This window comes from Nostoc spongiaeforme FACHB-130 (assembly GCF_014698475.1).
GTDB classification, from domain to species: Bacteria; Cyanobacteriota; Cyanobacteriia; order Cyanobacteriales; family Nostocaceae; genus Nostoc_B; species Nostoc_B spongiaeforme.
In genome coordinates, this window is record NZ_JACJTB010000020.1 from 1 (window position 1) to 57671 (window position 57671).

General features: G+C 41.2%; 52 protein-coding genes (1 of these 52 running past the window's edge). 26 read left to right on the forward strand and 26 right to left on the reverse strand.

The window, feature by feature from the left end; translation table 11 throughout:
• The first annotated feature begins 281 nt into the window (after positions 1-281).
• Positions 282-611, forward strand: coding sequence for a DUF433 domain-containing protein (locus H6G74_RS15745; RefSeq protein WP_190681178.1), 330 nt, complete (start codon positions 282-284; stop codon positions 609-611).
• Between the two features lie 3 nt (positions 612-614).
• Positions 615-956, forward strand: a complete 342-nt coding sequence (locus H6G74_RS15750; RefSeq protein ID WP_190680757.1) for a DUF5615 family PIN-like protein — start codon at positions 615-617, stop codon at positions 954-956.
• Between the two features lie 154 nt (positions 957-1110).
• Here the strand turns inward: H6G74_RS15750 and H6G74_RS15755 are convergent, their stop codons facing one another.
• A complete protein-coding gene (locus tag H6G74_RS15755; protein ID WP_190674376.1) occupies positions 1111-1362 on the reverse strand; it encodes a type II toxin-antitoxin system HicA family toxin in 252 nt (83 codons plus the stop codon).
• Positions 1355-1864: a DUF4365 domain-containing protein gene (locus H6G74_RS15760; RefSeq protein WP_190968571.1), complete on the reverse strand. Its 510-nt coding sequence runs from the start codon at positions 1862-1864 to the stop codon at positions 1355-1357. Before H6G74_RS15760 ends, H6G74_RS15755 begins: the two co-directional genes overlap by 8 nt.
• 227 nt (positions 1865-2091) lie before the next feature.
• Here H6G74_RS15760 and H6G74_RS15765 point away from each other — a divergent pair, with 227 nt between their 5' ends.
• Together H6G74_RS15765 and H6G74_RS15770 are read left to right on the forward strand one after the other, a co-directional pair.
• A complete protein-coding gene (locus H6G74_RS15765) occupies positions 2092-2304 on the forward strand; it encodes a DUF2281 domain-containing protein (protein ID WP_242049142.1) in 213 nt (70 codons plus the stop codon).
• A complete protein-coding gene (locus H6G74_RS15770; RefSeq protein WP_190870907.1) occupies positions 2294-2683 on the forward strand; it encodes a type II toxin-antitoxin system VapC family toxin in 390 nt (129 codons plus the stop codon). Before H6G74_RS15765 ends, H6G74_RS15770 begins: the two co-directional genes overlap by 11 nt.
• 194 nt (positions 2684-2877) lie before the next feature.
• On the opposite strand, the gene H6G74_RS15775 is transcribed toward H6G74_RS15770, so the two are convergent.
• The 3 genes from H6G74_RS15775 to H6G74_RS15785 are packed head-to-tail and all read right to left on the reverse strand — an operon-like array spanning position 2878 to position 7407.
• Entirely contained in the window at positions 2878-3141 is a 264-nt protein-coding gene (locus H6G74_RS15775) for a type II toxin-antitoxin system RelE family toxin (protein WP_190968572.1), read from the reverse strand.
• The gene (locus tag H6G74_RS15780) at positions 3142-3351 is read right to left on the reverse strand and encodes a hypothetical protein (protein WP_190968573.1); all 210 of its coding nucleotides are present in this window, start codon (positions 3349-3351) and stop codon (positions 3142-3144) included.
• Between the two features lie 57 nt (positions 3352-3408).
• Positions 3409-7407 (reverse strand): WD40 domain-containing protein, encoded by a 3999-nt coding sequence (locus H6G74_RS15785; RefSeq protein ID WP_242051242.1) that lies wholly within the window; start codon positions 7405-7407, stop codon positions 3409-3411.
• Between the two features lie 231 nt (positions 7408-7638).
• Here H6G74_RS15785 and H6G74_RS15790 point away from each other — a divergent pair, with 231 nt between their 5' ends.
• The 6 genes from H6G74_RS15790 to H6G74_RS15815 all read left to right on the forward strand — a co-directional run bounded on the left by H6G74_RS15790 (position 7639) and on the right by H6G74_RS15815 (position 15159).
• Entirely contained in the window at positions 7639-9039 is a 1401-nt protein-coding gene (locus H6G74_RS15790) for an AAA-like domain-containing protein (RefSeq protein ID WP_190968574.1), read from the forward strand.
• 86 nt (positions 9040-9125) lie between these two features.
• The gene (locus tag H6G74_RS15795) at positions 9126-9599 is read left to right on the forward strand and encodes a hypothetical protein (protein ID WP_190968575.1); all 474 of its coding nucleotides are present in this window, start codon (positions 9126-9128) and stop codon (positions 9597-9599) included.
• Between the two features lie 455 nt (positions 9600-10054).
• On the forward strand, positions 10055-12142 hold the full coding sequence (locus H6G74_RS15800) for an SPFH domain-containing protein (RefSeq protein WP_190968576.1): 2088 nt from the start codon (positions 10055-10057) through the stop codon (positions 12140-12142).
• Between the two features lie 148 nt (positions 12143-12290).
• The gene (locus H6G74_RS15805; RefSeq protein WP_190968577.1) at positions 12291-12479 is read left to right on the forward strand and encodes a hypothetical protein; all 189 of its coding nucleotides are present in this window, start codon (positions 12291-12293) and stop codon (positions 12477-12479) included.
• 80 nt (positions 12480-12559) lie between these two features.
• Positions 12560-14560, forward strand: a complete 2001-nt coding sequence (locus tag H6G74_RS15810) for an ankyrin repeat domain-containing protein (RefSeq protein ID WP_190968578.1) — start codon at positions 12560-12562, stop codon at positions 14558-14560.
• Between the two features lie 20 nt (positions 14561-14580).
• Positions 14581-15159, forward strand: coding sequence for a Uma2 family endonuclease (locus H6G74_RS15815; protein WP_190968579.1), 579 nt, complete (start codon positions 14581-14583; stop codon positions 15157-15159).
• Between the two features lie 6 nt (positions 15160-15165).
• Here H6G74_RS15815 and H6G74_RS15820 read toward each other — a convergent pair whose 3' ends face one another.
• Complete coding sequence (locus tag H6G74_RS15820; protein ID WP_190968651.1) at positions 15166-16392, reverse strand: acetate kinase; 1227 nt, start codon at positions 16390-16392, stop codon at positions 15166-15168.
• A gap of 385 nt (positions 16393-16777) precedes the next feature.
• On the opposite strand from H6G74_RS15820, the gene H6G74_RS15825 reads away from it, so the two are divergent.
• Positions 16778-18355: an adenosine deaminase gene (locus H6G74_RS15825; RefSeq protein WP_190968580.1), complete on the forward strand. Its 1578-nt coding sequence runs from the start codon at positions 16778-16780 to the stop codon at positions 18353-18355.
• 60 nt (positions 18356-18415) lie between these two features.
• On the opposite strand, the gene H6G74_RS15830 is transcribed toward H6G74_RS15825, so the two are convergent.
• From H6G74_RS15830 to H6G74_RS15875, 10 genes are all read right to left on the reverse strand, one after another.
• Positions 18416-19093 carry a DUF4276 family protein gene (locus H6G74_RS15830; protein WP_313888483.1) on the reverse strand — a complete coding sequence of 226 codons (678 nt, stop codon included), beginning with the start codon at positions 19091-19093 and terminating at the stop codon, positions 18416-18418.
• Positions 19054-20142 carry an AAA family ATPase gene (locus tag H6G74_RS15835; RefSeq protein WP_190968581.1) on the reverse strand — a complete coding sequence of 363 codons (1089 nt, stop codon included), beginning with the start codon at positions 20140-20142 and terminating at the stop codon, positions 19054-19056. The genes H6G74_RS15830 and H6G74_RS15835 overlap by 40 nt, the downstream gene beginning before the upstream one ends.
• Before the next feature lie 280 nt (positions 20143-20422).
• A complete protein-coding gene (locus tag H6G74_RS15840) occupies positions 20423-21421 on the reverse strand; it encodes a transaldolase (protein WP_190968582.1) in 999 nt (332 codons plus the stop codon).
• Between the two features lie 149 nt (positions 21422-21570).
• A complete protein-coding gene (gene pyk / locus H6G74_RS15845) occupies positions 21571-23001 on the reverse strand; it encodes a pyruvate kinase (protein ID WP_190968583.1) in 1431 nt (476 codons plus the stop codon).
• A 287-nt stretch (positions 23002-23288) separates the two neighbouring features.
• Positions 23289-24326, reverse strand: coding sequence for a type I glyceraldehyde-3-phosphate dehydrogenase (gene gap, locus H6G74_RS15850; protein WP_190594710.1), 1038 nt, complete (start codon positions 24324-24326; stop codon positions 23289-23291).
• Between the two features lie 221 nt (positions 24327-24547).
• Entirely contained in the window at positions 24548-26929 is a 2382-nt protein-coding gene (locus tag H6G74_RS15855; RefSeq protein ID WP_190968584.1) for a phosphoketolase family protein, read from the reverse strand.
• A 543-nt stretch (positions 26930-27472) separates the two neighbouring features.
• On the reverse strand, positions 27473-27649 hold the full coding sequence (locus H6G74_RS15860; RefSeq protein ID WP_190968585.1) for a hypothetical protein: 177 nt from the start codon (positions 27647-27649) through the stop codon (positions 27473-27475).
• The gene (locus H6G74_RS15865) at positions 27624-28385 is read right to left on the reverse strand and encodes a hypothetical protein (RefSeq protein ID WP_190968586.1); all 762 of its coding nucleotides are present in this window, start codon (positions 28383-28385) and stop codon (positions 27624-27626) included. The genes H6G74_RS15860 and H6G74_RS15865 overlap by 26 nt, the downstream gene beginning before the upstream one ends.
• A gap of 205 nt (positions 28386-28590) precedes the next feature.
• A complete protein-coding gene (gene sbcC, locus H6G74_RS15870) occupies positions 28591-31617 on the reverse strand; it encodes an exonuclease subunit SbcC (RefSeq protein ID WP_190968587.1) in 3027 nt (1008 codons plus the stop codon).
• Positions 31618-32121: 504 nt separating this feature from the next.
• Complete coding sequence (locus H6G74_RS15875) at positions 32122-32769, reverse strand: class I SAM-dependent methyltransferase (RefSeq protein WP_190968588.1); 648 nt, start codon at positions 32767-32769, stop codon at positions 32122-32124.
• 368 nt (positions 32770-33137) lie between these two features.
• On the opposite strand from H6G74_RS15875, the gene H6G74_RS15880 reads away from it, so the two are divergent.
• The 3 genes from H6G74_RS15880 to H6G74_RS15890 all read left to right on the forward strand — a co-directional run bounded on the left by H6G74_RS15880 (position 33138) and on the right by H6G74_RS15890 (position 36522).
• A complete protein-coding gene (locus H6G74_RS15880) occupies positions 33138-33845 on the forward strand; it encodes a conjugal transfer protein TrbI (RefSeq protein WP_190968589.1) in 708 nt (235 codons plus the stop codon).
• 436 nt (positions 33846-34281) lie between these two features.
• A complete protein-coding gene (locus H6G74_RS15885; protein ID WP_190968590.1) occupies positions 34282-34968 on the forward strand; it encodes an Npun_F0296 family exosortase-dependent surface protein in 687 nt (228 codons plus the stop codon).
• 312 nt (positions 34969-35280) lie between these two features.
• The gene (locus H6G74_RS15890) at positions 35281-36522 is read left to right on the forward strand and encodes an S-layer homology domain-containing protein (protein ID WP_190968591.1); all 1242 of its coding nucleotides are present in this window, start codon (positions 35281-35283) and stop codon (positions 36520-36522) included.
• 176 nt (positions 36523-36698) lie between these two features.
• Here the strand turns inward: H6G74_RS15890 and H6G74_RS15895 are convergent, their stop codons facing one another.
• Entirely contained in the window at positions 36699-38042 is a 1344-nt protein-coding gene (locus H6G74_RS15895; RefSeq protein ID WP_190968592.1) for a GAF domain-containing sensor histidine kinase, read from the reverse strand.
• Between the two features lie 486 nt (positions 38043-38528).
• On the opposite strand from H6G74_RS15895, the gene H6G74_RS15900 reads away from it, so the two are divergent.
• Positions 38529-38846 (forward strand): DUF3155 domain-containing protein, encoded by a 318-nt coding sequence (locus tag H6G74_RS15900; RefSeq protein ID WP_062294629.1) that lies wholly within the window; start codon positions 38529-38531, stop codon positions 38844-38846.
• 401 nt (positions 38847-39247) lie between these two features.
• Here H6G74_RS15900 and H6G74_RS15905 read toward each other — a convergent pair whose 3' ends face one another.
• Both H6G74_RS15905 and H6G74_RS15910 read right to left on the reverse strand, forming a co-directional pair.
• Positions 39248-39781: a cofactor assembly of complex C subunit B gene (locus H6G74_RS15905; RefSeq protein WP_190968593.1), complete on the reverse strand. Its 534-nt coding sequence runs from the start codon at positions 39779-39781 to the stop codon at positions 39248-39250.
• 52 nt (positions 39782-39833) lie between these two features.
• Complete coding sequence (locus tag H6G74_RS15910; protein ID WP_190968594.1) at positions 39834-40181, reverse strand: PadR family transcriptional regulator; 348 nt, start codon at positions 40179-40181, stop codon at positions 39834-39836.
• Between the two features lie 591 nt (positions 40182-40772).
• Here H6G74_RS15910 and H6G74_RS15915 point away from each other — a divergent pair.
• Both H6G74_RS15915 and H6G74_RS15920 read left to right on the forward strand, forming a co-directional pair.
• Positions 40773-41333, forward strand: a complete 561-nt coding sequence (locus H6G74_RS15915; RefSeq protein WP_190968595.1) for a DUF3611 family protein — start codon at positions 40773-40775, stop codon at positions 41331-41333.
• Between the two features lie 174 nt (positions 41334-41507).
• The gene (locus H6G74_RS15920) at positions 41508-41855 is read left to right on the forward strand and encodes a hypothetical protein (protein WP_190968596.1); all 348 of its coding nucleotides are present in this window, start codon (positions 41508-41510) and stop codon (positions 41853-41855) included.
• A 176-nt stretch (positions 41856-42031) separates the two neighbouring features.
• Here the strand turns inward: H6G74_RS15920 and H6G74_RS15925 are convergent, their stop codons facing one another.
• The 3 genes from H6G74_RS15925 to H6G74_RS15935 all read right to left on the reverse strand — a co-directional run bounded on the left by H6G74_RS15925 (position 42032) and on the right by H6G74_RS15935 (position 43391).
• Positions 42032-42568 carry a hypothetical protein gene (locus H6G74_RS15925; RefSeq protein ID WP_190968597.1) on the reverse strand — a complete coding sequence of 179 codons (537 nt, stop codon included), beginning with the start codon at positions 42566-42568 and terminating at the stop codon, positions 42032-42034.
• An 11-nt stretch (positions 42569-42579) separates the two neighbouring features.
• A complete protein-coding gene (locus H6G74_RS15930) occupies positions 42580-42930 on the reverse strand; it encodes a YtxH domain-containing protein (protein ID WP_190594683.1) in 351 nt (116 codons plus the stop codon).
• Positions 42931-43025: 95 nt separating this feature from the next.
• Positions 43026-43391: a hypothetical protein gene (locus tag H6G74_RS15935; protein ID WP_190968598.1), complete on the reverse strand. Its 366-nt coding sequence runs from the start codon at positions 43389-43391 to the stop codon at positions 43026-43028.
• 86 nt (positions 43392-43477) lie between these two features.
• Between H6G74_RS15935 and H6G74_RS15940 the strand changes: the two genes are divergently transcribed.
• Entirely contained in the window at positions 43478-44071 is a 594-nt protein-coding gene (locus H6G74_RS15940) for a Uma2 family endonuclease (RefSeq protein ID WP_190968653.1), read from the forward strand.
• Between the two features lie 50 nt (positions 44072-44121).
• Positions 44122-44715, forward strand: a complete 594-nt coding sequence (locus tag H6G74_RS15945) for a Uma2 family endonuclease (protein WP_190968599.1) — start codon at positions 44122-44124, stop codon at positions 44713-44715.
• Between the two features lie 128 nt (positions 44716-44843).
• On the opposite strand, the gene H6G74_RS15950 is transcribed toward H6G74_RS15945, so the two are convergent.
• Positions 44844-46607: an iron uptake porin gene (locus tag H6G74_RS15950; protein ID WP_190968600.1), complete on the reverse strand. Its 1764-nt coding sequence runs from the start codon at positions 46605-46607 to the stop codon at positions 44844-44846.
• Positions 46608-46957: 350 nt separating this feature from the next.
• Here H6G74_RS15950 and H6G74_RS15955 point away from each other — a divergent pair, with 350 nt between their 5' ends.
• Entirely contained in the window at positions 46958-48250 is a 1293-nt protein-coding gene (locus tag H6G74_RS15955) for an APC family permease (RefSeq protein WP_190968601.1), read from the forward strand.
• A gap of 117 nt (positions 48251-48367) precedes the next feature.
• Here H6G74_RS15955 and H6G74_RS15960 read toward each other — a convergent pair whose 3' ends face one another.
• Entirely contained in the window at positions 48368-48988 is a 621-nt protein-coding gene (locus H6G74_RS15960; protein ID WP_190968602.1) for a Uma2 family endonuclease, read from the reverse strand.
• A 357-nt stretch (positions 48989-49345) separates the two neighbouring features.
• Here H6G74_RS15960 and H6G74_RS15965 point away from each other — a divergent pair, with 357 nt between their 5' ends.
• Positions 49346-50017, forward strand: coding sequence for an N-acetylmuramidase family protein (locus H6G74_RS15965; RefSeq protein WP_190968603.1), 672 nt, complete (start codon positions 49346-49348; stop codon positions 50015-50017).
• 189 nt (positions 50018-50206) lie between these two features.
• On the opposite strand, the gene H6G74_RS15970 is transcribed toward H6G74_RS15965, so the two are convergent.
• Positions 50207-50956: an SDR family oxidoreductase gene (locus H6G74_RS15970; RefSeq protein ID WP_190968604.1), complete on the reverse strand. Its 750-nt coding sequence runs from the start codon at positions 50954-50956 to the stop codon at positions 50207-50209.
• Positions 50957-51205: 249 nt separating this feature from the next.
• On the opposite strand from H6G74_RS15970, the gene H6G74_RS15975 reads away from it, so the two are divergent.
• A complete protein-coding gene (locus H6G74_RS15975) occupies positions 51206-52177 on the forward strand; it encodes a CobW family GTP-binding protein (protein ID WP_190968605.1) in 972 nt (323 codons plus the stop codon).
• 287 nt (positions 52178-52464) lie between these two features.
• Here H6G74_RS15975 and H6G74_RS15980 read toward each other — a convergent pair whose 3' ends face one another.
• Positions 52465-53322 (reverse strand): N-acetylmuramoyl-L-alanine amidase, encoded by an 858-nt coding sequence (locus H6G74_RS15980; protein ID WP_190968654.1) that lies wholly within the window; start codon positions 53320-53322, stop codon positions 52465-52467.
• Positions 53323-53541: 219 nt separating this feature from the next.
• Between H6G74_RS15980 and H6G74_RS15985 the strand changes: the two genes are divergently transcribed.
• The 4 genes in view from H6G74_RS15985 to H6G74_RS16000 are tightly spaced (at most 15 nt apart) and all read left to right on the forward strand, a layout consistent with a single transcriptional unit that may run on beyond the window.
• On the forward strand, positions 53542-57102 hold the full coding sequence (locus H6G74_RS15985; RefSeq protein ID WP_313888484.1) for an NACHT domain-containing protein: 3561 nt from the start codon (positions 53542-53544) through the stop codon (positions 57100-57102).
• Between the two features lie 15 nt (positions 57103-57117).
• Entirely contained in the window at positions 57118-57348 is a 231-nt protein-coding gene (locus tag H6G74_RS15990; RefSeq protein ID WP_190968606.1) for a hypothetical protein, read from the forward strand.
• Positions 57341-57601, forward strand: a complete 261-nt coding sequence (locus H6G74_RS15995) for a type II toxin-antitoxin system RelE family toxin (RefSeq protein ID WP_190968607.1) — start codon at positions 57341-57343, stop codon at positions 57599-57601. The genes H6G74_RS15990 and H6G74_RS15995 overlap by 8 nt, the downstream gene beginning before the upstream one ends.
• Positions 57594-57671, forward strand: partial view of a type II toxin-antitoxin system HicB family antitoxin gene (locus H6G74_RS16000; protein ID WP_190968608.1) — the start only. The gene runs 147 nt beyond the window's last position; the window shows 78 of its 225 coding nt (coding positions 1-78); its start codon is at positions 57594-57596; its stop codon lies beyond the right edge, outside the window. The genes H6G74_RS15995 and H6G74_RS16000 overlap by 8 nt, the downstream gene beginning before the upstream one ends.

Genomic DNA, 57671 nt, shown 5'->3' on the forward strand with positions numbered 1-57671 from the left:
TACTCAACCATCTTCCTCTTCGTCTTCCGCGTTGGAGTACTTTTCCTCCTACTCCTGTTGACGATTTCTTTTGCTTCAATTCCTCCTAATTGTAAAAAACCTACACCTGTCAGGGGGTTGGGGGTGGGGTTCCGACTGTATTACAAGCAAGTAAGAACCGCTATAGTAATCGCACTTCTCAAAACTAGCAAAAGGCGATCGCGCTGGTGGGTTGTGTGATTCCTTTATTGCTCATACCCAAATTGCTAGAATGCAGATACTTTTTATCATCCGCGATCGCTATGACTCGTCAAGAAATCGAAGAGCAACTTCTGGGCTTATCGCTTGCTGACAAAGCAGATATTATCCAAAGTCTGACCAAAAACCTTAGCACCAGTGGAAGGGGAATTACTAAAACTCCTGGTGTGTGTGGTGGTGAAGCTTGTATTGCGGGAACTCGAATTGCTATTTGGCTTTTAGTGGAAGCACAGCAACTTGGTATTAATGAAGCTCAATTATTGCAGGACTATCCTCACATTACCGCAGCAGATTTAGTCAATGCTTGGGCTTATGCTGATGCTTATCCCGAAGAAATTACTGCCGCAATTCGTGCTAATAATGAGGCAGCCTAATCGATGGCACGTTTGTACACAGATGAACAATTTCCTCGGATAGTCAGCGAATTGCTGCGGACAATGGGACATGATGTTTTAACTGTACAGGAAGCTGGTAACGATAATTTAGGTATTCCTGATGAGGAAGTATTAGCTTTTGCAATTAGAGATAATCGCGCAGTCATAACCCTCAATCGTCAAGATTTTGTCCGCTTGCATCGTGCTAATTCTGAGCATTTTGGTATTATTGTTTGTACGAATGATACTGACAGAAATCGAATGGCAATTCGTATTAATGAAGCTTTGGTATCTGAGGAATCTTTGGCAGGTAAGTTGATTCGGGTTGTACGTCCGGTAATTTAGACTATAACTATAAGTCGCCATCTCCAAAAACCAAAAAGCGTAGCCGTAAGGCTTGTCGTCAGACATCGCATTCTTCAAAACCAAAGTGGGATAACTTCGTTAAGCTACGCGATCGCACTTCTCAAAACTACCAAAATGCGATCGCATATGGCATTTAGCTTGCTACCTTGTTCAAAAAACTGTTGAAGCGATCGCTATCCATCAAGCCGTTTTCCGATAGTATGCGGCGCACTGCAACTAAATGCAATGTTCTGACATCCGCTTGTTGCTCGTAATCAGGCAGGACTATTAGTGTACCAGATGATGGATGCTGGTAAATCTTTTGAGAGCCAAAGGTCTGCATAGTTACAAACCCTGTCTCTAAGAGCAATTTCTCTAATTCTGTGAATTTAATTTCTCTAACCATGATGACGAATCACTCCTTGTAACTGGCTGAGAACATCATTTTTAAATTTAGCAAATATTTTGATCGCCTGTATATTTAATACGTTGTCTTTAGATAAACGCACAGTTACACTATCACCAACATTCGCTAAATCGAATCCCTCAATGCTTTCAAAATATGCTTGTATATATAACCAATAAGCTTGGCTATTTTTTGCATCATATACAATTAAAATACATGGCATTGGTTCAACCAACCATAATTCTAAATCCGAGCGGGTGATAGTAAAAGTAATGGTTTTTTGGTCTGCAAGTATAGAGAGGGAATCTGTAGCTTTTAACTGTACATATATCTGACCATTTTCAATCTCACCTCCAGTATTATAAGTAAAAATCACTAGATCGTAGCCATAATCATACTCAATACGCTCTACAGAATACCCGCATAGCAAGATATATCTTTCGACATAGTTGACACTTAAATCTGCTATTATATGTTCTCTTGGTCGCTTTTTTCTGGGCATTGAACGGGCTTTTTAGTTTAAAATTATCAAAATTATATTATGGCGTTTCTTACTCTAGTGAAATACAGAGAAGAATAATTAACCGCAGATAAACGCAGATGGACGCAGATAAATTTGTACTTCAGTAGACTAGGAAAGGTAACGCACTCCCATCAACCCTAATAAAAGCGATCGCGGTGGGACTTTAGATATACTCAAACTAGAATCAATTAGCTGATAATATTTGAATGATGACAAATCGTGAAGAATTAATTCAAGAACTAGAACAAGCCCCTGATGATATAGTTCAATCGGTACTAGATTTTTTGAATCGGGTAAAAGCCACACGCAAAACTCATCCTCTAGCAAAATTTGCAGGGATTTTAAGTGATGTCGAAGCCGAAGAATTAAAACGGGTGATAATCGCAGAATGTCGGCAGGTGGATGTAAATGAGTGGTGAGATTGCCCTTGATACTTCTGTGGCTGTGCGTTTTTTGAATGGGGATGAAGTGGTTGTTTCGCGGGTACTAGCTTTACCAGAAATAGTTTTACCTACTGTTGTGGTTGGTGAGTTACTTTTTGGTGCGGAAAATTCAACTCGTCCATTACAAAATTTACCGCGTTATCTGGAATTTATTGAGGCTTGTGTAGTTGTACCATTAAGTCGAGAAACAGCCGCAGTTTATGCTCAAACTCGATTGATGTTGAAACGGAAGGGACGACCAATTCCGATGAATGATGTTTGGATTGCGGCACAGTGTTTGGAACAGGGTTGGGTTTTAGTGACAGATGATACAGATTTCGATTATGTTGATGGTTTGATGTTAGAGCGTTGGTAATTTGTAGTATGCAAAGGCTAAAACGCGATCGCACCTCCCCATAATTTCCACAAATGCGTAGCCGTAAGGCTTGTCGTCAGACATCGCACTTCCCCACAATCACACAGGTGATAACCTCGTTCAGCCACGCTAACGCACACAAAAAACCCCTATAAACACATAGCCATAAGACTTGTCGTCAGACATTGCCATAGTTAAGGAAAATATCTGTAAATATCCTTTCTTTGTAATGCTCTAACAAAAACAATTATGCCATCAGAGATTGTTAACCCAATTCTGTAATCCCCTATTCTAATCCGATAATAATCGCCGTCAGCTTTCAGTTTTTTAACATTATTCACATCTAAAAGACTTTCGGCATTTTCGACTTCTTCAATTACTGTTTGTATTTTTTGTAGCAAGGTTTCATCTCGGATTTTGCTTAAATCTTTTTCAGAGCTACTTTCTAAACTCAACATTCATCCTTTATTTCCTAAAATCTTGAAAATTGCCTCTCGGCTCACTAACTCGGTATTTTCGCCTTCTTTAATGGCTTTTTCTAGTGCTATATCTTCAATGATTTCTGCTAATAAATCGGAAAATACTTCTTTTTGTTCTTGTATAACTTCGGTTAGTGCAATTTTAAATATTTGCTTAATTTTATCTTCGTCAAAATTTAGTTCTGTCATCTTATTTCCTTCATCTGTGGATTGATATTAGCAGAGCGAATAATTTATGCTGTTTCGCTATTTATTCGGGCAAATCTGCCGACGCAATTCATCGCGGGTAGCCAGATAACCTTGGAGATACTTGCAACCCTGAGTGAGTAAATCATCTAAATCCAAACTCCACAATTTGATGGTCTTGTCCGAACTTGCGGAAGCTAAAGTTTTGCCATCTGCACTAAAGGCGACGCTGTTGACATTATCTTGATGCCCGGTAAGGGAGGTAATTTCTTTGCCTGTACTAACATTCCACAACTTTATAGTGTTGTCAGCACTAGCAGAAGCTAAAGTTTTACCATCTGGGCTAAAAGTGACGTTGAAGACCGAACCTTGATGCCCAGTCAGGAAGGCATTCTCTTTACCAGTAGCAATATCCCATAATTTAATGGTGTTTTCCAAACTGGCAGAAGCCAAGATTTTTCCATTTGGACTAAAAGCGATGCTTTGGATTTTTGATTGATCCTCTTGAAAAGTGAAAATTTCTTTGCCTGTAGTTAGATTCCATAACTTAATAGTTTTGTCATCACTTGCGGAAGCTAAGGTTTTGCCATCTGGGCTAAAAGCGACACTGTTGACTGAAAATTGATGGTCTCTGAAAGTGAAAATTTCTTTGCCTGTAGTTAGATTCCATAACTTAATAGTTTTGTCATCACTTGCGGAAGCTAAGGTTTTGCCATCTGGGCTAAAAGCGACACTGTTGACTGAAGATTGATGACCTCTGAAAGTGAAAATTTCTTTGCCTGTGTTCAGATTCCACAACTTAATAGTACTAGTTTTTGTACCATTGCGAATGGTAGCACCATTAATAGTAGTAGTGATAGTACTAAAATTTGTATTGTCACTTGCAAAAGCTAAAGTTTTGCCATCTGGACTAAAAGCGACGCTGTTGACCCCAGATAAATGCCCACTCAAAGTAGAAGTTTCTTTGCCTGTGGTCAAATTCCACAATTTTATTTTGTCAAAATAAGCACCTGCGGAAGCCAAGGTTTTGCCATCTGGACTAAAAGCGACGCTTATAGGCAGAGATTGATGATCATTAAAAGTAGAAGTTTCTTTGCCTGTGGTTAGATTCCACAACTTGATGGTGTTATCAGAACTTGCAGAAGCTAAGGTTTTGCCATCGGGGCTAAAAGTTGTGCTGAAGACCAAATCTTGATGTCCAGTTAAAGTAGAAATTTCTTTGCCTTTGGATAGATTCCATAACTTGATGGTGTTATCAGAACTTGCAGAAGCTAAGGTTTTGCCGTCGGGGCTAAAAGCGATGCTGTTGACTCCTGATTTATGCCCAGTCAAGGTTGATTCTTTGCCTGTACTCAAATCCCACAAGCGAATGGTACTGTAATCACTTGCGGAAGCTAAAGTTTTGCCATCTGGACTAAAAGCGACACTGTTGAACTCTTCATCACGATGCCCAGTCAAGGTTGAAATTTGTTTGCTTGTAGTCATATCCCACAACCTGATAGTGTAGTCACGACTTGCAGAAGCTAAGGTTTTGCCATCTGGACTAAAAGCGATTTGACGAATCCTAGATTGATGCCCGGTCATGGTTGAAATTTGTTTGCCTGTGGTCAAATTCCACAACCTGATAGTGTAGTCAGCACTTGCGGAAGCTAAGGTTTTGCCATCTTGAGTAAAAGCGATACTATTGACCCAACTTTGATGCCCAGTCAGGGTTAATATTTTTTTACCTGTGGTCAAATTCCATAACTTTATGGTTCTGTCAGCACTTCCAGAAGCCAAGGTTTTGCCATCAGGACTAAAAGCAATGCTGCTGACTCCTGATTGATGCCCAGTCAAGGTTAAAATTTTTTTACCTGTGGTCAAATTCCATAATTTAATGGTGTTGTCAGAACTTGCAGAAGCCAAGATTTTGCCGTCATGACTAAAAGCAACTTCAGAGACTATATCTTGATGCCCTTGTAACTGATTGCGTTCCCGAATGTTTAACAAAATCTCTTGTAAACTAAATATTGGGCTGTAAGCCGGATAATCAGCTAAAGATGTTTTAGCTTTAACTAAATTTTTCAACTCCTTCCCAGCCCGCATTATTTCCATTAAATTCTCAATTTGCCCTCCTACACCAAACTGACGCAAAGTTCTAATTCCCGTCTGCTCCAATCGTGTCGCTGTGAGAGCATTTTGGCGCTGTTTTTCTGTTGCTTGTCGCTGCGTTTCGGCTTTTTGTGCCAAATTTAGGGCTGTTTGGGTTTCTCGTTGTGCTTGTCGTGATTGTTCAAGAGCAGTTTCTCGTTCTTGTTGAGCTATTTCCTTTTCTCGTAATGCTGCTTCCTTTGCTTTCTTGATTTCATCTAAACTTTTTTCCGCTTGTTGACGTTTTTGTTGCGCCTGTCGTTTTTCTTGTTCCGCTTTTTCTGTATCTCCCTGCGCTTTTGTAGCTGCTTTTTTTAGAGATTCTTCTCTCTGCTTTAAGGCTTGGACTTCTTGATTTTTTTGCTGGAATTGTCTATCGAGATTTTTTACCTTATCATCCGCTTCTTTTACTCTATCGTCTGCTGTTTTAGTTATAGTTTCAGCCTTTTGTTGTGCTGTCAACCTTTCATCATTAGCCCAATTAGCAAAAATCAAAGCAGCAACAGACCCAATTATGGAAATAACCAGCACAATCAAACCAATACGAGTTCTTTTTTTTGCTTTTTCTTCTTCCTGCAAAGCTTGATTTCGTTTTGCGTCCGCCTCCTCAACCTTCTGATTTAACTCAGATTCAACACTCGCAGATAAAAAACGATAATCAGCATCACTCAAACTTTTTCCATTAGCCCAGACACGAGCTTTTTCTAAGTCTTCCGACTGTAATAAATAAGAAGTATCCTGAAATTGACTTTTTAACCAAGCGTTAAAATTATCAGCATAAGGACGCAATTTATTTAACTCTGTCTCAACCCAACTTAAATTAAAAATATTCCGATAAACGAGATTATAAATCTTTAAATTTTCCTCTTGCTCCACTACCAATCCAGTCAAACGCAACCTCATTTTTTCTGGGCTACCATCAACAGCAATCTCTCCTTCTTGCAAAATTTGCTGATACAAACCCAACAAACTCCCAGCAAATTTTTCGTCCGTGACAATCCTTTTCCGTATAGTTCTTAAATGCTCTGGTTCATCCAAGGATTCCCAGTTATCAATAATTTGCTTTCTGACAACTTTTCCCACCCAATCCAAAGCATTTGGCTCTGGGGTGTAACATTCTGAATATACAGATAGTTCTTGTAATAATAAATTACAAAGTTTCTGCGTTAAAAAAGGTTGTCCACCAGTCCAACATAAAACACCTTTCATCACTTCTTGAATATTGCTAACTTTTCCCCTCAATCCTTCAGCTAAGGGCGCAATTTCATCTTCCTTAAAACCATTAAGTTGAACTGCTCGACCAATATTAAATGGCGTTCGTTTTTTATCATCAATCAAATCGCTGGGAGTAGCCACACCTAGCAAAGCAAAGGTCAAACGATTTAAATCTGGATTTAAAGCACGCTTTTCATAACAACTTCTAATCAGAGCAAAAAAATTATTAGAGTGCCGAAACTTTAAATTTAAACTTAAAATACTATCGATTTCATCAATAAAAATAATAATATTACCCTTGACATTTGGCAGCATTACCTCTTCCAAAAACGAACCAAATCGCTGCACAGGAGATAATTGAATACGTTTATCCCACCAAATAAATAATTCTTCGGGTGGAGATAAAACTTGTAGTTGATTCACCAAGATGTAAGCAATACCTGTATACCATTGTTCAAGGCTGCTTTCCTGACTACCTTCATCAATACCTATTTCGGTTAAATCAATCTTGGCACAAGCAAAACCCTCTGTTTGCAATCGTTTCATTGTCCGATTCAGCAAGCTGGTTTTACCCATTTGTCGGGAGTTAAAGACAAAACAAAACTCCCCCGCTTTCAACCACTGATAAAATTCTGTGTCGGCTTTTCTAAATACGTAACTGGGGGCATTTTCTGGTAAACCACCACCAACTTTGTACTCATAATGTCCCGTCATAATTTATCCACAAAAATAAAAAAAATATTGAGGACTAGATCCCCTAGAACCCCGACTTCTTGAAGAAGTCGGGGTTCTGAATCCAGTGAGCTTTTATTAAACAGCCATACCACCTGAGTTAAGCCAAGAGAATATCGAGTACCGATTGACTTATTATCGACTTGTTATTTACTTTACAACAAAAAGCCTTTTCCTTTAAGCTAAATTACGTAGCTCTTTTCACCATCTGCCATGCTTCGTGCAACACGCTCAGTAGTACTACGTGATAAAAACTGCCAAGATAAGGTTTTAGTCCGCTTTCACGGGCAATACGGTAGTCAGAAATATTTAGGCCAATATTTAGGAGGAATGGCTCAAAGTACGGTTAGTAAGTTTCTCAATATGCAACCTGTTGACCGTGAGACATTTATCCAAATTTGTGCAGCTTTGGGTATAGAAGATTGGCGAAGCGTTGGTATCCCCTACAGAAAGCCAGCAGATAAAACAGAAAATAGCGATTCTGAGGAATTAGAAGAATTAGAGGAGTCAGAGAAACAAGAGGAAATTCCCACCTTACGAACCCCAGTACATATCAGCACTCTAGAATATCCAGACGGAGAACAACTAGCCCTAAATTCCAATTTTTACGTCCAGCGTCCCCCTGTAGAACAGCAATGTTTTGAAGAAATTAGCAAACCTGCTGCACTGATTTGTATTAAAGCTCCCCAAAAAATGGGGAAATCGTCCCTCCTAGTACAGATTATTCAACAAGCAAAAAATCAAGGTGATGCGACGGTAGTTATCAACTTTGAGCTAGGGGAAAAAGAATTTTTCAGCGACTTGAGTAAATTTTTACGCTGGGTGTGCGATCGCATCATCCTAGAATTGACTAAAGACAATCTCGAATTAGCCACCGAACTGTTTGAAAAATTAGACGAGCATTGGAAATTGGCTCCACGTATTGGTAGTAAAATAGCTGCCAAATATTACTTAGAGCGATATCTACTCCCCAAAATCAATCAACCCCTAACCCTAGCACTGGAAGAAGTCGATAGATTATTTGAGTATCCAGGAATTTACAAAGACTTTTTTGGACTATTGCGTTCTCTCCATCAAGAAGGAAGACAACAAGAAATCTTCAAAAAACTCCGCTTAGTGATAGTACATTCCACGGAAGCCTATGTACCAATGGATATCAACCAATCCCCCTTTAACGTAGGTTTACCCATCAAGCTACCAGAATTTGACCCGGAACAAATGCTAGATTTAGCTAAACGTCACCAACTGGAATGGAGTGATACGCAAGTCCAGCAATTGAGAGACATGATTGGCGGACATCCTTATTTAGTGCGTCTGGCTTTGTATAAAATAGCTCGTGGTGAGATAACCTTATCTCGGTTTCTGGAAACAGCATCCACCCCATCAGGGATTTTCAGTAGTCACTTGCGTCATCTTAGCTTAATTTTGACAGAACAACAGGAATTAGGCGCAGCGATGAAAGAGATTATAAATACTAACAAACCAGGAAAATTCAGCGATGCAGTCAGATATAAATTAATAGCTTTGGGTTTAGTAAATCTGTTAAATGACGAAGTGATAATACGTTGCAAGCTATATTACCAATATTTTCAGAATTTTTATAAAAATAAATAGATACTGAATAAAAGTCGATTTTTCTTTGGGTATAACTCAGATGGGTGTAGGTGACATTAAGGTTGTCGAGTTCAACAGACAATTTCATGTTACACCAAGCATTCAGCAACAAACAAATCAAAAACCTCACAGCAACCGCAGTATTCGCATTTATATCTCTTTTTACAAGCGTAGTTCGTGCAGAAGACGATCGCTCATATATTTATGAAGTCAAAAACCAGCTCTTAGAGCGAGCAGAGATCGCAGGTTTGGGTGGTTACACTTTAACTCACAAACCTAGCATCGATACCCTTCGTGAAGGTCGCTCCCACTATATCAATATAAATCTGCGTGCAGGTATGTCCTATGGAATTGTGGGAGTGTGTGACAGCGATTGTCAAGATTTAGACATTTCTCTTTATGATCACCGAGGAAACTTGATTGCTTCAGATTTACAAGATGATGACATTCCCGTGATTAGCCTCAATCCCTCTCGAAGCGGTAGATATCAAATCCAAGTTGATATGGCTAATTGTAATGCCAATACTTGTTACTACGGCATAGGTGTATTTGGTCAATAAACCTAAATTGAAGGAGCGCAGACATTCAAAAACACATATCTTGCACCTAGCCCCAACGAATGGAATTCGCGGCTATAAAAACGAAGTCCGCCTACGCGGACTAAATTAAAATCAAGGGTTTTGAGCCTGCCTCCGCAGGCTTTGTTCGTGTAGCCGCGATTTTAATCGTTAGTGCAAGATGTGTGAAAATTCACAGTTCAACTTCAGATTAAATTGGGTAGAAAATAATGCCGTGTGCAACTTTCTCTTAAACCTAACCCCCAACCCCTCACGCCAATTACTACAACTTTGGGAATCAAGGTGAGTAATATTCAAAGCCTCTCTCCGGTTTGGAGAGGGGTTTCAAGAATAAGTCGCACAGTATCGGATAAAAAATTACACCAAGTTTAAGAAAATCAGACCTGAGCAAGTGAAGTGTTAACTTAGATGATTAGTTGCCCAACAGGGCGCATAATATGAAAACTTTTCCATCTTGCTTTGGTAAGAGTAAGCAAAATAAATTAGTTCGTTTGGGATTGTCAGCATTAACAGCCTTAGCCATCACGGGCGGTATACATTCAGCTAATGCAGCTTCCCTAAAAACCCAAAGTTCAGCAGAAATCGCTTCAGCATCAGTCAGCCTCAGTCAAACACAAGCCGTTACTAATCAGCCTTCCTATCAAGCAATGCAGATAGCACCATTGATTCCCATAGTGGTGCTTGGTGGCGTTGTTATATTTGTGCCGTTGTTTTTTGGCGGACTCGTAGTGATTGGCGAACGGGAAGTTGGCATTGTCGTGAAAAAATTTGCCCTCTCTGGACGCGGACTACCACCCGGAAGATTAATTGCCCTCAACGGTGAAGCTGGTTTGCAAGCCGATACCCTTGCACCGGGTTGGCATTGGGGTTACTGGCCTTGGCAATATTCGGTTCGTAAAGAATCGGTGGTGGTAGTACCCCAAGGTGAAATCGCTCTGATTGTAGCCGCAGATGGCGCATCCAACCCACCAGAGAGGATTTTGGGCAAAATTGTCGATTGTGATAATTTCCAAGATGCACGCAAGTTTCTGACCAATGGCGGCGAAAAAGGCCGTCAAATGGGCTTTCTGACTGCTGGGACTTACCGCATTAACACCGCACTGTTTCGCGTCATTATGGCGGCGAATGCCAAACACAATGATATGCAGGCCGAACAATTGCGGGTGTATAGTGTGGCATCAGATAAAGTCGGCATTGTCACCACTTTGGATGGTTTACCGATTCCGGCTGGTGAAATTGCAGGGCCGATGATTCCTGGACACGATAATTTCCAGAATGGTCAAAAATTCCTCAATGCTGGTGGACGCAGAGGTTTGCAAGAGCAAATTTTACTGTCTGGTTCTTGGAACCTGAACCCCTGGTTTGTGCAGGTTGAGCAAGTCCCCATGTCTGAAATCCCGATTGGTTATGTGGGTGTGGTGATTTCTTTCGTTGGTCAATCTCAAGAAGATGTCAGTGGCGCAACTTTCACGCATGGTAACTTGGTGAATCCTGGACACAAAGGTGTGTGGATAGAACCGTTGTATCCAGGTAAGCATCCCGTCAACTCTCGAATTATGAAAATTGAGTTGGTTCCCACGACTAACATTGTGTTGAATTGGTCAAGTCGTACCGAACGCCACAGCTATGATGCTCATTTGGCTTCCTTGACAGTACGATCGCGCGATGGTTTTGCCTTTGATTTAGAAGTCGCCCAAATTATTCACGTCGGCGCTTTGGATGCACCAAAGGTAATTTCCCGTGTGGGTTCTATGCAAAATTTAGTTGACCATGTATTAGAACCGACCATTGGTAACTATTTCCGCAACTCTGCCCAAGATTACACTGTACTTGATTTTCTCACCGCCCGGAGCGATCGCCAAGCAGAAGCGGCTGAGTATATTAGAGCAGCATTACGCGCTTATGATGTACAAGCAATTGACACCTTAATCGGTGATATTCAGCCCCCAGCATCCTTGATGCAAACCCAAACAGACCGCAAAATTGCTGAAGAACAACGCAAAACCTACGAAGTGCAGCAGGTAGCCCAAACCCAACGCCAACAACTTGTGCGGGAAACAGCATTGGCTGACATTCAACAAGAAATGGTGAAATCAGAAAAAAGCGTCCAAATTGCGGAACTCAAAGCCCAAGCCCAAATTCAACACGCCACTGGGGAAGCCGAAGGAATCAAATTACGCGCCATAGCCGAAGCCGAAGGGATTCGCGCCACAGGTAACGCCAAAGCCGAAACCTACCGCGCAGGTGTGGAAGCCTTGGGACAACAAGGTTATACAGCTATGCAATTGATGCAGATTATAGGCGATCGCAACGTCCGATTGATACCAGAAGTTTTAGTCAGTGGTAACGGTAGTAATAATGGCTTGGTAGATGGTTTACTTTCAATGATTTTATGGAATCAAACAGCCAAGCAAGGTGAAGTCACACCCACACCTTTACATCCACAACCCATAGTTGTGAATAACCCAGCAGTTTCACCAAATAATCACTCGCCCATAGTTGCGGAATTCCCAACGGATAAGTAATCTAAATAGTTGAATTAAATCAAACTATTGTGGGGTGGGCATTTTGCCCACCCTACTAATAGACTTATTGCACGAATATTGAAAAACTAGAATCTTTAGCCTCACGCAAAGACGCAAAGGCGCAAAGAGTTAAGGAACTGGAGGGTGAATGAAAACTATCGAGCAGCTAAAAACACGCATTCGGGAATTGGGACAACTTGCCGCACAGTTCAGTCAGCAAGCTGTTGAGGTAAGTAAAACTAATCGTGAACAAAGCAAAAATCTGATGAGACAAGCTAGAGAGGCTAGTAAACAGTGTCAGGTATTGATACAAGAGTTAAAAAGACATAAATATTAGAATCAGTTAAGCGAATAATTTTAAGGTAGGCAAGATGCCCACCTTATTAATGAATTGATTACATTTAATTTTGTGAAAGTATGGCATTTGTTGATGAAATCACACCTGAACAAAAATCTTTAATGCCAAGTTATCGAGAGAAATGGCATGAAATAGCATTTTTAACAAATAGAATTGACCAACAAAAATCTATATCAGCAATTCAAGATGTCTATGAACTACTGAAACTGCCCACACCAGAAATTCAATTATTTGATAGTTTATATGCAGCAACAAAAATAGCAAAGCCTCTGTATAAGCGTCCTTACTTCACTGAAACTGGTTTAGTACATGCAAATGAATTAATAGGTAAGATACATGAGAAGTTGTATATTAACAATATAAATGCTATTGGTCATTGGGATGAATTTATTAATTCTCAATTGCGTCCTGGGGCAACTTCAGAAATAGACAGACAGTTATCAGAGAGTTTTAAGAATTACCTTTTAGAAGATAAATCAAAATCTTTTTCATCCAGTTATAACTATTATTGGTTTGTTCCTCTTCATTGGTATGCCCGTGAAGGTGGATTCTTCGATTTTCATTTCTCCGTAGTCAGTCATACGCTATTTGAACCTTATGATGAATCTGCTTGGAAAGTATTTCAGAAGCTTGTTAAATCGTGTGGTTGGATTATTCCTTTTGAAAACATTTGTTTAGTTTGCGATCGCCCAACTCAGTTTTTGTTTGATTCCGAAAATTTACTTCATGCAGAAGGAGAAGCAGCAGTTAAATTTATTGATGGCAATGGGCTTTATTCTTACCACGGCGTTACGCTGCCAATGGAATATGGAGAAAATCACCCTCATCAATGGCAACCAAAGTGGTTATTAGATGAAACTGATACAGAACTCAAAAAAATTCTAGTTCGAGCTATTACAAGCAAGGCTGAAAACTATAAAACTCGCTATTTTAAAGAAGCTTTAGAAATGGCTGCCAGCGTAGGAAGGCTGAATATTGTTCAACAGATATTAGCAATACAGAAATTTGATGGTCATTCTCTATCTAATGCTCTGGCTCATGGAGTCTGGAGTAGAGATATCAAAATTCTAGAAGTTTTAGTTCAGGCTGGTGCTTACTTAAATCTCCGCACAGAGTGGGGTACACCTTTGATTGCTGCTGCCAGAACAGGAGATGTGAGGATTGTCCGTTACTTGGTAGAAGCAGGCGCAGATCCAAATATGTGGATAGACTACGATGGTTACATGAGTCCGCTTTCAGAAGCAAGCTATGAAGGACATCAGGAAGTTTGTGATTATCTTCTCCCTTTAATCACAGACCCAGAAGAAATTGAATATGCCGAACGAGAGTTACCAAAAGCAGTAATTCGCAAACAGCGACGAGAAAATCAATCCCTACAAAAATTCTTTGATGCTGTTAGTGAGAGTGATGCAACTACAGTGCGTGAGTTAGTTGCACAAGGTCTAGATATCAATTCTTTAAATGAAAATGGTATTACTGCTGTTCATTGTGCCGTTAATGGTGGTAATGTACGAATGATCAAGTTGCTGGCAGAATTAGGAGTAGATTTAAATCGCCTCGATGAAGATGGGCGAACGCCCTTGATGAGGGCAATTGGCATCTATGCTTTTCAAGCTAGGGCATTGCGGACTTTAATTCGTGCTGGGGCTGACTTCAACTATAGAGATCAGGAAGGATACACAGCTTTGGACTATGCGGTTTTAGATTCCAGTATCCCAAGAGTTTTTGAAAAAATCCTGCTCTCTGCTGGCGCTCAACATGGTTGTTGGAAAGGAACAGAAATTCATCTTGCAGCCTCAAGCGGTAATGTCAGGTTAATTAATATTTTGGTATCTTCTGGGATAGATGTTAACCTGTTCTCTGAAACAGATGGTTTAACTCCACTCATGAAAGCTGTTATACATTCCAGAGCTTGGGCAATGCGAACTTTAATCCGTGCTGGTGCAAATGTTAACAGCAGAACTGAGAATGGCGAAACAGCGTTATATTTTGCTGAACATACAGGTAAGAAACATCCAGTGATTAAAAAGATTTTGCTAAAAGTTGGTGCAACGTACTAATATCAAGTATCAAAATTGATATGAATGCCTTAACCTTACAATTACCTCCCCATCTCAAATTTACAGATGAAGAATTTGAACAGATTGTTGCTGTTAATAAAGAGTTGCGATTGGAATTAACTGTTGAAGGAGAATTAGTAATCATGTCACCCACTGGGGGAGAAACAGGAAGTCGTAATTTTGATTTGTTAGGTCAACTATGGTTTTGGAATAGTCAAAATAATTTAGGAAAAGCATTTGATTCTTCCACTGGTTTTAGACTTCCTAATGGTGCAACTCGTTCTCCTGATGCTGCTTGGGTGAGAATAGAAAGATGGAACTCTCTCACGCCAGAACAAAGAAAAAAATTCCTACCTTTGTGTCCTGATTTTGCGGTGGAATTAGTTTCAGAAACTGATGACGTGGCAGAAACTCAAGCCAAAATGGAGGAATATTTAGCTTCAGGTTTATTACTTGGTTGGTTAATTAATCCTAAAGACAAACAAGTAATAATTTATCGCCCTCATCAAGCACCTGAAGTTTTACAATCGCCTACAAGTTTATCTGGTGAAGATATTCTTCCTGGTTTCGTTTTAAACTTGCAGCAGATTTTTGCATAAGTAAATCTACTCCCGATTCTTTTTCATAATTTGCCAACATTGTTGTGCGATCGCCCAATCTTCTTGAGTATGTATAACTAACACTCGCACTGTAGAATCAGGTGTGGCGATATCTTGATCAACAGGTCGATTTTGATTTTTTTCGGGGTCAATTTTCACGCCCAAAAATCCAAAGGCTTCGCAGACTGCTTGGCGAATACCTGACGAATTTTCCCCGATACCTGCGGTAAATAACAATACATCCAATCCGCCCAGACTAGCCAGCATCGCCCCAATTCCAGACCGCAGGCGATGGACGTACATATCCCAAGCGAGTTGGGCGCGTTCATTCCCTTGGGCGATCGCTTCGATCACTTGGGGTAAGTCGCTGGATATTCCCGAAATTCCCCGTAAACCGGAAGCTTTATTTAATACATAATCTAAACTTTCGGACGAGTAATTAGATTGGCGCATTAGGTAAATTAAAATCCCTGGGTCAATGGAACCGCAACGACTCCCCATCATTAAACCGTCTAAAGGTGTGAAACCCATTGTGGTATCAATACTGCGACCATTTTTAATCGCTGCTAACGAACAACCATTACCCAAGTGACAACTAATAATTCGCAACGATGCTAAATCTCGACCGAGAATTTGCGCCGCCCGTTCAGAACAATATTGATGGCTGATACCATGAAATCCATAGCGGCGAATACCTTGTTCTACCCATTCATAAGGGCCGGGATAAATCGCCGCCGCATCCGGGAGGGTGGAATGAAACCCTGTATCAAATACTGCCACTTGGGTAACTTCGCCTAAACTTTTCTCGATGGCTTCGATGCCTTCTAATGCGGCGGGGTTGTGTGCTGGGGCGAGATTAGAGAGACGAGCGATCGCATCTTTTACCTCTTCAGTAATCACCACACTATGGCGGTAGTCTTGCCCACCATGAACTACACGATGTCCCACCACATCAATTTCTGACACTTCATTGACTACTTTAGTCGCACCACGGCTGAGGGTATAAAGCATATAAGCTATATGTGCTTGACGAGAGTCACCATAAATAGATTCATGCAAAGTTTCACCGGATGCTGTTTTCACCTCAATTTCTGCCGCACCTTGGTCTTGAGTCCAGTTGACTTTGCCTTCCCACAGGGGTTTGGGTGCTGATTGGGGTAAAGCATCATCAACTATTTCATACAGACAGCTTTTTTGACTGCTGGAACCAGCATTTAGTACTAGGATTTTCATAAATTTGACCCGTTCTTGACAACACTGGAAAATTTGTTTTGAAGGTGCTGTTAAAGGATGATCGTTAATATGCTCTGGTAAAGGAAATTGATTGCGTTGATTGCGATCGCCTTGAGGATTCTTCAACCTGCTAAAAGTGGTGGCGAACTAGAAAATTATGCCATTTTGAGCTATTGATAAACCAAATTGAGTCAAACAATTTTGGATTTTAGATTTGCGATTTTAGATTCAATCCAAAATCCAAAATCCAAAATCTAAAATTCGGAGGGTCAAATTTAGTCGCAAAAGCAAAGTTTTTTGAGAAATGCAATAGACTTTCATCTAATGTTAATCGAGATGTTTTTTGCTTTATTCTAAGCATCGTTTTACAAAAAAATAAATCTATATGCTTAGACGAGCGCCCTTATATTTTTTTTTAGGAATATTAACGAGTTCTAGCTGTTTCATCTTCAGTGTATCAGCCCAAGTCCCATCTACATCTAATTCGCAGCAGTCCTCAACTCGGAGTGAAGCTCAAGCTGCTAGTTGGTTTGAAGCCCATCGCTCCCAGCCAGCAGCTTTACGAGCATTTGTACAGCGAATGCCCAAGGGAGGAGATATTCACAGTCATCTAAGTGGGGCTGTGTACGCAGAACATTATCTGGAGTGGGGTGCAACCGATGGGTATTGTGTGAATCCACAAGCGGGGACTTTAGTTGAACCCAAGGCTTGTAATCAGGACAGTAGCTATTTTCCCGCTTCCGAATTGTTCAACCGAACATCTGTTTATGACTCCCTGATAAATCGTTGGTCTACTCGTAACCTGCAATTTGCTGGAAAATCTGGACATGACCAATTTTTTGAGGCTTTTGCTGGATTTGGGACAATATCAGATTCTGCCACCCGTCGGGATGATATGGTCGCATCAGTAGCAAATCGGGCAGCTTCCCAGCATATTACCTATCTAGAGTTAATGCTGACTGTTCAGGGGAGTGAGGTTCGACAGTTAGGGCGGGACGTGGGTTGGAATCAAGACTTCAAAGAGATGCACGAGCAATTGCTCAAACGGGGATTAACTCAGCTAGTGACACTCGGCAGTCAGCAATTAATACAGTTGGAGAGTGAAGTTGCGAAAACCCTTGGTTGCGGCACTCCAGCAGCACAGCCTGGATGTACAGTCACGGTACGCTATTTGCAGCAAACTACCAGAACAAAATCACCTGTGGAAGTATTTGCTCAGTTAGCTTATGCTTTTGCACTGGCTTCATCCTCCAAGCAGGTAGTTGGGATCAATCTCGTCGCCCCAGAGGATCACCCGATCGCACTGCGTGACTACACTCTGCAAATGCAGATGCTACAATTTCTCAAACGCCAATATCCCAATGTTAAAATTTCACTTCATGCTGGAGAGTTAACTTTGGGGTTAGTTCCAACTGAGCATTTACGTTTTCATATTCGGCAAGCTGTAGAAGTAGCACAGGCATCTCGCATTGGACATGGTGTAGATATTCTGTTTGAAGAGCGTCCTTTTGAGTTGATGAAGCAAATGCAGCAACGCGGCGTGTTGGTGGAAATTTGCCTGACTAGTAATGAAGTCATTTTGAATGTCCAGGGAAATCAACATCCTTTTATGGAGTATTGGAAAGCTGGAGTCCCAATGACTCTTGCTTCCGATGATGAAGGCATTTCCCGCATCGATTTGAGTCATGAATATATGTTAGCCGCAACAAGATATGGGCTGGCATATAAAGACCTCAAGCGACTGGCTCGCAATAGCTTAGAATATAGTTTCGCACCCGGAAATAGTCTCTGGAAGTCGCCTGAATTTAAGGCAATGGTTCCAGCTTGTGCCAGCGATAGTCCTGGTGATACCTCTGTTTCTTCAGGATGCAGTGCTTTTTTGCAAAAGAGCGATCGCGCAAGAATACAATGGCAACTAGAGTCGGAATTTACTCGGTTTGAGTCTTTGCAAAACTGGCTTTGATCATGGAATCTAAATTATAGTAGTCTGGCTGTGAAATTGTCCTAACATCTCTGACTACCGCTATATGTTTTCTAGATTTAGTAACCATTGGTGAAAATGCTGGCATTGTTGGCGGATTGTATCTAGTCCAATCTCAATAGCCAGCAACGAACCATGCAGTACTTTGTCGTATTCTTGACAACACTTGAGAATTCTTTTTGAGGGAGCGGTTAACGGATGATCGTTAATGTGTTCTGGTGAAATAAATTGATTGCGATCGCCTTGTAAAATACTAACTACACTAGCATCAAACCACTCAGCAAATACTTGTGGCTGGCTGTACAGCAGTGCCTCAAATTCATGAACTAACAAATTAGGGATGAAATTTGTGTGACCGATATCCTGACCCATCTTTTGTTCTAAATATTCAACTTTTTGGAATGGGTCACTAGTATTTGGCAAAGAATCCCTTCCGGGAAAATCATTCGGTAAGCGGTACAAATCAAACATTGTGGTCACGAAAGCTGTTTTATCTTCACGGCACTTACGGTCTAATTGTGGCTTAATTTTGGCGTAACTTACCACACCTCCTTTGCCTATAGAACTTGTTCTGACCAAAATCGGGTTCAGGAAGATGTCTTTTTCTTGAAAATACTCGTAGAGTACTTCTTTCACGAACGTTTCCTCAGTTTGACCTTCAACGAAAACATGGACTCGAATCATCGTGAAGGTCTCCCACCCAGGAGGTTCTTCTTCCACAATTCGCCTAAACTATATTCTTCTAGCCATTCCTCTAACTCCTCCTCATCCAACCTGCGTAGTAATGATTTTCCCTGCAAGCGGTCAACAACAATTACATCTGCAACATCAAATTCGTTGAGTAATTCCACAGACTGGGTAGAAACAATCACTTGCTTAGGGACAGTTTTTATTAAGGATGCCAAAATCTTGATGGCATAAGGATGGAGACCTAATTCCGGCTCATCAACTAAAATTGTTTCTGGTTGAAGTTCTTCCGGCTGCAAAAAAACCGTTGCTAAACAGATAAAACGCAACGTTCCATCAGAAAGGAAATGTGCTTTGAAGGGAATATCCTGTCCTTTCTCGAACCATTCCAGTTCAATAGATTCCTCGTTTTGTGGCGAAGGACGCAGGAGAAAGTCACCAAAGAACGGCGCAACAAGCCTGATGGTTTTAACGATTTTCTGATAAGATTTCTGATAATTCTCACGCAACAGATACAAAAAAGCTGCCAGATTACGCGCATCAGGACGCAAGTAAACATTGTCATTGATACCATGCGGCTGTTTTACATAAGCACTATCACTGGTGTCATGAAAATGATAAACTCGCCACTGCCGCATCGTAGGTAAAACGTACTTATCAATTTGAGTCCCTGTACCTCTAGAGGCCTTTGTCTCGAAATGACCTTTACCTATTTCACGCTTACCACTCCTGTTCCACCAGGAAGACTCAGCAGCGAACATTAGGCGATTATCCTGAGTTGGTTCTAAAGTAGCGAAGTAGCCGTTATTGCCAAAATATAATTGAAATTCTAGTTGTTCTGTAGTTTTACGACCAAAGTACAATAAAGCATCAGGGCCACCTTGACGGCTAACAAAAACCTGTAGGTTCTGTTCTAGCAGCTGCTGAACCATACGGAAGAAGCCGATAAAATTGGATTTTCCCGCCCCATTAGCCCCAATTAAAATATTCACCCTGGAGAGTTCAAGGTCACACTCAGCGATAGACTTGAAGCCTTTCAAAACTATTCTCGACAGTTGTTTGTAACTGCGCGCCTCTGTCATGAACAGTCTCCCAGTCAACAGGCTTTTTCTACATAGGTTTCATTTTATCGAGTTTCTGCAAAAATGCTTTAATCCCACATTCCGCCTTCTCCTTTGTTAATTGGAGATCCAGAATGTGGGATTTAATCATGGAATCTAAATCCTAGTAGTTTACCAACCCAATATTGCTGCTATGTAGACCTAGTAAGGGTGCAGGGGGAATTGAGGAAATCTTCTCCCCCCTTGCTCCCTGCTCCCTGCCCCGAAGCCTGCCATCACGCAAAGTTCTCTTGGTAGACTACTAGTGGCTGGCGACTACTTCTAAACTAGAGAGTCTGTCTGCCAATAGTTTTTCTAGGTCTTCTAAGGCTTTGGTAAATCCTTTGATACCTTCGTCTAATTTGTCGTAAGCCATTTGGTCTTCGGCGTGCATTTTGTCGAAGGTGGCTTTGTCGATGGAGATTTTGGCAATATCCAAAGAAGCGACTTTAGAAGGATCAAGTTTGCGGGGTAGTTCGCCGATGGTGGCTTGCAATTCACCCAACAAAGAGGGAGAGATGGTGAGTAAATCACAACCAGCTAATTCAGTGATTTCACCAACGTTGCGGAAGCTTGCGCCCATAACTTCGGTTTTGTGGCCGAACTTTTTATAGTAGTTATAGATGGTGGTAACAGATACTACGCCTGGATCTTCAGCAGATGGGTAGCTGTCGCGTCCAGTTGATTTTTTATACCAGTCCAGAATCCGACCGACGAAGGGAGAAATGAGGGTAACACCTGCTTCAGCACAAGCGATCGCTTGATGTAAACCAAACAATAAAGTTAAGTTACAGTGAATACCTTCTTTTTCGAGAATTTCGGCGGCGCGAATACCTTCCCAGGTACTAGCAATTTTAATCAAAATTCTTTCGGGGCCGATGCCAGCAGCTTTATACTGAGCAATGATTTCTCGACCTTTAGCGACTGTCGCTTCTGTGTCGTAAGATAAACGGGCATCAACTTCTGTAGAAACCCGACCAGGAATAATTTGCAGAATCTTCAAACCAAAGGATACAGCCAAGCGATCAAAGGCTAAAGAAACAATTTGGGCTTGGCTTGCACCTGCACCAGCATCTTTTTTAGCTTGCAATAAAGTCTGGTCAACAATATCCTGATACTCTGGCATTTGTGCGGCAGCAGTAATCAAGGAAGGGTTGGTGGTCGCGTCTCTCGGTGTAAATTTTTCAATGGCTTTAATATCGCCAGTATCAGCAACTACTACTGTAACTTCGCGCAACTGTTCTAGTAAATTTTTAGACATAATCAACTCCGCGATGGTGATTTGTGTAGGATTTACCTAATTCCCCTATGTGTTTACACTTTCTACGGTCGCTAAAATTCTGATTTCGGCAATCTTTCTTAATGCTTGCTTTGTTCACTGAGCGAAGCCTCAGCCTTATTCTAGCTACGTCAAGCGAGAATTGGCTGTCCAATAGAATGCACTTTGATTAAACTAGTTGTGCCTGATTTACCAATTGGAACGCCGGAAGTAATTACCACTTTATCGCCTTCATTGACTAAACCCGTGTCTGCAACTGTGTTGACGACGTTGATAAACATTTCCTCCGCATTGTGAACTGGGGGAATGAATATAGGTTCGATTCCCCAAGAAAGTGCTAGTTGGCGATAGGAGTTTTCATCAGGGGTGAGGGCAATAATCGGCGCGGAAGGACGATATTTTGAAACTAATTTGGCTGTACTACCAGAGGTGGTATTACAAAGAATTGCCTTTGCGCCTGTTTCATAAGCGATGCGACATACTGCTTCAGCCACCGATTCGGTAACGCTGAGACTACCTGCTTCGTGACACCAGGAATGTTTACCACCTTCTTGCAAAGCTTGTTCTGTCCGTACAGCGATGTTGTGCATAATTTGCACCGCCGCTATAGGAAATTGACCAACGGCTGTTTCGCCAGAAAGCATAACAGCATCAGTACCATCCAAAATGGAGTTAGCAACGTCGGTGGCTTCGGCGCGGGTGGGGTCTGGTGAACTAATCATTGACTCCAACATTTGGGTAGCAGTAATCACGGGTTTACCAGCCTGATTACAACGGCGAATAATATCCTTTTGAATCAGGGGAACTTCGTGAATGGGGACTTCTACCCCCAAATCGCCACGGGCAATCATAATGCCGTCAGCAACTTGTAAGATGGAGTCAAAACGCTCAACTGCTTCTGGTCTTTCGATTTTGGCAATTAAACGAATTGCGGCCCCAGCAGCTTCAATCATCCGTTGGGCAGGTTCTAAATCTTGGGGCGATCGCACAAAGGAAACCGCCGCAAAATCTACACCTATCTGGATGCCAAAGCGTAAATCCATCAAGTCTTTTTCGGTGATTGAACTTACGGGTAATGGTGTTTCTGGCAGATTAACGCCCTTGTGAGTGGAAATTAACCCGCCAATTTTCACCAACGCCCGAATTTTATCGGCATCGCGATCGGTGACAATTAACTTTACACGTCCATCATTAATTAAAATCGGTTCCCCTGGTCTAACCATTGCGAACAAAGTCGGCAAGGGTAAAGGCAGTTCGTCGATACTATTGCCTTTGTCTTGCAAAACAAATGTGACTTCTTCCCCAGCTTCGACATTTAGTCCTTCTGGTGGTAAAACTCCTAGACGAATTTTCGGGCCACAAAGGTCTTGCATAATTGCCACTGGCTTTTGGCGATCGGCACTAATTTGCCGTAAATATTTAGCCGTTTGTCCGTGAAATTCATGAGCGCCGTGTGAAAAGTTTAACCTCGCTATATTCATCCCAGCTTCTACAAGGGCTTGTAGTTTTTCCGGTGCAGAACTAGCAGGGCCAACAGTGCAAATAATTTTGGTTCGACGCATAGGGATTAGGGTTCGGGTCTATATTGCGATATAGCGCAGGAGGCAGGAGGCACTCCGGCTTTGCCGGAGAAGTCAAAAGTAAAAAACCAAAAGTCAAAAGTATTAGTACTTTTGAAATTTCCTAGTCTTTCTGACTACCGCTATCAATGCTTTCCAGAATTGCCTGCATCTATATCACTTGTGCTTCATATCACTCCTTTTGTATGTAAAAACACTTTTTTATGAAGTCTGAAGTGCGAAAGCTAAAGTATAAATTTCATACTTCATACTTCACACTTCAGACTTTATTAAGCTGCTACAGTCAACAGTTGTTCTTTTTGTGCCATCGATAACAACAGGTCTACCACCCGGTTCGAGTAGCCCCATTCGTTGTCATACCAAGAAACAACTTTGAAGAAGTTGGAGTTTAACTCAATTCCGGCACCTGCGTCGAAAATACTGGAATGAGTATCACCCTGAAAATCTGTAGATACGACTTCTTCGTCGGTGTAGCCTAAAATTCCGGCTAATTCACCTGTTGCAGCTTCCTTCATAGCTGCACAGATTTCTTTGTAACTAGTAGCTTTTGCAGTTTTAAAGGTGAGGTCAACCACTGAAACGTCAGGGGTAGGAACGCGAAAAGCCATTCCGGTTAACTTACCCTTTAATTCTGGCAATACCAAAGCCACTGCTTTTGCTGCACCCGTGGATGAAGGAATAATATTTTGGGCTGCGCCTCGACCACCCCGCCAGTCTTTTTTACTGGGGCCGTCTACGGTGGGTTGAGTGGCAGTCATAGCATGTACTGTAGTCATCAAGCCTTCGGTTAAACCAAATTGATCATTGATGACTTTGGCAATGGGAGCGAGACAATTTGTAGTGCAGCTGGCATTGGAAACAACTAAATCTTTGCTGGGGTCGAATAAGTGATGATTTACACCCATCAGCAAAGTCTTAACTCTGTCTGGCTCTTTTGTAGGGGCAGAGATAACAACGCGCTTTGCACCTGCTGTTAGGTGTTTGCTTGCGCCTTCATAATCAGTGAAGAGTCCAGTAGATTCCACTACATAATCTGCGCCTAATTTACCCCAAGGCAATTCCGCAGGATTCCGCACGGAAACACAAGGAACAAAATGTCCATCAATGACAATGCCATCTTCCTTGGCTTCCACTTTGCCTTTAAACTTACCGTGAGTGGAATCATATTTCAACAGGTAAGCGAGGTTATCTGGTGGTACTAAGTCGTTAATCCCCACAAACTCAATGTTGGGGTTATAAATGCCAGCCCGCAGCACCAGCCGACCAATACGACCAAATCCATTAATACCAACTTTTAACTTCGTCAAAATTCAACCTCCTAGTTGAGAACAACCCAGGTCTGTTCTCCGTTTCAGCGCGGCATTTAGCTGGGTTAATTTTGGTCTGACTGAGCTGATCGTGACAGTATTAGACACCTAAACGCATTTTGTTAGATATCTTTTAAGGTTTTGGGATTTTATCAGTAAACAGTGAACAGTGAACTGATAACTGTTCACTGTTTACTGATAACTGTTCACTGTTCACTGTTTTAATACGGCCACTGCCAGTTGCGGATTTCGGGCATATCTTCGCCGTATTGGGAAATGTAGTGTTTGTGTTTGATCAGCTTATCTTGTAGGTGTTGTTTGATGTATGCGGCTTTGTAACCTAGTTTCGGGACGCGATCGATTACATCCATAACCAAATGATAGCGATCGAGGTCGTTGAGAACCACCATATCAAAGGGTGTTGTGGTCGTGCCTTCTTCTTTGTAACCACGGACATGGAGGTTCTGATGATTGGTTTGCCGATAGGTTAACCGATGGATTAACCAAGGATAGCCATGAAAGGCGAAGATAATTGGTTTATCGGTTGTGAAAATTGTATCGAAGTCTTTGGTACTTAAACCGTGAGGATGCTCACTTTTTGGCTGTAATGTCATCAAATCAACGACGTTGACCACCCTAACTTTTAAGTCTGGGAAGAATTGACGCAGCATATCCACAGCCGCCAAGGTTTCTAAGGTGGGTACATCCCCAGCACAAGCCATGACTACATCTGGTTCACTACCTTGGTCGTTACTTGCCCATTCCCAAATGCCTATGCCTTTGGTGCAGTGTTTAATGGCTGCATCCATATCCAGATACTGCAAGGCTGGTTGTTTGCCGGCAATAATCACGTTGACATAGTTCCGGCTTCTTAGGCAGTGGTCGGTTACAGAAAGTAAGGTGTTGGCATCGGGGGGAAGATAGACGCGAATTACTTCTGATTTTTTGTTGACTACATGGTCGATAAAACCAGGGTCTTGGTGCGAGAAGCCGTTGTGGTCTTGTCGCCAAACGTGAGAGGTGAGTAAGTAATTTAGGGAAGCAACTGGTCTGCGCCAGGAAATATGGCGCGTGGTTTTCAACCATTTGGCGTGCTGGTTGAACATGGAGTCAATGATATGGATAAATGCTTCGTAGCAGGAGAAGAATCCATGACGACCAGTCAGGAGATAGCCTTCTAACCAACCTTGACAATTGGTTTCGCTGAGAATTTCCATTACCCGACCGTTGGGTGAGAGGTGTTCGTCTTCGGGCAGGATTTTGGAAACCCAAGTTCTATCGGTGACTTCAAAGATGGCATCTAAACGATTGGAGGCGGTTTCATCAGGGCCAAAAACGCGGAAATTCCGGCTGTCGAGGTTGAGTTTCATCACATCCCGGAGGAATTGGCCTGTGACTTTGGTGGCTTCTGCTTCGACTTTGCCGGGTTGGGGAATATGTACGGCATAATCTTGGAAGTTGGGCATTCGCAAATCACGCAACAAGATACCGCCGTTAGCGTGGGGATTATCGCCCATCCGCCGCAGGCCTGTGGGGGCTAATTGGGCGAGTTCGGGGATGAGTTTACCGTTTGCGTCGAAGAGTTCTTCGGGTTTGTAACTCTTCATCCAGTCTTCGAGTAATTTTAAATGTTGTGGCTGTTGCGCGATCGCACCAAAGGGGACTTGATGCGATCGCCAAAAATCTTCGGTTTTCTTACCATCAACTTCTTTTGGCCCTGTCCAGCCTTTGGGGGTTCGCAAAATAATCATCGGCCAGCGTGGACGTTCTATAAATCCATGTACGCGGGCTTCTCTTTGGATGTTTTGAATTTCGGAAATGATTGTATCTAAGGTTGCTGCCATCTGTTGATGCACGTCTGTGGGTTCGGAACCTTCGACAAAGTAAGGTTTATAGCCATAACCCACAAATAAGCTTTCTAATTCTTCATCGCTTAAGCGAGACAACACTGTTGGGTTAGCAATTTTATAGCCGTTGAGGTGCAGAATCGGCAAAACTGCCCCGTCATTCACTGGGTTGAGAAACTTATTGGAGTGCCAACTTGTAGCTAAAGCCCCAGTTTCAGCTTCACCATCACCCACAACCGCCGCCACAATCAAATCAGGGTTGTCGAAAGCTGCACCAAAAGCGTGTACCAAGGCATAACCCAATTCCCCACCTTCGTGAATTGAACCAGGGGTTTCGGGGGCGACGTGACTAGGAATCCCACCAGGGAAAGAAAACTGTTTGAACAACTGCTTCATTCCCTCAACATCTTGGGAAATGTTGGGATAGTATTCGCTGTAAGTTCCTTCTAGGTAGGTGTTCGCCACTAAGCCAGGGCCGCCATGACCAGGGCCAGCAATATAAATTATGTCCGTATCATATTTTTTAATGATGCGGTTGAGATGGACATAAATCAAATTCAGCCCTGGTGTTGTTCCCCAATGTCCTAAAAGTCGGGGTTTGACGTGTTCGATTTTCAGGGTTTCTCTCAGCAGTGGATTGTCTAGTAGATAGATTTGCCCTACTGACAAATAGTTCGCCGCCCGCCAGTAGGCGTTAATTTTCTGCAATTCTTCGTCTGTTAAAGGCTTTGTTTGTGGAGAGATTGCTAAAGTCATAACAAATTTCCGTATACAACAGGATTTTGACCTTGTTTCGTAAGCTAGTGTAGTGGTCTATGCAATAACGGCCATCCTACTCATGACAAATTTTTTCCAGCGCCAATCAGGAAAAACTTGTACTTTGTTGTTGCGATCGCTGGTGTGAAAATTTTTAGTGAGTGATAAATAATTCCCGACTATCTCCTGCTTGAGAGAGTAGCAGATATAACCAAGATGATTCGCTAGTTTTAAGATTTTTTTAAACCATTTATGACAAATGCCAAAAATTCACTATAGAAGTTGGTTTAGAAAAGATAATCTTATTAAAGAAATATTACTTTTACTAAAAAATATTAAAGAATCTAGCCTTCACTAGTCTGTGAAGGTACGAATTTATCTGCGTGCATCTGTTCAGTTTTCTACATTCATTTAATGATCACCGAAATCAGAATTGAATCATAGTGTTAGATGGAGAATCCATAGCTTGCTTTTAAATCACAAACATTTCCCAGAACAGCAACAATTGAGAATAAGCAATCATCAGAATTCTCCATCGAATTTTTAAGGCGCTCCAATTCTGCCCTCAATAGGTAAACCTTGATTTAACCAATGTTCAGTGGCAGCTTTGTAATTAGTGCCGTAAGCTTGCTTTAAGTCAGGATATCTATCCAGGTAATACTTCACATCAAATGCAGGTGAGCCTACTCTGCCCTCATATAGATGCGATGACAGAGGCATTGTTAGCATTACCTATAGTTCCTCCTCTATCACAGTCAGAGGTATAAACATAACGAGTAGCCACATAACCAGAAGGTGGTGTCAAACCACATATTGTTAACCCTGTAACGGGAGTTTCGAGAACACTAGCGTTGTCAGATGTACTTGTCGTTTGTTGCTGACGGCATTCCAACACATAAGTATAACGAACAGCCACATAACCAGTCGGGGGTGTGAAGCCACATATCGTTAATCTTGAAGAGGGAGTTCGGATGGTAGCAGCATTTTGTGAAGTACCTGTACTTAATCCTGTACGACATCCTGACGCATAAATATAATTAACAGCCACATAACCAGTCGGGGGTGTAAAGCCGCATATCGTTAATCCTGATGAGGGCGTTCGGATAACAGCAGCATTTTGTGAAGTACCTGAAAGTCCTTCTTTACGGCATTCCGACGAATAAGTATAATTAACAGCCACATAACCATTAGGGGGTGTGAAGCCGCATATCGTTAATCCTGATGAGGGAGTTCGGATGGTAACAGCATTTGGCGAAGTATCTGTAGTTCCTCCTGTACGGCATTCAGGTAAATAACGATAACCAACAGCCACATAACCAGGCGGAGGTGTGAAGCCACATATAGTCCTTAGAGACTGTGCTGTGGTTACTTCTGGATAGACAAAGGATGAAAGGGTAAAAGCTAATGCAGTTCCAACATTAGTCAAAAGTCGTGCTGCTAAGGAGGTTTTTGACACTGTATTGCTCCAAAATCATGAATAAGGTGCAATCTGTTAATTGACAAATGTCAATAACAGTACCCTATTCAGTCATTTCACTAGTTTTGCTATGTTTTATGCTAAATTTCGCTACTGAAATTACCAACTACAAATTATTTAGGCTTAATCCAGTTGTATACAACTAACTTAGAACCGCAAGAAAAAGGGAAATTTCTTGTTTTTCCTAAACCGACAACCTTACCTGTGAACCTTGTTGAGTCTTATGCACTTCAATTCTGGCTTGAAAGGCTTCTTTGAGGTGGGGCATGTGGGTAACGGTGAGGATACAGGCGAAATCAGAGGCGATCGCATTTATGGCTGCAATCAGGCGATCGCATCCTTCGGCATCTTGTGTACCAAAGCCTTCGTCGATAATTAACAGTTGCAACGCCGCCCCCGCCCTTTGTGCTAATAATTTCGCCATTGCTAACCGAATGGCAAAGTTAATTCTAAAGGCTTCCCCACCAGAGTAAGTCTCATAAGCGCGGGTTCCTTTGGCATCGGCAATTAAAATATCTAAGGTATCAATTAACTTGGCATTTTTCTTGGTAGATTTGCTGCTTCTGCCTGCTTTTTGCGTAACAAATTGTACATGCAATTGATTGGCACTCAACCGCGCTAATAACTGATTTGTCTCAGCTTCTAGTTGGGGCAGAACATTTTCAATCATCAGTGCTTGGATACCATTTTTACCAAACGCCAAAGCTAACTCATGGTAAACACGGTACTGTTTTTTACAAGCTTGCAGTTGTTGTTGTTGTTCCTCATACTGCACTTGCAAGGTTTCTAATTGATGGGCGAGTTGTTCTAAGCGCCCTAATTTGGCAATTTGTTCATCAAGTTGTCTTCTGCGGATAGCTAATTGCTGTTCTAAAGCTTGAATTTGCTCAATCGGGTTGGCAGACTGGGCTAGTTGTTGGACAATTTCATCAATTTGGCTGGCGAGTTGTTGTCGTTCGTTCAACCGAGTAGTTTTCGCCGCTTCTAGTTCTTGTAATCTGCCTTGCAATTGGGGATATTGCTGTTGGGCTGAGAGTAATTGTTGATAACGTAACTGCCAACCTTGACTTTGGCGGACGGCTTGACGTAGGTTATTATGCTGCTCTGCACTATAACCAATTTCTGTAATTTGACGCTCTAGGGCGGTAATTTGTTGGGCGCACTCAGAATCAATTTGTTCTTGCTGGATTCTGGTTTGTAATTGGGTGATAGTTGCTTGTAATTCTGGTTTGCGGGCGGCTAGTTGAGTTTGGCGTTTGAGTGCGTCTTTAATTTGCCCTTGTTTAATCTCTGCCCAGCGCCATCTTTCGACTTCACTCCGCGCTAAGGCATGGTCTTGCTCATTGTAATTTAATTGTTGCAGATATTCGTCTAATTTTCTCAGTTCTTGCTGTTTATCTTGGGCATAATCACCCACTTGGAGCGATCGCTCTAAATGTTGTCTTTCCTGTGCCAGTTGTTCTAACTGTTCTTCTGCATCGCTGGTTGATTCTAGTTGGGCGGCTAATTGTCCGCGTTGTTCTCGCAAAGAGTCATAAGGTGATAATTTTTGGGAAATTGCTCGATATTCTTGCCGCAAAGCCTGAATTTCTCTGTCTGTACAAGCTAATTGCTCACGAAATACCCACAATTGCTCCTCAGTTTCCTTGTATTCTGATTTAGTTTTATCAGCAACCCGATTCCAATGATGCTCATCTAACGGACGTTCACACAATGGGCAAATTGCATCAGGGTTGCGAAGCATTTGTAATTTTTGGTCTAATTCGCCTAATAACCTCTCATATTCTCGTTGCTGTCCTTGCAGGCGCTCAATAAAGTGCCTTCTTTCTTGACCTTTTTCTTGCACCCGTTGTAAATAAACTCGCTCTTTCTCCATTTGTTCAATTTGCATCGCCACCGCCATCACCGCTTGTTGTAGTTCCGGGTGGCGTTGGGAGGCGCGTTGCAGTTGATTTTCTGTAGCTTGGATTTGTTCTAATCTGGCGACTAAACTAGCTTGGATTCTATCTAAATAAGTTTGCAAACTTTGACGCTGTTGCAATAAAGGCGAAACCTGCATTTGTAATTCATCCAACTGCGTCACCCGACGACGGGCGGCGTTGAGTTGTCCTAATGCGGCTTCGACTTCGCCTGATTTACTGAGGGTGTGCTGAATTTCCTGTTCTTGCTGTGCTAAGGCTTCCAGTTGTGCTTGGACTTGTTGGAGTTGTCTTTCAATTTCGTGAATTTGCTGAGTTAATTGCTGCTGCTTTTGTTGACGGAGGGCTGTGGCGCGGGTGTGTTGTTCAAATTTAGCCGCAAAAGCTTCTTCTTGAGATTGGAGACTTTGATAATGGGCGTAACCGTTTTTAATGTCTGCTTCTTGATTTAAGATAGCGGCTAACTCCGCCAGTTGGGTTTTAACAGATGATTGTTCTTGGTGGAGGCGATCGCAATCTTGAGTTAAATTTTGATATTGTTGCCTTACAAAGCTCAGTTGTTGTTCCCAATTTTGTCGCTGGTGCTGGACAACCTGCAAACTTTGTAATTGAATATTCTCAAAAGCTTGCACCTGTTGAAGCTGATTCAGTTCAGCTTCTAATTCTACCCGTTGCGCTTCTGTAAATTCTCGTTGTTGCAGTTGAACTTTAATCGCTTCCAAAGAACGCTCTAATTCTTCCACCCTCGCCTTATATTGTCGAGAAGATTCTTTCGCCCGTTCTTCTAAATCATCATACTGGGTGAGTTTTAACAACTCTGCCAAAATTTCCTTACGTTCTGTCGGGCGCTTCAACATAAATTCATCCGCACGACCTTGACGCAAGTAAGCAGAATTAATAAAAGTATCGTAATCGAGTTTGATATGTTCTAAAATCAAGTCCTGTGTTGCCCGTACCCCTTTACCAGTCAACGGACGAAAACCAGCAGGCGTTTCGATTTGAAATTCTAAAACACTGGTTGCACCTCTAATTCTGGTGCGAATGACGCGATAAAGTTGCTGGTTAATGTGAAACGTGAAATCAACCCGGACTTCTTTAGCCCCAGCGTGAATCACATCATCTTCAACAGCCGCACGACTTTCACCCCAAATTGCCCATGTAATCGCCTCAAGCAAAGACGATTTACCCGCACCATTAGAACCAGAAATACAAGCCGTATGCAAACCACGAAAATCTAAAGTAGCATCACGGTAACTAAGGAAGTTTTTGAGGATAAGTTGTACTGGAATCATTGAGGCAATAGCGCCACATCTAGGTTTTAATCAACAAGCAGTACAGATGCACTCTAGATAGTTTAGCTAGGTAGATATCAGTATTCTAGTCCTTCAGTCAGTAATTTTACGAAAATTAACAATATGATGAGCAAGTTTTTCTGGCTGGGCAAATTAGGCGTTGCTGATTTCATGTATGAAAATCATTTTGTTTTCTGATAAAACCCTTGTAGGGACGTTTCATGAAACGTCTCTACATTTAAATTCATACCTCGATTCAGCAACGCCGCAAATTATTTTGTTAATAAACAGAAGTAAGCTTCAGAGACAATTTACTGTTCCCTCCCTACACAAATATGTTAGATAAGTTTGTACGTCAGTAGACTAGGAAATGCTATATAGCAATCCTAAATCATTTGTGAAATTCTCTTTCTTCTTCTTCTTTGTGTCCTTTGCGTCCTTTGCGGTTCGTTAAAAAGAATATTTTTTCACAACTCAGACAGGACTGCTATATATTTACTGAACTTAACCCTTCAAATTTCGTAGTAGTAATTGACAACCGCATAAAAATGGATTGGGATTTTCGATGCGCTCATCTTGAAGCACCTCAATCGGCAACTTGCTGTGATAAATTAACTGATCGTAATCCATCAACGCATTCCACTTAATCTTGCCTGTGGGAAAGCCTAATTCTAAAGCGGCATCATAGATTAATTCTTGCCACTTCTCAATCTCTGGATCTCGTGATTTACAATAATCGAGAATGGCGATTAATGCACCAGGTTTTGTAACACGTAAAATCTCACTCAAAGCGCGTACCGGATCAGCTACAACACACAGAGTAAAACCGGACGCAGCAGCATCAAAGCTATTATCGGCAAAATCCAAATTTAGCAAATCAGCAACTTTAAAAGTGATATCTGCGGCGACAGTTTTTTTGCTGGCTTCATTCATCATTTTCTCAGATAAATCTACACCCACAACGCTTACACCTTGGGGATAAGCCGGAAGATTTAGTCCTGTGCCAACAGCAGCATCCAGCACAGTTTGTCCAGGTTGAAGTTGTAGGGAATCAATCAGTGGTTGACGATCAATGTGCCAGTAGCGCAGCATGATCTGTTCATAATCTACTGCACCATGATTGTAGGCATCAATTATTTTGACTACTTGCATAAACTTACTCATTAATATATAAGTAAATACCTTGTTGTAACTATTTATGCAATACTTCGACAAGATATAATTATCAAATTTTGTATATTATATGCCCGTGTAAATACTTTTATTTTTAGATATAAAATGTAAAACAGAATCATAATGGAACAAATGTAGTAAATCTGCGTCAATTAGAAGTATCAAAATCTTAAGTGAGCAACATATTTCAAAAGTATAAATTTTGGTGGAACCATAGCAAATACTCCTCGTCATCCAATCAGTATTACCTACGGAATATGCCGAGAGATAGTTCCACGATTAGTCAGAAACAATCTCAGTAACACCTCGTCATTACACAGGTCACACACATAAACGTAAATTTTGTTATGACACACCTTTATCGCCTCAAATCTGGAACTGCTGCATTCATGGCAATGGCCTTAACTACAGCAGGTGCGATCGCTCCCATGATTGCATTAGCTCCCGCCCAAGCGCAATATAATCTTGGGCAATCACGCTCAACTACAATTCCTGCTAATGTAACTTTGCCTGTAACTTACGAAAAAGAAAAAATCGTTATCACCCCAGGCGAAAGTATGTCCCTCAAGCTGAGAATAGCTAACGACATCATCGATAGAAATAGAAATGTCTTAATCCCTGCTAGAACTGAAGTAGTTGGTAGATTAGAGCCTGTCGATTTATATGGCAGAAGTTCCTCCAGCAACAGAAATAGTGATAATAGCAAGGGTGTGAGATTTGTTGCTTCTGAACTCATCTTTCCTTCTGGTCGCAGATTACCAATTAATGCGAATTCTCGGACAATTACCGAAACCGAAAGAATTAGCAAAGGTGCTAACACTGGTCAAATTTTAACCGATGCAGCGATTGGTGCTGGTGCAGCCACTGTTATTTCATTGTTAACTGGTAACAGAAGAATTGAAGTGTTAGAACCTGTGGCTGGTGGTGCGGTTGGCGCTGCTGCAAGTGTGCTGTTAAGGAAAAACCAAGCTGATGTGTTTGTTCTCAGACCAGAAGAAGATTTAGACATCACACTGACCAGCAATTTAGTTATTTCCCGGAATAATACTTATTAACTAAAATTCAGTCGTGAATTTAATCATGCTATCAGCGATCGCCCAGACATTGACACAGGCGATCGCTTCATTTTTATAGATAAAAAAATTAATATTTCTGAAACCTTTTTATTCCTATACCGTCTTACTTGATATTCAGGTCACATGCTGAATATTTGCTGGTTAATAACTTCTAAGATTCGCTTCACTTATTCTTTAGAAGAAATTTAGTGGATGTACGGTATCAGTTTTTAGTAAAAAAAACCAAGATTAAATTATTAAGCACCCAAACAAATTTGCATCTTCCGTCCTACTGTAACAAATAAAATTCACTGACAGGAATTAAACAGTCATCTTTCTATTTCCTGCATAGGTGCAATCATCAAACCAGGCGATTATAGATGGTTTGAAATCAATCATCATTGCTAATTTACACCCATTCTTCAAGGTTTTTACTATGCTAAAAAATTTATCTCTTGCTTTACTAGGAACAACTGTGATTGTAGCGAGTGCTAACCCAGCTAGTGCCGTAACTATGGTTGTCAGTGGCGGTATGTTCTCTAGCTACTCTGATGCTAAAACTGTCACCTTTGATGATGGGACAGCAAATGATCCAAATGGATTTGCTACTTACTCTAATGTGACTACTAACATTGTTCAAGGTAGTGTTAGTGGTCAATATGCTTCACCCTATCAAGATACCACCAAGTTCTTGACAATTGCGCCATCAGGTAGTGGTGTTGCAGGTGATAGTGGTTTTGTAAGTATTGCTTTCAAAGAAGCTGTTGATTACTTCGGTTTTTATGCAGGTTCCTTGGATAGTTACAACTATATTGACATCTATAGCGGTGATCAGTTGTTAAAGAGTTTTAGTGGCTCAGATGTGCCAGGTGCTGTAGCTGATGGTAGTTGGACTAGCGGTCAAGCTAATCTATTTGTCAATCTTGTAGGTGATGCAGGGGAAAAATTTGATCGAGTTGTGATGCGCTCAAATGGTATTGCCTTTGAAACAGATAACCACGCCTATAGATTAGCGAAGAGTGTTCCAGAACCCAGTGCAATGTTAGGTGTATTGGCAATCGGAGCTTTTGGAACTACTTCACTCTTAAAACGTCAACAAAAGAAAGTAGCTGTGCAAGGATAAATTTTCTTTCCAGCTTAATTTGATAACTGCTATGTGAACAAACTCGCATAGCAGTTTTTTCATGGTGATTTTATGTTGCTATGAGATTATCCACAATGAGAAATAGTTATTAATGAATTATCAATTAATTTTTAATATGTCATAGGAAATAAGTCATACATCAGAGATAGACACACATGACTTATTACCTATTCATATCTGTAATTTAAATCTAAAAATATTTTCAAAAAATATCAAATGCCAGAAACTTTTTATATCCATTTTTGTCTAAGTAATTAACAGAAACAAAATAAATGTAAAGAGGTAAAATTAATGTTTACTTTAAATCGTTGGCAATCTAAAACTGCTGCAATTATGGCTTTGACCATCACTGCTGGCGCTGTCGCACCTTTTATCACTGCCACACCTTCTTTAGCTCAAACTACTTTTACAGATGTTTCTTCTAATTATTGGGCAGCACAATTTATTCAAGAATTGTCTCAACGGGGTGTAATTGCTGGTTTTCCTGATGGTAGTTTTCGCCCAGAAGAGGCAGTCACCCGCGCTCAATTTGCTGCAATGGTCAATAAGGCTTTTGCAAAAGCACCACAACGGCAAGCAATCAACTTTGTGGATGTACCCAGCAATTTCTGGGCATCTAGCGCCATTCAGCAAGCTTATACCATCGGTTTTCTGTCTGGATATCCTGGAAATCGTTTTGAGCCGAACCAAGCGATTCCTCGTCAACAGGTGTTAGTTTCCCTGGCTAATGGTTTGCAATATAACCCTAGTGGTAATGTGGAAAGCACTCTGCAATACTTCAACGATGCTTCAGGAATTGCTAGTTATGCCCGTAGTCCGATTGCGGCAGCGACAGAACAGCAAATTGTGGTGAACTATCCTAATGTTAAATTCCTCAGCCCGAATGCCACTGCAACACGCGCCCAGGTAGCTGCTTTTATTTACCAAGCTTTAGTAAGTTCTAATCAAGCTTCGGCAATTAACTCACCTTATATAGTTGCGTCCCAACCCACAACACCAACACCCGTCTCAATTACAATTCCCCAAGGAACTGTTATCCCCGTGAAGTATGACCAAGCGAAAAAAATCTTGGTAACTAAAGATGAGACTGCACCTTTAACACTGACTGTTGACCAAAACGTAGTTACCCAAGATGGTACAGTGGTCATTCCGGCTGGTAGTCAAGTTGTTGGTCAACTCAAACCAGCCAAAGGCGGTTCGCAATTCGTAGGACAGAAACTAGTATTAACCACAGGTCAGGAGTATCAAATTGCTGCTACTTCTGATGTGATTACCAAAACCGAAACCGTCAACAAAGGTACTAGTACAAGAGCCATTATTACCAATACAGTATTAGGTGCTGGGGCTGCGGCTGCGGTATCTGCGGTGACAGGCGATCGCGCGATCGCTACAGAAGAAGTTCTCGGTGGTGCGGCTATCGGTGGTTTAATTGGCTTGTTCTTCGGTCGCAACAGCGTTGATTTAATCGCCATTAACCCCAATACCGATTTAGAAATGACCGTTAATCAAAATCTGTTGGTGTCAGTGAGATAGGGGCTAGGGACTAGTACAACAAGGCAAAAGTAAAAAGGCAAAAGGAAAAAGAAAGAATAACGATACCACAAGCCTTGTAGCAATTTCTTATGGTCTGTTTATTTACGCCGACCTGTACTAGTGTAGAGTTTAGTCAAAGTATGAAGGAGAAAATTTCCCATTTCATACTTCAGACTTCACACTTCATACTTCATTTGACTAATTGGCAACCAAATAATAAACGTAGTGCCTGGTGCATCGGATGATGCGATCGCGGTTGTAATTGCAGGGCTGAAAACTTCGATTTCACCCTGCATTTGCTCAATTAATTGTTTTGCGATCGCTAGTCCCAAGCCTGTACCGGGAATTTCGGTTTGGGCTTGTACACCCCGGTAATGTCTTTCACCCAAATGTGCTATGTCTTCTTGGGGGATTCCTGGCCCAGTATCACTAATAGCAACACCCAAAAAGTTAACTCTTTGTTGACCAACTTGGATAAAAATTTTGCCGCCTTTGGGTGTGTATTTCAAAGCATTATCAATAATATTATTCAAGACCTCTTGTAAGGCTTTAATATTGACCCGCACTAAAGGTAAGTTTCTGGGAATTTCGGTTTTTATTTTCAGGTGTCGTTCTTGGGCGATCGCTTTTGCTGATAGTAATAATGGTGCCAATAAATCAGCTAAAGAACAATCCGTTGCTTGTTCTCCTGTACCTGGCAATAATAAAATTGGTTTAGGTTCTGCTTGGACAGTTGCCTCTACAAACACTTCACTTTCTGGTAATGCCCGTGGTGCTACATCCAATTCTGACCAATCAATAACTTGCTCAAATTGTTGCAATAATTCTTTGAGGCGATCGCTTTCTCGGACAATACTCGCCCCTACTTCTCGGTTTGGGTCGCCTGGGCGCAGTCTTTTAAATAGCAATTTGCCAAAAGTCCGCAATGCTGTCAAGGGATTGCGAAATTGATGCAGCAAATTATCTAATAAATCTCGTTGCTGTTCTTGCAGCAGTTGTTGTTGATGTAGCTGTTGTTGTAACCAAGCGCGACGCTGATCTAAAACACAAGCGATCGCCAAAGTTTGAACTATCTTTTGAATTGTATTTTGTTCTTGTTGATTCCAAGCCCGGTCTTCTCTGCATGTCACCAATAATCCCATCATCACACCTTCATGAACTAAAGGCATCACAATCTGGTGTCCACTCAGCAAATACTCTTGTTGGAAATTAGGTTGTTCTGTATCAGTCGGAGATTCCGTAGCTGCGGTTAGTAACCTTTTTTGCTGTTGCGGTAATAGCAAAATATTACTAATTTGCAACTGTTTGCGGGCTTTTACTTCCGTATTTTCTTCTCCAGGTGGTAATCCTGCGGTTTCTGGATAAACAACCACAGGAATAAGTTTCGCCTCAGTTGTTGGCGCTTCTACCAATTCTTGTGTTAAATACACCACACTTAAAGAAGCTCCTAAACCTTGGGCTAATAATGTTATTTGTTCTCGGCATAAAGCCACAAAATCTGAACTAGCAGACATTAACATTTTTCATTTATTGCTCAGTATCACAGGCTTTGAAGAAATTTTCGACAACAAAGAACTCAGAACTCAGGAGTCAGAATACAGAATTTACACTGAGTGTAACTGACAGGTGAATGACAGTGAAACTCCACATAAAATCTAAGATTTGCTGGTTTACCCTTCAGGCAGGCTACATCTAGAATTAGTGGCAGGTCTGGTTCACTCATAGTTAATTCTGACTAGTGAATACTGGCTCCTGAATTCTTCTTTAAGAATCAGCTTGATTCTAACTCTCTTTTGATCAAGCTTAACGAAAGCTTCTCAAATGATGGTAGAAATAAAGAAATTGTGTACTTTACTAGTTTTGTGATTTATTTGCCTTCAAGAAAATTATTTTCGTTGTATCAAAAGTTTATAAACTCTTGATTTTTTGAACTAGAACTTTTATAATTACGACGGATTTTGTAGCTATCACTACAATCTAATAGCTTGAAAGAGGAGGAAAATAGGTTGGCAAGGAGACGGAAACGGAAGAGTCGTCGTCGCCAGGAAGGACGGCGGATTTTAGAGCATGTGCCTCAATATAGCATCGAAAGCGGCGAAGAAAAACCTGTGACAGCAGCAAGAAAATTCATTCAGGCTGAAGGGATCTTGCCACCCGCTCTGCTACTCGTAAAGCGCAATGAACACACAACAGACCGATATTTCTGGGCAGAAAAAGGCCTGTTTGGTGCCCAATACGTAGAAGAAAACCATTTCTTGTTTCCCAGCCTACGGACGTTAGAAGCTCCGGCTGGTTCAGAACCTGTGGCAGTAGCTGCACGTTAAACTTGAATTGGTACTTTTACGTTGTTGAATGTGTTCTGAATATTCATTTAACTGGCAAAGTTGCTCAGTTTATGCAAAATTTTCAATTTTTTTTAAATTTGGCACTGATTTGCCAGTGGAGGGTAGTCCAGGCAGTTGGACAAACAACTTTATTCAAGCCAATTTGGTTTGTGTAAGTTGAATTATCAACTAAATACACATCAGGGAGTGAGAAAGAGTGATACAGAGCATCTAAAAGCGAGAGTAAAGTTTTACTTTGCTTTTGAGAGCTACGTTACAAGATACGTTTTTCTCTAAGACGTTTGGTTACAGAGAGAATTTACATCCCAACAATCCTCTTTCCTACTCCCTATTGTTTATTTCCTCTCGCTCATCACTAGAGGAAACTTAAAAAACAAAGTTTAATCACTCAGCTTTAAGTCGAGTGCCTTCTGTAACTCAATCAGTTCATCTCGATGGGCAGTTACAGTAATCTTCCCTAGAGAGTTTGGTTCATCTTGATTAGCTTTTTGCAGATGAAGCAAGACTTTCTCGGTTCTTCCTGCTTTTTTCCAATAAAATAGACCGCTCAAAGGTGCTAACAGAATTATTCCCAGAAAAAAACTGCTGATGTTGGGCAGAAGCAGTGACAAAACAAAAGATAAACAAATTAAACCTACAGTTGCAAGTAGGGTTAAAAAAATTGCTAAAAATAAGCTGGGTTGGACAAAACCCTCAAACGTGACTTGATTTTGATCACGGTCTACCTCTGCCACTCGGTAAGACCGTGAACGAAAATAATCCTGTAGTTGAGGCATTAATACAGCTTCTTCCTGCTCAGATATTAGTTGAGCCGTTTCTGTGCGGTCTTTGGTAGCAGCACGAATAAAGAAAAACAACCCAACTAATAACAATAAGGTGAGCAGAAACGTAGATGGCAGAATAGCAGTATCCATAACTGATTGTTACTGTTTAACAGGAGGAGATTTATTCATTATTAATTATTAGTTAATTTGTCCTCCCGTTGATGTACTCTTGCCAAAGACGTGTTAAATCCTGCGCTTGAACTTGCCATTCTAGAGAAACTTGGTACATCCGCCTAGGTCTTCCTCGTCCTTCGAGTTTCTTCCAATACCCATTAATTGCCCTTTCGTCTTCTAGAAATTTGATCGCACTATAAAGCACGGTATCTGAAAGCCGATAGGTTGGATATTCAGTTTCTAAACGTTGAATTAACTCGGTGCCGTAGGATTCACCTTGCAGTAAGACAGACAGTATGTAACAAATTGCTAGTTCCTGACAGAGGTAAGTTGGCGGAGGATTTTCAAAGAATTGATATATATCCTCAAGTTTCATGGTTGGTGAATGGCTAAAAAAATGCCCTAGTGTGGGGTTTATCATCCTTGTGTTTCGTATGTAGTACTAATAAAAGTAATTATTCATACAAAAACACTAAGTATGATTGTCAAAGCGTCAACGTAAAAAAAGTAAAACAAATACGCCCCACGCAGATAAAGTCATGGGATACAAGCGAAACTCTAAGGAGCGTAAGAATTACGCTCCTATTTAAGCTCTAGGCAGTGTGGTGAGGAGCAAGAAAGACAGAGGCATAGCCACTGTAATTGGTGTCAAATGATGCCGAGCCGATTAGAACTGCATAAGCATAAAATGCCATCGAAGAAATTTTACAAGTAAAATGCCATTTTGTCTGTAAATTTTCTTTCATGACGAAGTTCTACTTGAGCTACTAATAGGTCATCTGGTAAGTGTGATAGTAATAGGACTTACGCACTAAGATGATCTGTGAAGAATGGGTGAAGGGATGTAAGGGTTTTGGATACATACACCCTGATAACTCTACACCCCAGACTCGCCCAAACCCTTGATTTTTGGTCTCACTGCGTAAATCCTAAGCAAATCTAGCAAGTGCTAAGTATATTGATTAGTATGTCGCAAAATTCCGATGCCCTGCGAGCGATCGCTCAAACATTCCGTCTCATTGGTTGGATTAGTTTTTGGATTCAACTGGTACTAGGGGTGGTTTCCAGCATCATTGTGTTATTGTTTGCTATTTTCTCCCAAAGAGCCGGTAGCCCTAGTAATAATCCAGGGACTGGATTTGGAGTGTTTTTGGCGGTGTGTGGATTAATTGTTTTAGGTGCGGGTATTTATATCGCTTTTCGCTACACCAGAATTGGGAGACAACTGGAATCTTCAAATCCCAGTAACCGCCCACGCAAAAGCGAAACTGTACAAGTATTACGCTTAGGCTTGTGGATAAATTTGATTGGTACTTTGGTCACACTTTTAGGGGCGCAGGCGATTGTTGGGACTTTGGTAGCTAGATCAATATCTCCCCAAGCCATCACCACACAATTTTTTGATCCAACGCGGATTATTAGCGGTTTGGATATGTTGGTAGTTCAGGCAAACACTAACACCGTTTCCGCCCACTTTGCTGGATTAGTGGCATCGCTTTGGCTTATCAACCGCATCAACCGCCCATAATCTGATTTTCTTGGCTGATTTCAGATTTTCCTGTCAGTAAGCAAAATTTTACGTTTAACTTTTCCGAAACCAACTTACACAAGCTTGTAACTTAGCATATAGCTGTAAAAAAACTTACTACTCATCAGTAGTATTAAAGCTTACTCAGGATGAAATTTATCTTTTGAGGATATTATGACAAATTCATTTGACCCCAGAAGAAATCAACCAAGACAAAACTTTGATCAGAATGCTTGGAGATTTGGTGTACAAGTTGCTTTTAGTAGTGTGGTGTTGGGATTGTGTATTTTTCAGTTGGTGTCAAAACCAAGTAATGATCAGAATACAGCACTCTACTGGGGTGGGGTGACGAGTGTATTAGCATACTGGTTGCCTTCCCCTGGGCAGAATAAAGATGATAGAGAGCAGATGACAATTAATACTAGAACATTTACAGCTACTGACAGTAACGGCCAAGCTGGTAACGATACTGTTTTGGCTCAAACTAATTCCACAACTATAACTACAGACTCTAAAAATTGATATAGCAGTCCTAGTTGATATGTGAATAACAAAGACAAGGAAGACAGGGTAGACAAGGGAGAAATATGTTAATAAATCATTTAGGATTGCTATATAGCAGGTGATAGGTTACAAGTTACAGTTTTACCGATCAGTTTTTGGGATTTAAATTCATAGAGAATTTTGTTTATCTCAATTTAAGAAAGATAGTCTTCATCTTCGGGATTATTATCCCAATTAGAAACATTATTAGAACGATAAGCTTCGGCTTTGGTGCGGCGATTTTCCTGGCGTAAGGTTTCTCGTTCTCGTGATGTGAGTTGTTGCTTTTCGGTAATTGGTAAACGTTCTACTGTACGCTTAGAGGATTTCTGACGCACAAAGGTCTTCCAGGCAGTTTTTATGCCAACTACAAAGCTACGAGTCCCGACTTGAAGATTTTGGGCTTGTTTTTTTGCACCATCAATGCCTTGATCAACTTGTTGAACAACTTGACTAGCACTTTTGACACCTTCACTGACATCATTGGTTAAGTCGGTGATTTCGATACCAGTGGTGCGGATAGAATTTAAAGTAGGTGGTAACTCCCGCGAAAGAGTATCAAAAAACTTTTCAGCACTGCGGGCGGCGCGGGCTACTTCTAGTAATGCGGGTATGGCCGCCACTAAAACAGCAGTTAGGCTGGCAGCGACTAAGAGTAGGGAAAGTCCCAACCAAAATAGGGGGTCAATCACGGCTATGCTATCTATGAGCGTTCCAAAGGCTGGGGAATTGAATCTGAGTCTTCTTCGGTTGTTTGCCGATGCAGAACTTGACTTTCGCGCTGACTAGCATCAATGCCAGCTGCGATCGCTTCTTTTAGTCTATCCAAAGTTTCATCCCAGTTACGTAATGCGTTAGCAGACAGACGATCTGCCTGAATTTGTACACTTGTTGATAAATCTTCCGCTAATTCTGGGATGGCATCAGCAGACTTTTTCAAAAGTTTACGAGTTTCGCGTCCTGTGCGCGGAGCAATTAGCAAACCGGTTAAAGCACCGATAGTTGCTCCTAGCATCATACCGCCAATAAAGACTCCAGAACGGTTATTAGACATCTGAGTTGTTTCTCTCCTTACACTTATTTTAGGTGGCTTGTTTCCTCTTGTATAACCAGAATGATTTTATCGAGTTAATTTATCGTGACAATCGATCAACTAGAAAGGTTGCTGTTGTTCATTCTGGTTTTGGGAACCGTCTTTGTTCTCCCGAAAGAATGAGATTGACGAATATAGCGTTTACTTAGTCGCTGTCCTAACAATAGCAGACTCACAATTTGCCGCACTTGCTGAAGTTGCAATTGTAGAGATTGATTTCCCAGTCGCAGGTTACGGATATTTTGCTGAGATATATCAAGATTTTGGGGGGTTTGAGACAGGAGATTTTGGCTACATTGTTCATAGGCGGTTAACCTATCAGTTATCCAGGCGATTCTTTCCTTAATTTGCCAGATTTGCCAAGCTACGTAGAACAGCAATAGGGAAATGAGGGTATTAATGATGACTACTACTGTAACCATTGTTTACATAGGTAAGAATTTGATTTTTGGGTCTGGTAGAAGTTGCGATCGCAGATAATAAAATTAATCTGATGGGCAAAATACCGATGGAACCTCTCACCCTCAACATACCACCAGCAGTAGGTTTGACAGACGAGCAGTTTTATCAAATATGTCTAGCCAATGATGAATGGCGCATCGAACTCACTGCCGAAGGAGAATTAATTATTATGCCACCAACTGGCGGCGAAAGCGGTATTAGAAATTCAGACATTAACATAGAACTTGGTTTATGGAATCGTCAAACCAAGCTAGGAAAAGTGTTTGACTCTTCTACAGAATTTCGCTTACCCAATGGTGCATATCGTTCGCCGGATGTTTCTTGGGTGAAGCAAGAACGCTGGGATGCACTGACACCTGAACAAAAACGTCGCTTTCCACCCATTTGCCCTGATTTTGTGATTGAACTGCGTTCTCAAACTGATTCTCTCAAAAAATTGCGAGATAAGATGCTGGAGTATCGAGATAATGGTGCGCGTTTGGGTTGGTTGATTGATCCGTTCACACCTTTAGTAGAAATTTATCGCCCTGGTATTGCAGTGGAAGTGATTAATTTTTCTGTTGAACAACCACCTACATTGTCTGGTGAAGATGTCTTACCTGGGTTTGTTTTGTTGTTAACTACAATCCTCAATCCTTGAACGTTTGATGAACTTGTAATTCCTCATTAATTCTGATGGGCAAAATACCGATGGAACCTCTCACTCTCAACATACCACCCGCAGTAGGTTTGACAGACGAGCAGTTTTATCAAATATGTCTAGCCAATGATGAATGGCGCATCGAACTGACTGCCGAAGGAGAATTAATCATTATGCCACCAACTGGCGGCGAAAGCGGTATTAGAAATTCAGGGTTGACAGCTAAACTTTACATTTGGAATGAACAAGCAAATCTGGGAAAAGTGTTTGACTCTTCTACAGAATTTCGCTTACCCAATGGTGCGTATCGTTCGCCGGATGTTTCTTGGGTGAAGCAAGAACGCTGGGATGCACTGACACTTGAACAAAAACGCCGCTTTCCGCCCATTTGCCCTGATTTTGTGATTGAACTGCGTTTTCAAACTGATTCTCTCAAAAAATTGCGGGATAAGATGCTGGAGTATCGAGATAATGGTGCGCGTTTAGGTTGGTTGATTGATCCGTTCACACCTTTAGTAGAAATTTATCGCCCTGGTGTGGAGGTGGAAGTGATCAATTTCGCTGTTGAACAACCACCTACATTGTCTGGTGAAGATGTATTGCCAGGATTTATCTTATCTTTAACTACAATACTTAATCCTTGAGATGTGAGAACATATTCGATTCCCCATAACGAGGAGAAATTTCATTTGACAGGTTGCAGGTGTTCAGATCCCCGACTTTTTGAAAAAGTCGGGGATCTATGAGTTGAGATAGTTGGTGTGGCGGACTACTAGAATCGGAATGTAGTCCGAATGATGCCAGTGTAAATTGTATCGTTGTTGCTGTTATGTTCGGGGTTAAAGATTACCAGCAGTCCTGGTGTAATGGAGATATTGTCATTAACTTGGTAGCGATACAATGCTTCTAAACGGTAGGAGGTATCAGAGTCTTCCCGACGGGCGCTAGTTGCAGTCCGTACATTTTCACCAAAGTCATTGTCTGTGACTTTTGGCGGTTGACCGAAAATAATACCACCTAAGTTACCTTTTTTACCCAAGTCGGGGAAAGCAAAAGTAACTGCCCAATTCCAAATATCGGCTTTATCGCCACGATTGACGTTTGGTAAAAATGTAGTTTCGGCGATCGCCTGAGTATACCCCACCCAACCAGACAAGACAAATTTTGAGTTGACACGATAGCTGGTTTGAAAACTGTAGTAATTGGCAGAGGTGGCAATTCCACGGGGATTTGTGGCTGTACTTCCAGGGCCAGCACCAAAGGGTTGATCGGCAAAAGCACCACCATACAACCCGGAAACTGCGACATCATTATTAGCACCACTAAAGTAGGAGTGGGCGTAGGTAAATCCTAATGCCAGGTTTTTGTTTGGTTGAAATGCTAATTGGGCTAGTGCGCCATAACTACCATCAAATAAACCTCTTCCCTCTGTTGGGTCATTGGCTCTTCTGGCAAGATAACCACCAGAGAAAGTAAACTGGTCGCTGAGTTTGTAGTTAACACTCACGCCTGTACCAAAATTAACCCCAGAACCACTGTTACTGGCGCGGTAAATCGGAGAAAAACGACTGGCGCGAGAAATAGAACCCAAGGGAATGGATGCTAGTAAGGGGTTAAAGTTGTTGAAGTTGTCGTAAAATTCCCCCCCAATAGCATCAACAATGACGTTGAGTTTATCACCAACGGGAAAGCGATAAAATAATTTCCCAATCAAAAATTCGTTATTTGTATCCCCATCCCAAGAAAGGCGGGTCATGTTTGTACCCGTAATAGCATTGTTAAAAAATACGGTGTTGTTTGCTTCTAAACGGGTTAACAGTTGGTCTTTACCTGTGAAGCTGGTGACTAAGTTGAGGCGGATGCGATCGCTAAATATTGTATTATCTTGCAACCGCCGACCTCCAGAGGCTGCATATTCAGCTTCTCTCGTACTCACTCCGCCTTCGATTCTGCGCCAACGGTCAGAGTCTATGGCTCTATCTTCACCAAACACGCCCCCCACACTAAAAATGACTTCTCCATTGAATTTAGTGGTGGTGGAAAATTGCTGACTTTCTAAAATAGCAGTGCGATTTTCTAAGGCATCAACTCGGCCTCTAACTTCTGTCAGAGTATCAGCAAAATCTGTTTGCAGTTTTTGTAAAGTTGCTAAGTCTTCTTTGGTTACTAAGTCTGCTGTACTACTGGCAATCAATTCATTAACTCGATTCAAACAAGCATTCAAACCTGCGGCAAATTCATAACGAGTCAGGGCGCGATTGCCGCGATAGGTGCTATTTGGGTAGCCTGCAATACAACCATAACGCTCAACTAATGATTGCAATGCCTGGAATGCCCAATCGGTAGGTTGCACATCTGTTAGTTGCGATACGGATGTGACTTGACCTTGCATCTCGGTTTCCGAGTCTGCAATATCTGTCTCAGAAATTACATTGCTTGGGATTGTTGGATTGGCAGATACAGTTGTTGCCGCGATCGCATTCAACCCTATAACTATTGATGCTATCCCCAAAGAACGACGTATAATATCAGACATTATTGAAATTGTCCAGTAATATTACTCAGGTTTTTCGTATCAATTACTGTATGTCTAAATACTCATCTTAAAAGTATTGAGCTATACAAAAAAATATTTTTACTCTTGTTGGATAAAAATATTTGAAAAGTCCAAAAATACTTCTCTATAAGCTTTTCAATAAATTAAAACAAAGATATTTAGCTAAACACAGCAATTCTAATAAAGCATGATTTTGATGTATTTTTTACATCTCATATTTTTACAAATGATAAAGCGGCAAAATTCCGTGTCTCTGCCGTCTTTGGGGAGTGGTATCCTCAACAATAAGTCCAACATCTCTAATTTTCTAAATCAGGAGATACATAAAGATGTCCGTTAGCAATTCACCAACCCAACTCAAACGCGAGTTAGGAGTTTTTGGTGCAACCCTGATGGGATTGGGTTCAATTGTGGGAACGGGTGTATTTGTTAGTATTGGAATTGCGGCGGGGATAGCAGGGCCAGCAGTAATTCTGGCGGTGGTAATTGGGGCAATTGTAGCTACTTGTAATGGTTTGAATAGCGCCCAGTTAGCTGCTAATCATGCAGTTAGTGGTGGTACTTATGAATATGGTTATAAATATCTGACTCCGGCTTTTGGTTTTACCGCAGGTTGGATGTTTTTAGTGGCGAAAACAGCTTCGGCTGCGACGGCTGCTTTGGGTTTTGCTGGTTACTTCCTCAATGTTTTCGGATGGAATAACAGTTTGCTTGTACCTGTGGCTATGTTGGCGGTAGTAGTGATAACAGGAATTGTATTAAGCGGGATTAGACGGTCTAATACTGCTAATACGGTAATTGTTTCAGTAACATTGCTGTCTTTAGGTTTATTTGTGTTGGTTTGTTTACCTCGTGCAGCCACGGTAGGAATGACAAATTTAACACCTTTTTTTACGAGTTCTCCTGGGGCAGTACTGCAAGCCAGCGCCTTGATGTTTGTGGCTTACACTGGTTACGGACGCATTGCCACAATGGGAGAAGAAGCGCGATCGCCCAGAGTTACAATACCCAAAGCGATGATTATCTGTTTGCTGCTGACAATGCTGTTATATATAGTCGTCGCTACTGTGGCAATTGGGGCTGTAGGGGCAGATTTTTTAAGTAATACCGTAGGGCAAAGCAAAGCCGCACCTTTAGAAGTAGTCGCCCGGAGTGTGGCTGGTTCTGGTGTCGCTTTGGTGTTAGCTATAGGTGCAATGACAGCAATGTTGGGTGTGTTGTTGAACTTAATTTTAGGCTTATCCCGTGTGTTGTTGGCAATGGGTCGCCGTTCCGATGCACCAAGATTTTTAGCCAGACTCAACCGCGAACAAAATTCCCCATATTGGGCGGTAATTTTCGTGGGAGGTGCGATCGCACTTTTAGTTTTGTTGGGTAACGTCAAAACTACTTGGTCGTTTAGCGCCTTTAGTGTTTTAATTTACTACGCAATTACAAATTTAGCCTCTCTCAAACTTTCGGCATCTGAGAGACTGTATCCTGTGTGGGTAGGCTGCTTGGGTTTGTTATCTTGTTTATTCCTCGCCTTTTGGGTAGACTCGGCTATCTGGCAAGTCGGCTTAGGTTTAATTGTAGCTGGGTTAATTTGGCACAAAATCCGACGGATGGTGGGTGAGAGGTGAGAGGTTACAGGTTATAGGTTACAGGTATAGCAATCCTAAATGATTTATCAACATCTCTGTTCCTTGTCTCCCTTGTCCTTATTGTTTCACCTATCAACTAGGACTGCTATGTGAAATCTACACTAAACCTGCTTGAAAAATTTGGTTTGGGGTGAGATTCAAATCAGGGAAAGTTTGGGAGATAATTCGGTCATCGCCTCGGAACTTGCTAACCTGATATTCTCCCTCAACTAAATTACAAACAGATATGGTTGGTTGTTTGGGATTACCAATAAAATTACGTCCACCCAACGCGGCGTAATCTATAATCCAGTATTCGGGGATACCCATCTCTTCATAATCAGCAAATTTCATATAGTAATCGTCTCGCCAGTTGGTTGACACAACCTCGATTACCAAAGGAATTGAAGCACCTAAGCCGACAACAGATTCTTTTTTCCATAATGGTTCATTTGCCAGATTGGTACGATTCAGCACTAACACATCGGGAAAATAACCAGAATCTTTTTCTAGTGGTCTGACAATAACTTGATTGGGGATGATGTAGGGAAGCCCTAAACGTCTGATTTCAAAAGGGATTTCGATACCTAAGAACCCTTTGACTTCCTCATGGTCTCCTACTGGTTGTGCCATTTCAACGATACTTCCATTATGTAATTCGTAGCGTACCCCGGAATTTTCACGTAGGCGATCGACAAATTCCGCAAAGGTGACTAACTTGGGGATGGCTTGAGTCATAGATAATCAATGATTACGATTGTGGAAATATTATCTCTAATCTAAACGCTCCCGAATTGGTCGCCCAAAAAATTGAGACATTGAGATACTGCTGGAATATTGCATCAACCTTCAAAAAGGTCAAATTTTCGTTGTCTCTTGATGAATATTAACAGTTTTGATGAATTTTTAACCTCTTATCTGCATATTTCTGGCAAATTAAGATGAAAGTATTCATAGAAGATACTTTTTATCCAGCATTTCTCCGTTGAGTAAAGTACATCTCGATAGGGGCATAGAGACACTCTGCCTATTTTTGTGTACCTCTTAACGATGAAAATTGCTGTAAGTTGTTGATTTAATCAAATGGATTGAAAAATGATGAAACCAGTAAACACCGGAATTAAATATGCCTTTCCCTTAATTACTTATCCAGATGGTAGAAAATCGATTTGTAATATTCCTTCAGGATATGTTCAATCAGCATTATCTGAATCAGATTATAAAGATTTAAGCAATGAATTTGGACTAGAAGTAGCCTTAGTTAAAGCTGTGATGGAAGTTGAATCTAATGGTTCTGGATTTTTGTTGAAAGAAGCATCTCCAGCACGCCCAAAAATTTTGTTTGAAGGGCATTGGTTTTATAAATTAACTCCTAAACCTGTTTCTAAAAGTCGTCCTGATTTGTCTTATCCTAGTTGGGATAAAAGTAAATATAAAGATGGTTCCAGCGAGTGGGACAGATTGCTAGATGCAATGGCATTTGATGAAGTTCAGGCTTTAAAAAGCGCATCTTTTGGATTGGGGCAAGTGATGGGTTTTAATTATCCTGCTACGGGTTGTGCTTCGATTCAGCAGTTTATTGAAGAAAACTTTGCTGGAGAGTACTGGCAAGCCAGACACATGATGAATTTTATTGTGAATAATAATTTGTTAGATGAGCTAAAGCGAAAAGATTGGGATGGTTTTGCTAGGGGTTACAATGGCCCTGGTTATAAAAAGAATAACTATCATACCAAGTTGGAAGCAGCTTACAAAAAAGCTCTATAGAATTTTTCTGTTCATTACAGGAATGAAGCACAAAGATGTGTGCATTCACTCTCAATATATAGCCCTCAGACTGAAGTCTGGGGCTATACAAACGAAGCCTGCGAGGCAGGCTAATTATATTTTTAAAGTTTGTAGTTGGGCTTTAGCCCTTTATTTAAGAGATAAATCGCAACTACGAACTGATCATTACTACCAAGGTACAGGCTCGCCCAAATGGAAAAAGCCGCCACTTGGCCCATCATCAGGTAGGGTAGCTAACTGCACGCCTGTTTTTGCACCTTCGCCAATGTCCATCATTGCGCCTTCTCCACCCAATTCTGTTTTTACCCAGCCGGGATGGGCGCTGTTGACTTTGACTGGTGTATTGCGTAGTTCATGGGCTAAGTGAACAGTAAAGGAATTAACTGCTGCTTTGGAAGCATTGTAGGCAAAGGGTTTGGCATCATAAATAAGCGAGTTTGGATCAGCGTGGAGGGTGAGTGAACCTTCAATGCTGGCCATATTGACAATTCGACCGCTTTTACTCTTCAAAATCAAGGGCAGTAATGCTTGAGTCACTTCTACTAAAGCAAAAAAGTTAGTCTCAAAAGTCTTGCGGATGATGTCTAGAGAAACAGAACTGGCGTTACTAATACCCCAATCTCCATCCAGCATTACTCCTGCATTGTTAATCAGAACGTCAAGCTGGCCAAATCTGTCTGTAATTTCTTGAACGGCTGTGTGAATTTGAGTACTACTATTAATATCGAGAGCGATCGCTTCAGCCAATAATCCTTCATTTTGGAGAGTTGTTGCTGCTGTTTGCGCCGCTTGGAGATTACGACCTGCGATCAAAACTGTTAATCCATGCTGGGCAAGTTGGCGACTCATTTCAAATCCCAGACCTTTGTTTGCGCCAGTAATCAATGCAATCTTGCCATTCGATTCTTTGTTAACCATAGATTCCTCGTTTCAGGCAGATACTTACATCGGTCAGAGCGACTATACCATGAGATTAAAATGCCTAAATCTAGACAATTGGCTAGTTTTTAATGCTTGTAAACTTAAAGTTCAAATTTATGGAAAATCTTACTTATGATAGTTGTTAATTTCAGAAAAATATGGATTATCTGCAAATTCACACAAAAATCCAAAACCGCTTATCATGGGTGAGATTATCATTCAGACGAGAACAGAGGTTTTGGTGATATGGTGGCTGATGTAATGACAAATTCAGTTCCCGTAACTGTTTTGACTGGCTATTTGGGCGCAGGCAAAACAACTTTACTCAATCACATTCTCACTTATGAACATGGTAAAAAAGTGGCTGTGATTGTGAATGAGTTTGGGGAAGTGGGCATTGATAATCAATTAGTTATTGATGCCGATGAAGAAATATTTGAGATGAATAATGGCTGTATTTGTTGTACAGTCCGTGGTGATTTAATTCGCATCATCGGTAATTTGATGAAGCGACGTGATAAGTTTGACCATTTAGTAATTGAAACTACTGGTTTAGCTGATCCTGCACCAGTGATTCAGACATTCTTTGTCGATGAAGATATGCAGGCGAAACTGTCTCTAGATGCAGTGGTGACAGTGGTAGATGCCAAGCATATTTGGCAACATTGGGAAGCTGATGAAGCTCAAGAACAAATTGCATTTGCGGATGTTATTTTACTTAATAAAACTGATTTAGTAACAGCAGAAGACTTAGAAGAATTAGAAAAGCGGATTCGGGGGATGAATGCGATCGCTAAAATCTATCGCACCCGCAACTCAGAATTAGCAATGGATTCCTTATTGGGTGTACAAGCTTTTGATTTGAATCGCGCCTTAGAAATTGACCCGAATTTTTTAGGCGAAGATGCCCACGAACATGATGAAAGCGTTTATTCTGTGGCGTTAGTAGCAGCAGGCGCACTCGACGGCGAGAAACTACACGCTTGGATGAGTAAATTATTACAAACTCAAGGCCCTGATATTTTTCGGATGAAGGGGATTTTAAATATTGCGGGAGAAGACAATCGCTTTGTGTTTCAAGGCGTACACATGATATTTGATGGTAGACCCGACAGACCTTGGAAACCCACCGAAACCCGAAAAAACGAATTAGTTTTCATCGGTCGCAATTTAGATGAAGCAAAACTCAAACAAGATTTTTTGGCTTGTTTGGTGTGAAGAGTGCTGAGTGCTTTACACTGAGCGACTTGTACTAAGCAAAGTCGAGGTAAGTCGAAGTACACCCCTACACCCTCAATTAAGGGACTTCCAATTAAAAAAATATACGATCGGGGCAGGGAGCAGGGAGCAAGGGGGAAAACTGAAACGGAACTTGTACTCCGCCCCAGTAAGAGCGCCCTAAAAGGGCGAGGCTTGCTCCCCCTGCTCCCTGCCCTCTTCCCCCCTGCTTCTTCTGTCATCTGCCCCTTGCTGCTTCAATATGCAAGTTCAATACTTGCAGTTGATCACTTCTGCGCTCGATAAACTGGACTAATTTCACGATAGGTATTGAGTAAATTCAAGAATTTATCAAAATCAAAACTTATTGGATCGATTTTTTGACCAGAACGGTCGACTTGTTGATGAGTAGTAATGCGATCTTCGGGAACCTGACTTTGGGCAATTAACCAAGCTAAAGAATGATATTGAGCTTCGGTATAGCCGCTATGAGCTTTAATATAATTATCTCCCCGGCCATCGGGTGGTGTTTCTAAAGAAACATGATAGGCAAAATTATTGACAGATGGCGGCAAATTAGGATTAGTCTGGACAGTTTCAACACCATTAAAGCTTTCAAACACTGAGTTAGCCGCCCCAAAAGCTCGTTTTTCTGGTGAGACTAGATAAACAACTGTACCATCTAATTCAATTAAGGAATGATAACTGGCTTGGACACTTTCATCTTCATGGGGTGTTTGAAAGAAATTAATGGCGCTGTCGGCAGAATAACCAGTTTCGTGTAGTACGATAATGGCCGGATTGGTGAGTCTGACACCGTAAATATCTTGAGTGTAGCGATCGCCATAATTACTAGGGTCTACTTTAGCAATTTCATATCTTGGTTGATATTTAGCAAAAGCCTCTGTAGTTCTATATCTGCCCAAATTCTGCCGGGGAATACCTGGAGATTTGGCTGATTGATTTTTAGAGGATTGCAACTTTACTTGGGGATATTCATTCCCAACTGTCGTCATCTCTTGATTTGATGAGGTGGTTTGAGGAATTTTTGATTGGTTAATTTTGCCAATCAACAGCGCCACACTCAATGCAGTAAATACCAGAGAAATTAATAGCACCCTAGTTGCCCATTCTCTAAAACTCATGTTGGCAGATTTCAGAATACAGCTAGAAATCATCTTAATCAAAACAATAATACCAATACATCTGCCAGTGATTCCCAATACAACTAGGACTTATATGTAGAGCGACGTAAATATTTGTAGTTGGGAAACGGCAAGAGGCAGAAGGCACGAGGAAAGAGGATTTTACGTTTATGTAATGGGGTTAAATCATCCTAAACTTGGAAATGCTTGCTAAAGCTGGTGTATATACTCATATTTAAACAATACACTAGGCGATCGCAAGCAATTATGTCGGAATTATTTCTTGGGTGGGTAGCGACTAATGCTGTTGGGCTATTGGTTAAGACAATTATGACTCAGGATTTTGTTAAGGAATTTGCTCAGGATTTAGCCAAAGACTACGCTAAAGACTTTTTCAAAGACCGTTTTAATAATGTCCCCATAGCACTATTTGAGAAAGAACCACTGCAAAAAGCTATTATTAAAGCACTGAAAGAGTTTTTTCAAATTGTAGAAGACGAGTTGAAGTTGTGCCAAGTATCGGCAGCAGACATTAAGAAATTTGCTAAACCTCTAAAAACGTTTATATATAATAAATCTGTTAAACAAATTTTAGGAAGAGCCTTTAAAGACGATTGTAATTCTCTTAATTATCAAGAACTCAGAAATATCTGGGATGAGCTTAATTTACCGATTATGCCAGCTAACTTTAACTGGCAATCGGTTACACAAAAATATATTGAAAAATGTCAAGAAATTCTTGGAGACTCATCTGAACTACGCAGTATTTTATTGGGTCAGAGACTTGAAGAAATTCTCAGATTTTTAAAAGAGAATCGTAGTATTACGCCAGATTTTGATTTACCAAAATATCTAGAAACTATTCGTGAGCGGTACATTAGTTTAAAGCTGCATCGTTTAGAGAATAAAGGCAGCGAATTGAGGATTAATTTATGGCAAATATTTATTCCTCAAAATGTCCGCGAAGTTTATCAGGTATTGCCAGAATTACCTAAAGAACATCTCCGCCGATTACAAGCAACTCAGCAATTAGACACTGAATTTGATTTAGAAGAATTAGACCGCTATAAACGCAATTATGTTCAGCAACCGATACGTTCAGTATTAGATGTTATCCAAGAAAAACGCTCAAAAAATTATCTTGTAATCTTAGGCGATCCGGGTTCGGGTAAGTCTACGTTACTTCATTACTTAGCATTAAAATGGGTTGAGGAAACTTTGACGCTGAAAGATTTTTCTCTGCCGATTCCCTTGCTGATTGAATTGAACAGTTATGTGCGCGATCGCAATGAGCAATGTAATAATTTTCTGCAATATTATAATCACGCCCCCAAGTGCTTCTTTCATCTCAATCAGCATAAACTGCACGAACAACTAAAGGCAGGTAATGCTTTAGTTATGTTTGATGGATTAGATGAAATCTTTGATTCAGTGATGCGAAACGAAGTCATTGATTCTATTCATCGCTTTACTAACGAATATCCAGATGTGCAAGTAATTGTCACTTCTCGGATTATTGGCTATCAACCTCAAGTATTACAAGATGCTGAATTTAGACATTTCATTTTGCAAGATTTAGAGTTAGAACAAATTACCGATTTTATTGAACGATGGCATGAAAGGACTTTTAATGTCACTGATAAAGAAGAAAAAGACCTTAAACAAGAGCGACTGCAAAAAGCAATTAAAGAATCACAAGCCATTGCTGAACTAGCAGGAAATCCTCTGCTACTAACTATGATGGCAATTCTCAATCTCAGTCAAGAACTACCTAGAGATAGACCAGAACTTTATAATCAAGCATCCAGAGTATTGTTACACAAGTGGGATGTGGAACGTGCTTTAGAAACAGATAAATGGGCTATCAATGATAAAGATAAGCAAGCCATGCTACGTCAAGTTGCCTATACTATGCAAACTAGCGATGCAGGTTTAGCTGGCAATGTGATTAGTGAAGATAGTTTAATTAATGTTCTGACTGAATATTTAAAAGAAGAGTTAGAGTTTGAGCAACCCAAATTAGCGGCAAGGAGAATAATTGACCAACTACGGACTCGTAACTTTATGTTATGCTTTCGTGGTGCTGATTACTATGGTTTTGTACATCGAACTTTTTTGGAATATTTCTGTGCTGCGTATTTTGTCTGGCGATTTGAGAAGAAACGGAATATTTCATTAACAACGGAAGTTTTTGGCAAACATTGGGATGATGAAACTTGGCATGAAGTGTTGCTGTTAATTGCTGGGATGATTGAACCCGAATATGTTGGTGAGATTCTTGAGTATTTAATGGTGCAGGATGGTGAAGAAAAGAAATTTATCAATCTCTTTTTAGCAGCAAAATGTCTTGTTGAAGTCAGACATCGCTCAAAGATGAGAAAAGTAGCTGATAAATTACTGAATCAGTTAAAAGATTTAATTGAATATGATGTCTGGTATTATTATCGACCCATCTTCGATGACGACGAAAATCGGCTAGTACGAGAAATTCGCACTCAAGCAGTCACAGCAATAGCCACAACTTGGCAAGATGACACCAGTAAAACCTTTCTCCAAGAACTCGCCAATAGCAAAGATGTTGATTCGGATGTGCGGGGGACAGCAGTGGCACAATTAGCCCAGGCTTACAAGGATGACACAACTAAAACCCTTCTCCTAAAACTCGCCATTGCCAAAGATGTTGATTCGTCTGTGCGAATTACAGCAGTGGCACAATTAGCTAAAGCTTACAAGGATGACTTCACTAAAACCCTTCTCTTACAACTCGCCACTACCAAAGATGTTGATTCGTTTGTGCGACAGATAGCAGTGCTACAATTAGCCCAGGTTTACAAGGATGACTCCACTAAAACCCTTCTCCTACAACTCGCCACTGCCAAAGATGTTGATAAATATGTGCGAATTACAGCAGTGGCACAATTAGCTAAAGCTTACAAGGATGACTCCACCAAAACCCTTCTCCTACAACTCGCCAATGCCAAAGATGTTGATTCGTCTGTGCAACGGACAGCAGTGGCACAATTAGCCCAGGCTTACAAGGATGACTCCACTAAAACCCTTCTCCTAAAACTCGCCACTGCCAAAGATGTTGATTCGGATGTGCGGGTGACAGCAGTGGAACAATTAGCCCAGGCTTACAAGGATGACTCCACCAAAACCCTTCTCCTACAACTCGCCACTGCCCAGGATGTTGATGAATATGTACGAGTGATAGCAGTGGCACAATTAGCCCAGGCTTACAAGGATGACTCCACCAAAACCTTTCTCCTACAACTCGCCACTGCCAAAGATGTTGATTCGTCTGTGCGACGGACAGCAGTGGCACAATTAGCCCAGGCTTACAAGGATGACTCCACCAAAACCTTTCTCCTACAACTCGCTACTGCCCAGGATGATAATTGGTATATGCAAGAGACAGCAGTGGAAAAATTAGCCCAGGCTTACAAGGATGACTCCACTAAAACCCTTCTCCTACAACTCGCTACTGCCCAGGATGATAACTGGTATAAGCGACGGACAGCAGTGGCACAGTTAGCTAAAGCTTACAAATCTCAGCCTGAACTTTTTGAAATCTACTATAACTGTGCAGCCAATGACCCTTTTCAGGGTAGCCATGAAGATTTTTTTCCAAATCCCCGACGCGTTGCACTGGAGATAATTATCAAGCAGTATCCTCAGCATGAGCGGACTTTACCACTGTTGCGCGATCGCGCCGAAAATGACCCAGATGAGCAAGTAAGGGAATATGCTCAGAAAAAATTGGCAGAATTAGAGAAGTAAGATTGGCGAAAAATTATGAATAACACAGACATTCGTCAGCAAATTAACCAATATCTAGACCGATTATCTTCAGAACGTCTACAACTAGTTGCTGACTTTTTAGCATACCTAGCAGACAAGGAGAGTGAAGACGCTACCCAAGAATTACTTGATACTCCTGGATTTATTGAGTCATTCGAGAGAGGTAAAAAAGATATTGCTGAGAATCGGGTAAAAAACTGGAGAACAATTCGGTCTGATGTATGACGTTGTTTTATCTGCTGAGGTAGAAGAGATTTATACTTCAGCAGACCAAGCCTTAGCCAAAAAGATTGCTCGATGCTTGGAGTATTTAGAACAAAATCCTCGATTTCATCCCAACATTAAATCCCTTAAAGGTGACTTGGCAGGTTATTACCGCTATCGTATTGGCAATTATCGCGTAATTTACCAAATTGATGATGACGCAAATCAAGTCATTGTTAATACTATTGTTCACCGACGAGAAGCGTATGAATAACAAATACACAATTATTATTCAATGGTCAGATGAAGATGATTGTTTTGTTGTTAGCCTGCCTGAGTGGGGA

Bases quoted from the DNA above. Each gene is read 5' to 3' on its own strand.
- H6G74_RS15745 (WP_190681178.1), top strand. From the start codon at position 282: ATGACTCGTCAAGAAATCGAAGAGCAACTTCTGGGCTTATCGCTTGCT.
- H6G74_RS15750 (WP_190680757.1), top strand. From the start codon at position 615: ATGGCACGTTTGTACACAGATGAACAATTTCCTCGGATAGTCAGCGAA.
- H6G74_RS15755 (WP_190674376.1), bottom strand. From the start codon at position 1,362: ATGGTTAGAGAAATTAAATTCACAGAATTAGAGAAATTGCTCTTAGAG.
- H6G74_RS15760 (WP_190968571.1), bottom strand. From the start codon at position 1,864: ATGCCCAGAAAAAAGCGACCAAGAGAACATATAATAGCAGATTTAAGT.
- H6G74_RS15765 (WP_242049142.1), top strand. From the start codon at position 2,092: ATGATGACAAATCGTGAAGAATTAATTCAAGAACTAGAACAAGCCCCT.
- H6G74_RS15770 (WP_190870907.1), top strand. From the start codon at position 2,294: ATGAGTGGTGAGATTGCCCTTGATACTTCTGTGGCTGTGCGTTTTTTG.
- H6G74_RS15775 (WP_190968572.1), bottom strand. From the start codon at position 3,141: ATGTTGAGTTTAGAAAGTAGCTCTGAAAAAGATTTAAGCAAAATCCGA.
- H6G74_RS15780 (WP_190968573.1), bottom strand. From the start codon at position 3,351: ATGACAGAACTAAATTTTGACGAAGATAAAATTAAGCAAATATTTAAA.
- H6G74_RS15785 (WP_242051242.1), bottom strand. From the start codon at position 7,407: ATGACGGGACATTATGAGTACAAAGTTGGTGGTGGTTTACCAGAAAAT.
- H6G74_RS15790 (WP_190968574.1), top strand. From the start codon at position 7,639: ATGCTTCGTGCAACACGCTCAGTAGTACTACGTGATAAAAACTGCCAA.
- H6G74_RS15795 (WP_190968575.1), top strand. From the start codon at position 9,126: ATGTTACACCAAGCATTCAGCAACAAACAAATCAAAAACCTCACAGCA.
- H6G74_RS15800 (WP_190968576.1), top strand. From the start codon at position 10,055: ATGAAAACTTTTCCATCTTGCTTTGGTAAGAGTAAGCAAAATAAATTA.
- H6G74_RS15805 (WP_190968577.1), top strand. From the start codon at position 12,291: ATGAAAACTATCGAGCAGCTAAAAACACGCATTCGGGAATTGGGACAA.
- H6G74_RS15810 (WP_190968578.1), top strand. From the start codon at position 12,560: ATGGCATTTGTTGATGAAATCACACCTGAACAAAAATCTTTAATGCCA.
- H6G74_RS15815 (WP_190968579.1), top strand. From the start codon at position 14,581: ATGAATGCCTTAACCTTACAATTACCTCCCCATCTCAAATTTACAGAT.
- H6G74_RS15820 (WP_190968651.1), bottom strand. From the start codon at position 16,392: ATGAAAATCCTAGTACTAAATGCTGGTTCCAGCAGTCAAAAAAGCTGT.
- H6G74_RS15825 (WP_190968580.1), top strand. From the start codon at position 16,778: ATGCTTAGACGAGCGCCCTTATATTTTTTTTTAGGAATATTAACGAGT.
- H6G74_RS15835 (WP_190968581.1), bottom strand. From the start codon at position 20,142: ATGACAGAGGCGCGCAGTTACAAACAACTGTCGAGAATAGTTTTGAAA.
- H6G74_RS15840 (WP_190968582.1), bottom strand. From the start codon at position 21,421: ATGTCTAAAAATTTACTAGAACAGTTGCGCGAAGTTACAGTAGTAGTT.
- pyk (WP_190968583.1), bottom strand. From the start codon at position 23,001: ATGCGTCGAACCAAAATTATTTGCACTGTTGGCCCTGCTAGTTCTGCA.
- H6G74_RS15855 (WP_190968584.1), bottom strand. From the start codon at position 26,929: ATGACTTTAGCAATCTCTCCACAAACAAAGCCTTTAACAGACGAAGAA.
- H6G74_RS15860 (WP_190968585.1), bottom strand. From the start codon at position 27,649: ATGCCTCTGTCATCGCATCTATATGAGGGCAGAGTAGGCTCACCTGCA.
- sbcC (WP_190968587.1), bottom strand. From the start codon at position 31,617: ATGATTCCAGTACAACTTATCCTCAAAAACTTCCTTAGTTACCGTGAT.
- H6G74_RS15875 (WP_190968588.1), bottom strand. From the start codon at position 32,769: ATGCAAGTAGTCAAAATAATTGATGCCTACAATCATGGTGCAGTAGAT.
- H6G74_RS15880 (WP_190968589.1), top strand. From the start codon at position 33,138: ATGACACACCTTTATCGCCTCAAATCTGGAACTGCTGCATTCATGGCA.
- H6G74_RS15885 (WP_190968590.1), top strand. From the start codon at position 34,282: ATGCTAAAAAATTTATCTCTTGCTTTACTAGGAACAACTGTGATTGTA.
- H6G74_RS15890 (WP_190968591.1), top strand. From the start codon at position 35,281: ATGTTTACTTTAAATCGTTGGCAATCTAAAACTGCTGCAATTATGGCT.
- H6G74_RS15895 (WP_190968592.1), bottom strand. From the start codon at position 38,042: ATGTTAATGTCTGCTAGTTCAGATTTTGTGGCTTTATGCCGAGAACAA.
- H6G74_RS15905 (WP_190968593.1), bottom strand. From the start codon at position 39,781: ATGGATACTGCTATTCTGCCATCTACGTTTCTGCTCACCTTATTGTTA.
- H6G74_RS15910 (WP_190968594.1), bottom strand. From the start codon at position 40,181: ATGAAACTTGAGGATATATATCAATTCTTTGAAAATCCTCCGCCAACT.
- H6G74_RS15915 (WP_190968595.1), top strand. From the start codon at position 40,773: ATGTCGCAAAATTCCGATGCCCTGCGAGCGATCGCTCAAACATTCCGT.
- H6G74_RS15920 (WP_190968596.1), top strand. From the start codon at position 41,508: ATGACAAATTCATTTGACCCCAGAAGAAATCAACCAAGACAAAACTTT.
- H6G74_RS15930 (WP_190594683.1), bottom strand. From the start codon at position 42,930: ATGTCTAATAACCGTTCTGGAGTCTTTATTGGCGGTATGATGCTAGGA.
- H6G74_RS15935 (WP_190968598.1), bottom strand. From the start codon at position 43,391: ATGGTTACAGTAGTAGTCATCATTAATACCCTCATTTCCCTATTGCTG.
- H6G74_RS15940 (WP_190968653.1), top strand. From the start codon at position 43,478: ATGGAACCTCTCACCCTCAACATACCACCAGCAGTAGGTTTGACAGAC.
- H6G74_RS15945 (WP_190968599.1), top strand. From the start codon at position 44,122: ATGGAACCTCTCACTCTCAACATACCACCCGCAGTAGGTTTGACAGAC.
- H6G74_RS15950 (WP_190968600.1), bottom strand. From the start codon at position 46,607: ATGTCTGATATTATACGTCGTTCTTTGGGGATAGCATCAATAGTTATA.
- H6G74_RS15955 (WP_190968601.1), top strand. From the start codon at position 46,958: ATGTCCGTTAGCAATTCACCAACCCAACTCAAACGCGAGTTAGGAGTT.
- H6G74_RS15960 (WP_190968602.1), bottom strand. From the start codon at position 48,988: ATGACTCAAGCCATCCCCAAGTTAGTCACCTTTGCGGAATTTGTCGAT.
- H6G74_RS15965 (WP_190968603.1), top strand. From the start codon at position 49,346: ATGATGAAACCAGTAAACACCGGAATTAAATATGCCTTTCCCTTAATT.
- H6G74_RS15970 (WP_190968604.1), bottom strand. From the start codon at position 50,956: ATGGTTAACAAAGAATCGAATGGCAAGATTGCATTGATTACTGGCGCA.
- H6G74_RS15975 (WP_190968605.1), top strand. From the start codon at position 51,206: ATGGTGGCTGATGTAATGACAAATTCAGTTCCCGTAACTGTTTTGACT.
- H6G74_RS15980 (WP_190968654.1), bottom strand. From the start codon at position 53,322: ATGAGTTTTAGAGAATGGGCAACTAGGGTGCTATTAATTTCTCTGGTA.
- H6G74_RS15990 (WP_190968606.1), top strand. From the start codon at position 57,118: ATGAATAACACAGACATTCGTCAGCAAATTAACCAATATCTAGACCGA.
- H6G74_RS15995 (WP_190968607.1), top strand. From the start codon at position 57,341: ATGTATGACGTTGTTTTATCTGCTGAGGTAGAAGAGATTTATACTTCA.